At 64.4% G+C, this 45,264-nt stretch carries 36 protein-coding genes and 4 pseudogenes (1 of these 40 only partly in view); 17 read left to right on the forward strand and 23 right to left on the reverse strand.

Annotated elements, in window-relative coordinates; genetic code table 11:
* The 3 genes and pseudogenes from GEV06_05570 to GEV06_05580 all read right to left on the reverse strand — a co-directional run.
* Nucleotides 1–2,325: pseudogene (locus GEV06_05570) on the reverse strand (TonB-dependent receptor plug domain-containing protein); it reaches 21 nt to the left of the window's first position.
* Between the two features lie 251 nt (nucleotides 2,326–2,576).
* Complete coding sequence (locus GEV06_05575) at nucleotides 2,577–5,210, reverse strand: FtsX-like permease family protein (protein ID MPZ17365.1); 2,634 nt, start codon at nucleotides 5,208–5,210, stop codon at nucleotides 2,577–2,579.
* A 69-nt stretch (nucleotides 5,211–5,279) separates the two neighbouring features.
* Nucleotides 5,280–5,627 (reverse strand): PadR family transcriptional regulator, encoded by a 348-nt coding sequence (locus GEV06_05580; protein MPZ17366.1) that lies wholly within the window; start codon nucleotides 5,625–5,627, stop codon nucleotides 5,280–5,282.
* 123 nt (nucleotides 5,628–5,750) lie between these two features.
* On the opposite strand from GEV06_05580, the gene GEV06_05585 reads away from it, so the two are divergent.
* Complete coding sequence (locus tag GEV06_05585; GenBank protein MPZ17367.1) at nucleotides 5,751–6,191, forward strand: hypothetical protein; 441 nt, start codon at nucleotides 5,751–5,753, stop codon at nucleotides 6,189–6,191.
* Nucleotides 6,192–6,251: 60 nt separating this feature from the next.
* Here GEV06_05585 and GEV06_05590 read toward each other — a convergent pair whose 3' ends face one another.
* Entirely contained in the window at nucleotides 6,252–7,754 is a 1,503-nt protein-coding gene (locus GEV06_05590) for a DUF222 domain-containing protein (GenBank protein MPZ17368.1), read from the reverse strand.
* Nucleotides 7,755–8,409: 655 nt separating this feature from the next.
* Between GEV06_05590 and GEV06_05595 the strand changes: the two genes are divergently transcribed.
* Both GEV06_05595 and GEV06_05600 read left to right on the forward strand, forming a co-directional pair.
* Nucleotides 8,410–9,393: a DUF1684 domain-containing protein gene (locus GEV06_05595; protein ID MPZ17369.1), complete on the forward strand. Its 984-nt coding sequence runs from the start codon at nucleotides 8,410–8,412 to the stop codon at nucleotides 9,391–9,393.
* On the forward strand, nucleotides 9,362–9,928 hold the full coding sequence (locus GEV06_05600) for a DUF664 domain-containing protein (GenBank protein ID MPZ17370.1): 567 nt from the start codon (nucleotides 9,362–9,364) through the stop codon (nucleotides 9,926–9,928). Before GEV06_05595 ends, GEV06_05600 begins: the two co-directional genes overlap by 32 nt.
* On the opposite strand, the gene GEV06_05605 is transcribed toward GEV06_05600, so the two are convergent.
* Nucleotides 9,908–11,059 carry a gfo/Idh/MocA family oxidoreductase gene (locus GEV06_05605; GenBank protein MPZ17371.1) on the reverse strand — a complete coding sequence of 384 codons (1,152 nt, stop codon included), beginning with the start codon at nucleotides 11,057–11,059 and terminating at the stop codon, nucleotides 9,908–9,910. The two genes, GEV06_05600 and GEV06_05605, sit on opposite strands and share 21 nt — an antisense overlap.
* Before the next feature lie 247 nt (nucleotides 11,060–11,306).
* Between GEV06_05605 and GEV06_05610 the strand changes: the two genes are divergently transcribed.
* Nucleotides 11,307–11,834 carry a redoxin domain-containing protein gene (locus GEV06_05610; protein ID MPZ17372.1) on the forward strand — a complete coding sequence of 176 codons (528 nt, stop codon included), beginning with the start codon at nucleotides 11,307–11,309 and terminating at the stop codon, nucleotides 11,832–11,834.
* 195 nt (nucleotides 11,835–12,029) lie between these two features.
* Here GEV06_05610 and GEV06_05615 read toward each other — a convergent pair whose 3' ends face one another.
* A complete protein-coding gene (locus tag GEV06_05615) occupies nucleotides 12,030–14,720 on the reverse strand; it encodes a hypothetical protein (protein ID MPZ17373.1) in 2,691 nt (896 codons plus the stop codon).
* Between the two features lie 155 nt (nucleotides 14,721–14,875).
* Between GEV06_05615 and GEV06_05620 the strand changes: the two genes are divergently transcribed.
* Nucleotides 14,876–16,021, forward strand: a complete 1,146-nt coding sequence (locus GEV06_05620; protein ID MPZ17374.1) for a hypothetical protein — start codon at nucleotides 14,876–14,878, stop codon at nucleotides 16,019–16,021.
* Here the strand turns inward: GEV06_05620 and GEV06_05625 are convergent.
* Complete coding sequence (locus GEV06_05625) at nucleotides 15,959–17,104, reverse strand: phosphodiester glycosidase family protein (GenBank protein MPZ17375.1); 1,146 nt, start codon at nucleotides 17,102–17,104, stop codon at nucleotides 15,959–15,961. The two genes, GEV06_05620 and GEV06_05625, sit on opposite strands and share 63 nt — an antisense overlap.
* Before the next feature lie 168 nt (nucleotides 17,105–17,272).
* On the opposite strand from GEV06_05625, the gene GEV06_05630 reads away from it, so the two are divergent.
* A complete protein-coding gene (locus tag GEV06_05630) occupies nucleotides 17,273–17,821 on the forward strand; it encodes an RNase III inhibitor (protein MPZ17376.1) in 549 nt (182 codons plus the stop codon).
* A 12-nt stretch (nucleotides 17,822–17,833) separates the two neighbouring features.
* Here the strand turns inward: GEV06_05630 and GEV06_05635 are convergent, their stop codons facing one another.
* Both GEV06_05635 and GEV06_05640 read right to left on the reverse strand, forming a co-directional pair.
* Nucleotides 17,834–18,745 carry a hypothetical protein gene (locus tag GEV06_05635; protein MPZ17377.1) on the reverse strand — a complete coding sequence of 304 codons (912 nt, stop codon included), beginning with the start codon at nucleotides 18,743–18,745 and terminating at the stop codon, nucleotides 17,834–17,836.
* Nucleotides 18,746–18,952: 207 nt separating this feature from the next.
* Nucleotides 18,953–20,269: a hypothetical protein gene (locus GEV06_05640; protein MPZ17378.1), complete on the reverse strand. Its 1,317-nt coding sequence runs from the start codon at nucleotides 20,267–20,269 to the stop codon at nucleotides 18,953–18,955.
* Between the two features lie 46 nt (nucleotides 20,270–20,315).
* On the opposite strand from GEV06_05640, the gene GEV06_05645 reads away from it, so the two are divergent.
* The gene (locus GEV06_05645) at nucleotides 20,316–20,798 is read left to right on the forward strand and encodes a hypothetical protein (protein MPZ17379.1); all 483 of its coding nucleotides are present in this window, start codon (nucleotides 20,316–20,318) and stop codon (nucleotides 20,796–20,798) included.
* Between the two features lie 14 nt (nucleotides 20,799–20,812).
* Here GEV06_05645 and GEV06_05650 read toward each other — a convergent pair whose 3' ends face one another.
* Complete coding sequence (locus GEV06_05650) at nucleotides 20,813–22,336, reverse strand: aminotransferase class I/II-fold pyridoxal phosphate-dependent enzyme (GenBank protein MPZ17380.1); 1,524 nt, start codon at nucleotides 22,334–22,336, stop codon at nucleotides 20,813–20,815.
* 189 nt (nucleotides 22,337–22,525) lie between these two features.
* Between GEV06_05650 and GEV06_05655 the strand changes: the two genes are divergently transcribed.
* From GEV06_05655 to GEV06_05670, 4 genes are all read left to right on the forward strand, one after another.
* The gene (locus tag GEV06_05655; protein ID MPZ17381.1) at nucleotides 22,526–22,798 is read left to right on the forward strand and encodes a hypothetical protein; all 273 of its coding nucleotides are present in this window, start codon (nucleotides 22,526–22,528) and stop codon (nucleotides 22,796–22,798) included.
* Nucleotides 22,799–22,816: 18 nt separating this feature from the next.
* Nucleotides 22,817–23,740 carry a serine hydrolase gene (locus GEV06_05660; GenBank protein ID MPZ17382.1) on the forward strand — a complete coding sequence of 308 codons (924 nt, stop codon included), beginning with the start codon at nucleotides 22,817–22,819 and terminating at the stop codon, nucleotides 23,738–23,740.
* 270 nt (nucleotides 23,741–24,010) lie between these two features.
* A complete protein-coding gene (locus tag GEV06_05665; protein MPZ17383.1) occupies nucleotides 24,011–27,151 on the forward strand; it encodes a hypothetical protein in 3,141 nt (1,046 codons plus the stop codon).
* 152 nt (nucleotides 27,152–27,303) lie between these two features.
* Entirely contained in the window at nucleotides 27,304–27,576 is a 273-nt protein-coding gene (locus tag GEV06_05670) for a helix-turn-helix domain-containing protein (GenBank protein ID MPZ17384.1), read from the forward strand.
* A gap of 91 nt (nucleotides 27,577–27,667) precedes the next feature.
* Here the strand turns inward: GEV06_05670 and GEV06_05675 are convergent.
* Together GEV06_05675 and GEV06_05680 are read right to left on the reverse strand one after the other, a co-directional pair.
* Nucleotides 27,668–28,346, reverse strand: a pseudogene (locus GEV06_05675) (NAD-dependent epimerase/dehydratase family protein).
* Between the two features lie 177 nt (nucleotides 28,347–28,523).
* A complete protein-coding gene (locus GEV06_05680; GenBank protein ID MPZ17385.1) occupies nucleotides 28,524–29,099 on the reverse strand; it encodes a hypothetical protein in 576 nt (191 codons plus the stop codon).
* An 842-nt stretch (nucleotides 29,100–29,941) separates the two neighbouring features.
* Here GEV06_05680 and GEV06_05685 point away from each other — a divergent pair.
* Nucleotides 29,942–30,331, forward strand: a complete 390-nt coding sequence (locus tag GEV06_05685; protein ID MPZ17386.1) for a type II toxin-antitoxin system RelE/ParE family toxin — start codon at nucleotides 29,942–29,944, stop codon at nucleotides 30,329–30,331.
* Complete coding sequence (locus GEV06_05690) at nucleotides 30,313–30,657, forward strand: XRE family transcriptional regulator (protein ID MPZ17387.1); 345 nt, start codon at nucleotides 30,313–30,315, stop codon at nucleotides 30,655–30,657. The genes GEV06_05685 and GEV06_05690 overlap by 19 nt, the downstream gene beginning before the upstream one ends.
* Nucleotides 30,658–31,258: 601 nt before the next feature.
* On the opposite strand, the pseudogene GEV06_05695 reads toward GEV06_05690, so the two are convergent.
* The 4 genes and pseudogenes from GEV06_05695 to GEV06_05710 all read right to left on the reverse strand — a co-directional run bounded on the left by GEV06_05695 (nucleotide 31,259) and on the right by GEV06_05710 (nucleotide 34,526).
* A pseudogene (locus tag GEV06_05695) lies at nucleotides 31,259–31,448 on the reverse strand (ATP-binding cassette domain-containing protein).
* A 12-nt stretch (nucleotides 31,449–31,460) separates the two neighbouring features.
* Nucleotides 31,461–33,158, reverse strand: coding sequence for a DUF4173 domain-containing protein (locus GEV06_05700; protein ID MPZ17388.1), 1,698 nt, complete (start codon nucleotides 33,156–33,158; stop codon nucleotides 31,461–31,463).
* Complete coding sequence (gene uppS, locus GEV06_05705) at nucleotides 33,155–33,814, reverse strand: di-trans,poly-cis-decaprenylcistransferase (GenBank protein MPZ17389.1); 660 nt, start codon at nucleotides 33,812–33,814, stop codon at nucleotides 33,155–33,157. Before uppS ends, GEV06_05700 begins: the two co-directional genes overlap by 4 nt.
* A gap of 43 nt (nucleotides 33,815–33,857) precedes the next feature.
* A complete protein-coding gene (locus GEV06_05710; GenBank protein MPZ17390.1) occupies nucleotides 33,858–34,526 on the reverse strand; it encodes a serine hydrolase in 669 nt (222 codons plus the stop codon).
* Between the two features lie 22 nt (nucleotides 34,527–34,548).
* On the opposite strand from GEV06_05710, the gene GEV06_05715 reads away from it, so the two are divergent.
* Both GEV06_05715 and GEV06_05720 read left to right on the forward strand, forming a co-directional pair.
* Nucleotides 34,549–35,118, forward strand: coding sequence for a hypothetical protein (locus tag GEV06_05715; protein MPZ17391.1), 570 nt, complete (start codon nucleotides 34,549–34,551; stop codon nucleotides 35,116–35,118).
* Nucleotides 35,119–35,677: 559 nt separating this feature from the next.
* Nucleotides 35,678–36,085 carry a hypothetical protein gene (locus tag GEV06_05720; protein ID MPZ17392.1) on the forward strand — a complete coding sequence of 136 codons (408 nt, stop codon included), beginning with the start codon at nucleotides 35,678–35,680 and terminating at the stop codon, nucleotides 36,083–36,085.
* A 78-nt stretch (nucleotides 36,086–36,163) separates the two neighbouring features.
* Here GEV06_05720 and GEV06_05725 read toward each other — a convergent pair whose 3' ends face one another.
* The 3 genes from GEV06_05725 to GEV06_05735 form a co-directional block, all read right to left on the reverse strand.
* Nucleotides 36,164–37,183: an NAD-dependent epimerase/dehydratase family protein gene (locus tag GEV06_05725; GenBank protein ID MPZ17393.1), complete on the reverse strand. Its 1,020-nt coding sequence runs from the start codon at nucleotides 37,181–37,183 to the stop codon at nucleotides 36,164–36,166.
* Between the two features lie 19 nt (nucleotides 37,184–37,202).
* A complete protein-coding gene (locus GEV06_05730) occupies nucleotides 37,203–39,647 on the reverse strand; it encodes an FtsX-like permease family protein (GenBank protein ID MPZ17394.1) in 2,445 nt (814 codons plus the stop codon).
* A 217-nt stretch (nucleotides 39,648–39,864) separates the two neighbouring features.
* Complete coding sequence (locus GEV06_05735) at nucleotides 39,865–40,566, reverse strand: hypothetical protein (GenBank protein MPZ17395.1); 702 nt, start codon at nucleotides 40,564–40,566, stop codon at nucleotides 39,865–39,867.
* Nucleotides 40,567–40,633: 67 nt separating this feature from the next.
* Here GEV06_05735 and GEV06_05740 point away from each other — a divergent pair.
* Both GEV06_05740 and GEV06_05745 read left to right on the forward strand, forming a co-directional pair.
* Nucleotides 40,634–40,789: pseudogene (locus GEV06_05740) on the forward strand (IS200/IS605 family transposase).
* Nucleotides 40,790–40,812: 23 nt separating this feature from the next.
* The gene (locus GEV06_05745) at nucleotides 40,813–41,019 is read left to right on the forward strand and encodes a hypothetical protein (GenBank protein MPZ17396.1); all 207 of its coding nucleotides are present in this window, start codon (nucleotides 40,813–40,815) and stop codon (nucleotides 41,017–41,019) included.
* A gap of 846 nt (nucleotides 41,020–41,865) precedes the next feature.
* Here the strand turns inward: GEV06_05745 and GEV06_05750 are convergent.
* The 4 genes from GEV06_05750 to GEV06_05765 all read right to left on the reverse strand — a co-directional run.
* Nucleotides 41,866–44,211 (reverse strand): DUF4062 domain-containing protein, encoded by a 2,346-nt coding sequence (locus GEV06_05750; GenBank protein ID MPZ17397.1) that lies wholly within the window; start codon nucleotides 44,209–44,211, stop codon nucleotides 41,866–41,868.
* Between the two features lie 24 nt (nucleotides 44,212–44,235).
* Complete coding sequence (locus GEV06_05755; GenBank protein ID MPZ17398.1) at nucleotides 44,236–44,556, reverse strand: hypothetical protein; 321 nt, start codon at nucleotides 44,554–44,556, stop codon at nucleotides 44,236–44,238.
* Complete coding sequence (locus GEV06_05760; GenBank protein ID MPZ17399.1) at nucleotides 44,540–44,764, reverse strand: DUF433 domain-containing protein; 225 nt, start codon at nucleotides 44,762–44,764, stop codon at nucleotides 44,540–44,542. Before GEV06_05760 ends, GEV06_05755 begins: the two co-directional genes overlap by 17 nt.
* A gap of 292 nt (nucleotides 44,765–45,056) precedes the next feature.
* Nucleotides 45,057–45,264, reverse strand: a 208-nt coding sequence (locus GEV06_05765) for a hypothetical protein (protein ID MPZ17400.1), incomplete at its 5' end; no start/stop codon positions are given.

The raw sequence follows: 45,264 nt of genomic DNA on the forward strand, positions 1-45,264 counted from the left end.
CACCATTGCGCCGAGCCAGACCCGGGTCGCCCCGAACCGGTCGGCCAGCGCCCCACCGGTGATCAGCATCGCGCCGAGCCCGAGCGCGTACCCGCTGATGACCAGCTGCAGGCTGGCGATTCCGACCCCGAGGTCCGAAAACTCGTCGCGCACGGTGAAGCCGGGATAGAGCACGATCCCGCCGAGATTGGAGAAGATCTGGCTGTAGAAAATCCCAAAGCCGGAGCGCAGCACCGTCTTGTCGTCGAGCGAGTACGCCGCGCCGATTCGAGGCGCGAAGTTGACCTTGTCCCCTTCGATGTCGAGTGTCCGTGAGGCGTTCTGGTTGGCCACGAGCAGCCGGCCGGTCTCCGGGTCGAGCCGCGAGTAGATGTCATTGTCGACCCACATCGGCGACTCGTACTCGTAGCGCACGCCCATGTTCAGGGTGAGCGTCGGGGTCACCTTCCAATCGTCCTGGACGTACACGCCGAGGTTGTAGTTGCGCCGCCCCGTCATCGGCTGGGGCAGCTCGTAGTCGGCAGTCTTGGCCGCACCCAGGAGGAAATCGGCCATAGCGTTGACGGCGTTCCCCGAGGAGCTCGTCGGGGATGTGATCTCGCCGTTGAAGTCGTAGATGCCGGCGAATCTGGCACCAGGATTGAGCACGTTGAACTGGTTGAAGCGGAGCTGCGTGCCGATCTTGAGCGTGTGGGAACCGCGAAGCCATGTCAGGCCCATTGAGGCCTGGTAGTTGTTGTTGATCTGACGACGCAGCGTGTTCGAGTTCATGCCGAGATCATTGAAGCCCGAGATGTTCAGATGAGGCGTGCCCGGAAAGGCGGAGCGCTCGATGCCGAGGACCTCCGGCACGTCGATCCCCTGGCTGCGCGGATCGATTCTCGGGTCGTCCCGCATGTAGCCGAAGCGCGCTTCGGTGACGACCGTCGGTGACCAGGTATGGGTCCAACCTACGGCCGTCTGGTAGCCCTTGCTAGCGCTGTCACCGACGGCAGGGTCAAGTGGGCCTGGGATGATCTGCGCGGCTGGCGAGTCGACGCGGTAGTGCGTAAAGCGTCCAAACAATCGGGCTTGCCGGCCCGCGTTGTGATCCACGCGCGCCGTGAGCTCGTTCGTCGAGGGAACCCTGGACTCGCTGAACACGTAGTTCGAGACCCGTCGTCCGCTCGCCGGGTCTGGGGTGCCGGCAGCGTTCGGCTCTGGCAGCAGCGCCATGATCTTCGCGGCGGCCGGGTCGATGCGATTTGTCGGGATCCGATTGCCTGGGAATGGTTGGCCAGTCTGCGGATCAATCACAGTCACCGGGGAGGCCGAGAAATCGCCGGATCGGAACGCCATGTCCGGAATCGTCGAGATCTCGGTCGATGGTTGGCTGCGCCTCAGCCCCTCATAGTTCGCGAAGAAGAAGGTCCGATCGCGACCGCTGAAAAGCCCCGGCAACGTGACAGGACCGCCGAGCGTGAAGCCGAACTGATTGTAGCGGTCCCGAGGCTTCGGGTCGCCTCGCAAATTGTTGAAGAAGTTGTTGGCGTTGAGCTTCTCGTTCCGGAAGTACTCATAGAGGCTGCCTCTGAACGCGTTTGTGCCCGAGTCGACCACCGCGTTCACGGAACCGCCGGAGGTGCGGCCGTATTCGGCGGAGTAGCTCGCCGTCAGCACCTTGAACTCGCGGAGCGCCTCGGTGGATGGGCGGCGCGTGAGGCCGCCCGTCGAGCCGGAGACGACCGAAACCCCGTCCACGGTGAATTCGCTGTTCAGCGTGCGGCTGCCATTGATAGAGAGCTGGGCCGGGTTGATGCCTGTCGCGGCGCCGCCACTCGACACGCCGCCGACCAGGGTCAGGAGGCTCAGCACGTCGCGACTGGGCAACGGCAGATTCTGCACCTGTGACGTGTTGATCGTGAGCCCCTGCGAGGAAGTCTCGGACTCGAGGCGACCGAAGCTCTCACCGACCACCGTCACGGTTTCTTCCAGCTCACTCGGATCGAGCGTCGCGTTCACGCGTGCCCGCTGGTCGACCTGCAGGCGGACGCCCTGGATCGCAACCGTCTTGAAGCCTTCGAGCTCGACGAGCACATCGTACGTGCCGACCGCCAGTGCCGGCGCGAAATAGGCCCCGCCGCTGTTGGTGACGTCTTGCCACGCCACCACGTTCGTGGCTGCGTTCGTGAGGGTGACCGTCGCGCCGGGGAGGACGCCACCGGTCGAGTCCGAGACAGTCCCGGACAGCGAGGCGGTCAATGTCTGCGACTGGAGGGCTGCCGCGCTGGCGAGCATGAGCAGGCAGGCAGCAAGCCAGAGCCTGGAGTACCTGACGAATGTCATGACATACCACCCCTGTCAGTAGAGAGCGAATGGGAATTCCTGTGACAGGACTCTACTGGTAGACTCCTCACCTCGTCAACTCCAATGGCACTGGTGATTGCGCGCATGATCACGCACACTGGCGAGGAGGTACGCGGCTGTGCCAGAACGTGATCGTTCCCGAAGATAGATTACCTCTTGGAACCTGTGGCAGCTCTATGGCTTTGCAACGTGGCCTGCGTCGCCGTTCCCGTTGCGCTCCCCTTCCCCACTCATTCGCTTCTAAGTGCAAGGTTGGGATCGATGCGTGTCGCGCGCCAGGCCGGGCGTGCCGCAGTGAGCACCGCGACGATTGCGACCACAGTGGCGGATCCCACGAGCGTGACGCGGTCGAACGGCTCGACGTGGTAGAGAAGGAAACGAAGGGTGGCGGTGACGGCAAGCGCACCGAGAAGACCGATGGACGCGCCAATGACGGTGAGCACCGCACCCTCGCGAAGGACCATGGCCAGGATGCGGCTGGCCGAGGCGCCGAGCGCCATGCGCACGCCGAGCTCCCGCGTCCGTTGGGAGACGAGATACGCCAACGTGCCGTAGAGGCCGACGCCAGTGAGGAGCAGCGCGGCGGATGCAAATCCCATGAGGACGAGCATCGTGAACCGCGTGTCGCTCATGGCGTCGGCGACGTACTCGCTCATCGGCCGGATATCGAACACGGCGCGACCGGTGCGGAGAGGCTCGATCGTGCGTTTGATAACCGGGCCAATTGCTTCCGCGCTCTGCCGTGTCTCGATGACGAGCGACATTTCGACGGCGTAGACATGATAGGGGACGAAGAAATGTGGCGTGGATTCGTCGTCAATCCCCGACATGCGAACGGCATTCGTCACGCCAATCACCTCGAGCACCTCACGGTCCCGGCCTTGCTGCATGACCAGACGCTTGCCGAGTGCGCCTTCCGGCCAAAGCTGTCGCGCGATTCGTCGATCGATGACGACGACCGGCCGCTGGGCGTCGAGGTCGTGCACTGTAAAGTCTCGTCCCGCAAGCAGCGTGATCTGCGCGATTCGCAGATAGCCGGGCATGATCGTCTGCATTGTCCCCAGCGACAGCGGTGCTCCCTCATCTCCGTCTCGTCCGTAGCGCCTCGTGAGCGGGGCGAACGGCAGCGGGTATGCGGCGCTCACCGCCTCCACGTCAGGCAATTCCCGCACGCGCTCCATGGCTTCGCGGTAGAAGGCCCAGCGATGCGAAGCGTCCGGAAACTGACGCAAGCTAAACGGGACCTTGGCCGTGAGCAGATTGGAGGCGTCGAAGCCAATCGGGGCATACACGAGATTCACGAACGTGCGAATCATCAAGCCGCCGCCCACCAACGGCACAATCGATAGCGCCACCTCCGCAATCACGAGCCCATGCTGGAGCCTACGCGTGGCCGGTGCTGACGTCTGCGATCGAGTGGCTCCCAGCGCGTCGGGCCGTTGGCGGGCGGTCGTCTTCAGTGCAGGCAGCAGGCCGACGACGAGGCTCGTCGCTGCCGAGAGCGCCACGGCATAGACAACAACCGGGCCGTCCATCCAAATGTGTGACTGCCGCGGCAAATGGACCGGACGCAGCCACTCGACCAGATACAAACCGAGATAGCCTGCCAACAAGCCAACACTGCCACCGACAGCGCCGAGCAGCACGCTCTCGGTGAGCAGTTGTCGCGCGAGCCGTGCTCTGCCAGCGCCCAGGTCGAGACGAATCGCGAGCTCGTGGTCACGACTCCTATTCCGCGCCAACATCAGGTTCGCGACGTTCACGCACGCGATCAGCAACACGAAGCCGACCGCACCGGCCAGGGCGACGAGCGCTGGCCTCGCCTCCGCGGTCAGTGCTTCGCGAAGCGGGCGCACGGCCAGCCGTAGCGTCTTGTTCCGATACGCGTCGGGATGATCTCTGACGAAACGTGCGGCGAGGGCGTCGAGCTCCGCTTGTGCCTGGTCGAGAGTCGCACCGGGCGCCAGCCGTCCCAGGAGCGGATAGCCCCGGTCGGTCGGCGAGTCACCGATGTCAGGCCATGGGAACCAGACGTCAATCTGTTCGGTGATCCCCGCTGATCGCGGAAGAAACAGCTGCATGCCGGGGCGAAGCACGCCAACGATCTGCATTGTCTTGTTGTTGACGTTCACGGAGCGTCCCACAATGTCGGGATCCGCGCCGAATCGGCGGCGCCACAGATCGTGGCTTATTACAATCCGCATGAGGCCGTTACGAAAGTCCTCCGCTGTGTGCAGCTCACGGCCGAGCGCCAGCGGCACGGCACCGAAGAGCGGGAGCACATCGTTGGTCACGCTGGCGGCAGCGACCCGTTCTACCTCGCCATCGACGTTCACATGGGCATCTGGGCCGGCGATCGTCGAGACGTGGTCGATGAAGCGACTCTGCCCGCGAATGTCCCAGAACTCCGCCGACGCCGCGCCCGCGTCCGGCACACCACCGACATCGACCCTCACGAACACGATGCGATCCGCATCCGGATACGGGAGCGGTCGCCACAGCACCGACCGCACGACGCTGAAGGTCGTCACGTTCGCGCCGATACCGAGCGCGAGTGTGAGCGTCACGACGAGAGCGAACCCCGGCGAGCGCCAAAGGCTGCGCCATCCATACCGAAGGTCCTGCAGCGTGGTTTCAACCGCCGATCCGACCCACGCGCGCCGAACGCCTTCCTTGACCTGCTCGACGCCGCCCAGCTCGATGAGCGCCTGCCGTCGCGCCTCGTCTGGTGCCAAGCCGCTTCGTTGGTTGCGCGCTGCCAACTCTTCGATGGCCCCCTGCAGCTCCTCGGCAAGGTCGCGCTCGAGGCGCGATCTGCCCAGAAGCGTGTTGAAGAAGCTCGCAATCCTGCGCGTCAACGGCATGCCGCACCTTTCCCAGGGAGGCCCGACCTTTACGTCGGGCGTCGATATAGCACGAGAGCACGGACGTCGTTACGTCGATTCGAGCACGAGATTCATTGCGGCGACGATGCGCTGCCAGCTGGCCGTTTCGGCCTCGAGCTGACGACGACCGGCGCGCGTGAGCGTGTAGGTCTTGACCCGCCGCTTATCGACGGTCTCCTCCCATCGTCCTTCGATCCAGCCTTCTTGCTCGAGGCGATGCAGGGCGGGAAAGAGCGATCCCGCCTTCACCTGGAACGTTCCACGCGTTGTCTGGAAGATGCGTTCTGCCACGGCAACCCCGTGAAGTGGCTGAAGCTCGAGCGTCCGCAGAATCAGGAGGTCGAGTGTGCCCTTCAGCAGCGCCGTCTGGGGCTCCGGTATTTGATGCTTCGCCATGATGTCTCCCCAGAGCCATCCTTGTCTGGTGTGGTTGACTAAGAGTATCGAACAGCAATATAGTTATTCTATATCACGGGTGACTGTCGCGGCAAAGGGATTCTGAGAGCAGGAGGAGGTAGCATGGTTCGCACAGGTATATCGATACTGGCAGTGGTACTGACGCTGGCTCTGTTGGACGCCGGCGCGAATGACGTAGCGGGGATGCCCGCGCGAGCGGTTCCGGACGCCCCGGAGTCCAAAGTCAAGACATGGACTGGTTGGTTCTCGGATCTTCAATGCGCGGCGCCCCGCATTGCGCGAGGCGATATCGGTCCGAACAACCCTGACTGCGTCAAGCGCTGCCTGAAGGATGGTGTCACGCCAGTCTTCATCAGCGAGCAAGCCAGGGCGCTGTTCGAGGTAAGAGACTACCCATCCGTCAGCGCCGACGTGGGGTACCACATCGAGTTAACAGGCACGCTAGACGAGGCAGGCAAGGCAATCTCCGTGCGGTCGGTGAAGCGCCTCGAGTACGTTGGGGCGTTCTGCGCCTTGCCCAACAAGAACGCAGGAAGGAAGTAGAGGTTCTCGAGCACGACTTTGTCAGCCCCGACAATTCATTTCGGAAACCAAGAAATCCAACTATTGCCCGTCACGTGGGGACGCCTTCTTCCACGAGCGACATCGCGACCGACCTTTCATCGGAAACGCCCCGACTGGGGGGACGGCCACTGGGCGATCTCGTAGCACGTCGAGCGCGTAGGCCAGGTCGAGCCGTTCACCGAACCAGTCGGGGGTGGCCGTGCGCGGGCCAATCCTGATGCCCGCGGCCATCAAGCGCCCGGTATTCGGCGCGAGTGGATCACGGACATGACGGTCACAACCGTTCCAGCGCGCGACGGGCGGTGAGGCTGGCAGCGGCCGGCCATCGGGGCGGCAGACGTCGACCGTGCCATCCAGGCCTCGCGTGAGCGTGAAGCCTTCTTCATGTACCGCCCGATGGTGGCGTTTGCAGAGCAAGGCAAGATTGGTCAGCCGCGTCGCGCCGCCGGCGGACCAATGGTGAAGATGGTGGGCGTCACAGTGCCGCGCCGTGCAGCCGGGAAACTGGCAGTGGCGATCGCGGGCGGTCAGTGCGCGGCGGATCGCTGGGGGAATCGTCCGCCGCTTCCGGCCGACATCGAGCACGCTGCCGTCTGGCGCATGCCGCATCACCACGGTCGACGCATCGCAGGCCAGGCGCCGCGACGTTTCAGGTGAAACGTGCGTCCCATCCATATCCTCCAGCACCGCTTGGCCGGCGTCGGACGCAACCGCCTCCCCGTCGGCCGTTCCAGCGTCCGCTGTCAGCGTGTCCTCGTCGACGTGGACGACCACCTGATACCGATCGCCCGCTGTCCCCCGATCCAGGTCACTCGCCAAGGCGCTCTCGGCGAGGAGCCCGAGGGCATCCGCCCGGCGTTGGGCGGGGGTCACTTCCGCCGTGGCGTCGTCGCGCGGGTCGGCCACGCTTTCGCGGAACAGCCGGTCGCTCGCCGCCTCGAGCGCCCGTTGCACCACGGCCCCGAGCTCCGGTGTCAGCCGGCCGCGGATCACCAGCATCCCGTCGTCATCCACCCAGGTCTGGAGCGATCGCTGCTCGTGGCGCCGCGCGGTCTCCCGGGCCTCCTCCAGCCGGTCGGCGCGGCGCCATGCGCGGACCAACCGCTCCACGTGCGCTGCGGTGCCGCCCCGCGCCGCCCCCACGAGGCGCGTCTCATTGTCAGGGGTCGCGATCCTGGTGACGGCGCGAACCTTCGAGTACGAGAGCTCGCCCCGTTGCATCGCGGCACTGATTAGAGGCAACCTCGCGAGGGCGCGCGCCACGCGCACCTTCTCGCGCGCCGCGCCAGGGTCGAGGCCGGTCCGCCAACTGAGCCAGTGCGCGCAGGAGAGACAGCCGCCGTCGTTCCAGCCGGCACGCTCATCGAACCGGCGGATCAAGACCAACAGCTCATAGGTGGCCGCCTGGATGCGCGCGGAGAGCTCGGCGATGGCATCGCCCAGTCGCCCGATCTCTTCCTCGGCCGGAGGAGTCGCGCCGCCGGGCACCGGCGTGGGGATCGAGGGATCAGGGGTGGGATCGAGGCGTGCTGACGTCGACATGCACCATCATAACCCCCGGCATTTTCCACCGCGTGTACGCCCCTAGGTGCCACGACATCGGTCCGAGGGTCTCCGCGACCTTCACTGGGCCGGCGCCGGCCGCCATATGGGTCGCATGCGTCTCGAGGAGGCATTCAGGCGCGGGGACCGAACTGCGACGCACTCGTCGACAAAATCCTGTCAAGCGAAATCGTGGGTCTCGGATTAATTTCGGATGTGAGAAAGAAGTGCCGGCGGGAGCTCGGCATCCATCTTGCCCTTGCGAAGCCAAGTTAGGAGAAGAGCACCTCTCCACGTTCCAGCTAGTCCCCAAGGATGTTCTCTATTGCTATCCCACAGGTCTTGTGGCAATCTTGTGTGGTCATCCAATAGGGAGGCGTCGCGTGAGGGGACTGTGGCGATTCTGGAGCCGCGTGCGTGGCATGGTCGGCACGCGCGGCGATGCGGAACTGGCGGACGAGATCGAGTCGCATCTCCGGATGCAGGTTCGCACCACTCATGAAAGAGCCGTCGTAAGGCGGCGCGTAGGCGACTCATATGGGATTGCAATAGAGATGACACAACTCCGCGCCGGCCGGCAACCCGGAAAAAGGAACCCGGTTCCTTTTCGGCCCGGGAGCTTCTGTTTGGGACCGGGAGCAGGTACATTGAGACGATGAGCCACGGTGTCGACAGCACGGGGCGGGGGAAGTCCTCTTTTCGTCGAACGCTAAACTTTGGCTGGTTGATCGGCGTCGCGCTAACGCTCGGATGCTCGCAGCCAGCGGCAGAAACGTCCAGTGGCGCGCCAAACGACGAGTACCGAGCAGAGGTCGAGCGCTTTCGCGCGGAGCGAGAGGCGTCGTTGAAGTCAGACGAAGGATGGCTCAGCGTCGCCGGCTTGTTCACGCTCGAGGAGGGCGCTTGGAAGATGGGCTCAGCGGACGGGAATGACATTGTCCTCCCAGGTGACGCGGCACCGCCGCTCGTCGGGACGGTAGAGCGCAGTCGCGATCGCGTGTTCGTCACCCTCGCGGAGGGGGTCACACCGAAGCTCAACGACGAGCCGGCACCCGAGGCCTTCGAGCTGCGCTCGGCGGAGGCCAACCCGGAGCGACCGGCCGACCAACTGCGGCTCGGCCGCCTGACGCTGTTCCTGCATCGGAGCGGACCACGACTCGCGCTCCGCTTGCGCGACCCGGAAGGACCGGTGATGCGCTCCTTCACCGGCATGCGCTGGTTTCCAATCGACGCACGCTACCGGATCGAGGCGCGCTTCACCGAATACGCCGCGCCACGTCAAGTTCCTGGCGTCAACATCCTGGGAGACCCGATCTCGATGGAGAGTCCAGGCGAGGCAGAGCTGACCATCGATGGCCGCGCGGTGCGCCTGCAGGCGTGGGACGACAATGGGCGTGTGTGGTTCGTGTTCCGCGACCGCTTGGCCGGTTCGGAGACCTACGGTATCCGCGAGCTCTATGCCGACTCGCCGCAAGACGGTCGCCTGTTGCTGGACTTCAATCGGAGCTACAACGCGCCGTGCGCCTATAACCCCTATACGACCTGCCCGACGCCGCCGTCACAGAACGTCCTGAGCGATCTGGCGATTCCAGCCGGCGAGCGTCTGTATGAAGGCAAGCCGTTGTCATCGGGGAACTGACGACACATCTCTAAAGATGACACCGATGAGCGAAACACCCACACAGTACACACAGCGAATCTTGTCGAATGTTGGAGATGCCGACCCGTGGGAGGTCTTGACTTCCACGGCAGGGCGTCTTCGTCAACTGGTCGAAGGACGTTCGGAGGACATGCTGCGGCAGAAGCCAGCACCAGGTCGCTGGTCCGTTGCCGAGATCCTCGCGCATCTCGCCGACTGTGAGGTGGTCGCCGGCTGGCGGCTTCGCAGTATTCTCGTGAGCAGCGGCACCGCGCTGCAGCCCTTCGATCAGGACCGCTGGGCGGAGGTGTTCACATACGAGCAGACGCCCCCGGGCGAGTCGTTGGATCTCTTCGAAGCAAACCGTCGCGGGACCCTACGTGTCCTGCGCAGTGTCGACCCGGCGCTGTACGAGAACTTCGGGATGCACGAAGAGCGGGGCCGCGAGAGCGTGTCGCATCTCATCCGGCTCTACGCCGGCCACGACCTCAATCATTTGCGCCAGGTCGAAGGGCTACTCAGCAAGCCCGCCTAGCCGCTGCGCGTCCTTTTCGGCCAGGAGCGCGAGCTCCATGGCCAGGAAGACGTGCGCCTGCGGCATCGACGTCTCGGTGCGGTTCACGATGTCATCGACCAAGCGCTCGCCGTAAGGCAGCGTCACGTCGCTCGAGTCGACGTATCTCGTTTCCTTCTGGTCGACGAGGAACAGGTGACTGCCGCCGGGGCGCCCTCCGATGTCGATGTTCTTCCGGATCTCGATGAAGCCGTCGCTGCCGAGGATCGTCAACCGGCCATCACCCCACGTGCCGAGACCATCCGGCGTGAACCAGTCCACGCGAATGTACCCGGTGCCCTCGTTCCCGCGGACCATCACGTCGCCGAAGTCCTCGAGCCCCGGATATTGCGGGTGGTGGACGTTGCCGACCTGGGACGCCACGATCTCGGCTTCCGTCGAGCCGGTGAAGAACAGGAACTGATCGAACTGATGAGAGCCGATGTCGGTGACGATGCCGCCGTACCGCTCCTTCTCGAAGAACCACGGCGGACGGCTGTCTGGGTTCATGCGATGTGGCCCGAGTCCTATGGTTTGAATCACCTTGCCAATCGCGCCGCCTGCGACCAGCTCTCCTGCCTTGACGGTGGCGCGGTTCTCATGCCGCTCGCTGTACAGGATCGAATAGATGCGCTTCGTCTCCGCCTGCACCTTACGAGCTTCTGCAAGCTGTTCCAGCGTCGTGATGCCCGGCTTGTCGACCATGAAGTCTTTGCCGTGGCGCATGGCCTCGACACCGAGTGGGGCGCGCTCATTGGGGATGGAGGCGCTGACAACGAGCTGGATCGACTCGTCCTCGAGAATCTCGCGCTCGCTCTTGGCCAGCGTCGCCTGCGGAAAGCGCTTGGTGAACTCCTGTGCCAGGTCGCTCTCTTTGGCGTAGAACGAGACCAGCTCGCCGCCTCCGCGGATGACCGCTTCCACCTGGCCGTAGATGTGGCCATGATTCAAGCCGATCGCTGAAAAGCGGATGCGAGGCGGCCCCGCTGGCGGCTTCGGCTGCGCCTGCGTGGATGCGACTCCGACCTGGGCCTGGCTCCACGCCACCGCTGCGGCCGTGGTGCCGAGTGACGACTTCAGGAACTCGCGTCTGTCCTTCCAGTTCGCCTTCATGCGCTCCTCCGTGGATGTCACCGACATCTCCTAAGGCCTCCATCGTAACGAATGTAGCAAGTTTCTTGGTCCTGAGGAGATGTCAGGCCCCGCGCAGCGGGGCCCAGCCAATAGATGGATACCAGCGAAGCTGGTATCCTGAACCCTCGACGCCCGTAGAAGCGTCTCACGCGCTACAAGCCGGTGTCTATGGCGGCGCACGCGATCGCGCACCGGGCGTACCCATGGGTGGTGGAAGGAGGACGGTATGCGTGGATGGCTGACGATTGGATTGGCGGTGATACTCGGAGGGAGCCTCATGGCGCAGGAGAACGGGCCGCAGGTCGGTGACATGGCGCCCGACTTCACGCTCCAAGCCTCAGACGGGAAGACGTATCAGCTTGCCGACTTCCGAGGCAAGCAATCCGTGGTTGTCGCATGGTTCCCGAAGGCCTACACGAAAGGCTGCACAATCGAGTGCAAGTCGCTAGCGGAGAAGGGGCACCTGATTCGGGAGTACGACGTCACCTACTTCATGGCGAGTGTCGACCCGCTCGAGGACAACACCGGCTTCGCGAAGGAGCAGGAAGCCGACTTCCCGCTCTTGAGCGATCCCACCACGGAGACAGCCAAAGCCTACGGAGTGCTGAATGACCGCGGCGTCGCCAGCCGCTGGACCTTCTACATCGACAAAGAGGGGCGCATTGCCGCGGTCGACAAAGAGGTCAACCCGGGGACGTCGGCAGAGGATATGGCCGCGAAGCTCGGGGAGCTAGGCGTACCCGCGACGGAATGATGACAGGACCACTAGTCGCTGCCACAACGTGACATCGCGCCGCGGCCCCGTCGCCGCGGCGTGGTCCCCCGTAATATCACTCATCACGAAGCGCCACCGTTGGGTCCACACGTGAGGCGCGGCGAGCCGGAAGGTAAGCTGCCGAGCTCGCCCCGGGGCCAGCTCGGCATTGATCTTGCGCAGCCGAATGTCACTTCACCTGATACGGATGTCGTGTCGAGCCGGGCCGACAGAATCGATCCTGAACGACGTTATCTTGCCATCTCGTGAGGCCCTCACCGGTTTGCTGTCGACGAACACGTCACGATCGGCGAATCCCTCCACGGCGATGTCAACGCGTCCCGAAGCGTAGGTGGTGATCGCGAAGGCGAGCTCCCTGTTAGGTTGGAACGTCCTCACATCCACGTCGAGCGCTGTCCCGGATTGCACCGTGAGCGGGAACGGTGCGAGCGTTGACGTGCCGTCGGCGCTGTAATACGACACCGGGAGCCGTTGCGCGTCTGCCTTGATGGCGAGCCGATAGGCATCCACATAGCGGTGCTCGGTAAGCGCACGGCGCGCCGCGGCCAGCGTGTGTTGCGCGTCGGTGTCGCCCGGCGTGAGATCCGCGGTTACGTGCCGGATCGCATCGGCGGCGTCTCGCCGCCAGGTGATGACCATGCTGCGGTCGCGTTCGGCTTCCAGGTCGAGACCAACCCGATAGAGCAAGGAACCGGTCGCCGTCGGAAACACGTAAGCTGGGCTTCCGTCGCCGAGCTGCTCGATTTCGACGAGGTACGTCTGCCCGCGCTCGAGCTCGACGATGGGGAAGGAGAACGCCACCCAGCCGTCCGCGACGATCTCGCTCGCGGCCAAATGTCTCATAGCGACGACCTGCGTCTTGTCGGGAGCGTTGTAGATGGTCAGGCGTAGTGGCGCGGGTTGACCATCCCGGTGGAGACGCGCGTCGATCCGGTTCGCCAGCCGCAGCTCCCCGGCGGTGAGCTCCTGCGAGACGATGATCTGGCCGCTGACCTCACCATCCGGCTCTGTGTCGTGAACGACGTCCCACGGCATCAGGTCGTCGACGAAGGGATTAATCCATTCTGCGGCGGACCCGACATGCCAGTTGTAGGGTGACGTGTAGCGCGAGCCGTTGACGTACGCCTGACGCAGGAGGAGCGTCTTATCTGGCGGGTGGCCGGACACGGAGCTCTCCAGATTTGGGTTGGCGATGCGGCCGAACTCACGCAGCTTCTGCAGGTGATAGAAGCCGCCCGGGTTGTAGTTGTTCAGCGAGATGTACTGCGCACCAGGTCTCGCGCGTTCGACGACCCCTTGAGCGGTGCTCGGGAAGACGCCGCTATAGTACGGCTCCTGCATGCGCGAGTAGATCTCGCTGTGGATGTTGTGACGCAGCATGTCCTTGGGATAAACGAGCCTTCCATCGATGACCTGGATGCGCTCCCGCGGCATGCCCCAATAGAACGCGTCGGCGAAGAGTTGCTGGTGATGTGACTGGTTCTTGTAGAGCCACGCCTTTTCCGCGTCTGATAGGCCGTCAGTCGGGTCGAGCGTGACGCCATCTTCGGCCGCGGCAGCCACGGTGTAGGGGTTGTAGTCGGCATAGAGGTCGCGGCGCTCTACGCCTCCGTTGTGCTCCGTGTAGGCCCTGTCTGCGACGCCGATCCCGCTGCGCTTCGACCAGTAGACGCTCTCGTTCGCTGTCGAGAATGGCAGGATCCGCCACGCCTCGCCTTGACGCTGGAGCTCCGACAGCAGGCGACCGACCTCTTCGAGCGATTCGTTGGCCTTGCGCTCGTAGTACGCATTGAGATCCGGATGACGCCAGGTCAGCCAAGGCGTGTTACCCCAGATGTTTGGGACAGACAATCCATAGTGCTGCTCGTAGTCCTCTCCGAGCAGGTCAGTGAGGCGTTGCGTCTCACCTCCGGGATTGACGTAAACGTCCTTGTCCGGACCGGTCTGGTCTTGAGGGCTCCACAGGATCTGCTGGTATTGCAGGTCTCCGAAGTAACCGCCTTTGCCGTCGGGAATCCCTCTGGGCGTGCCTTCCCAGTCGGCCGTTGACTCGATCGCGAACGGCAGGCCGTACTCGCGACTGAGGCGCAGGTAGCGCTGGTAGTTAGCCGCCATCTGCGCACCAGTACGCACGGTGAAGTAGTCCAGGAAGCCCATGCCGAGCCCGACCCGGTCGCTCGAGTGGATGTTCTCTTTGATGTCGTCGAGGCGCTCGCGGAACAGCTCGTCTGAAAGGTAGTCCTGACCGAGGACGAAGACGAGCCGGTCCGGTACGCGCATGTCCTGTCGCGTCACCATCCTGGTGAGGTCGGCGTAGCTCCAGATGTCGCTGAAGTAGGCGGGCTCGGCATCCGTGCCCTCCACGGTCACCTCAACCCAACCGTCTCGCAGGATCTCAGGGTCACGCGTTTCGAGGAAGAAGCTGCTGTAGGGGCCACCGCCGGGATCAGGAGACGCCGGATCACGAACGTAGTGCAGCTGACCATCGAGGTAGACACGGAATCCGAACCCGGCGCCCCAGGCATCATTCGGCCGCAGCTCCCGAAACTGCAAGGTCAGTGGCTGTTCCTCAGCGGCTTGCAGGCGAGCGGTGAAGCGTCCACCCGCAGCGACCGATCGCGCCGTGACGCGCTCGGTCAGCTGGCCTTGCTCGATGGTCTCCATCTGCATCTCGCTCCCGCCGTCGCTGGTGAGCTGGTGCGCGGCCTCGCTTTCCGCATCACCCAAACGGACGCGGTCTGCGACGCTTCCCCGCAGCACAACGGGTGCGCTCATCGTCGCCTCGGAGTCCCGCGCCCGCACGGCTTTGTCACCCGCCAGCGGCACGCTGGCTGCGAGCACGGCCATGGCGATTGCCGTTCTCATTCTGTTAGTAACGGTAACATTCACGGTCACTCACTGACTCCAGGCTCCGTTCTGCTGCGACACTGACCTACCTGGGACATCTGTAGCCCGACCTTGAGGTCGGGCCAGTCTTGAACATCCGTCAATGGCTGTCAAAGGAAGAAAAGGAGACTGCTGTGCGCAAGCTAACGAGAGTGGCCATCGTGGCGATGATCGTCCTGGCGATCTCGACGTCCAGAACGGCCACCGAGAACGCAACTGATCTCATCGTTCACGAGTGGGGCACGTTCACCTCCATTGCTGGAGAGGAAGGCCACGCGGTCCCGTGGTTTCCGCTCGCTGGCCCGCCGGACCTGCCAAGCTTCGTCCAGCGAGCGTGGAACGTCCCGCCCAAGGCGCGGTGTATTGCCACCGTCCGCATGGAGACGCCTGTTCTTTACTTCTACACGCCTCACGAGCTCGTCTTGAACGTTAACGTTGGCTTCCCGCAGGGCTTCATCACCGAGTATTTCCCGCGCGCCACGGTCGGTCCCGCTCACGTCGAGCCCAGCAGTATCACGACGGCTGGCTTCAGGAGCACCATAACTTGGGACGGCGTCAGAATCGTTCCGCACGCCGAAGCGCGATTCCCGACCGAGAGCGCTCCCAACCATTACTACGAGGCGCGCGACACGGATGCGGCACCGCTCCTGGTCGGCGCGGAGCGTGAGCGATTCTTGTTCTACCGCGGCGTGGGCACCTTCCCGCTGCCTCTCAGCGCGCGCGTCGCCCCGGGAGGGGAGATCGAGGTCGCAAATCTGGGGAGCGACGAGATTCCGGCCTTGCTGCTATTCGAGAGCCGCGACGGCCAGGTCGGCTATGAGCTGCATCCGGCGCTGGCCGACCGCGCGACGCTCCGGCCGCCGGCGTTGGACGACGAGCCGGCGTCCGTGCGGACGACGCTCGAACAGATCCTCGTGGCGCAGGGCCTTTACCCGAAAGAGGCTAGTGCCATGGTGGCGACCTGGAGCGACGCGTGGCTCGAGGAGGGCACGCGTCTCTTCTACATCGTTCCCCAGCCTGTCGTGGATCGCACTTTGCCCTTGGAGATCGATCCGGCACCGGCACGCGTCGCCCGGGTGTTCGTGGGACGGCTCGAGCTGGTCACCACTGCCACGCTGACTGATCTCGAGGATGCGCTCTGGACGAACGACCAGGCGAGGCTCGCCAAGCTTGGACGCTTCCTGCAGCCTTTCGGCAATCGTCCTCCTACGCGCTATCTACGGAACGGTGAGTACGCCGATGCCGTTGGGGACGGGGCGCTCGAAGTCACCTGGCGCTAGGTTCTTCACGGTGATCTCGGACGCCCCCGGCTCGCGGGCCACCAGAGTCGAAGAGCCGCCGCCGTCGAGGTTGACGCCCGAGGCAGCACCCCGTGACAGCAAGAGCGCCGCGAGCTCTGCGTAGGTCATACCTGCCGCGTTTCGATCCAGCGCGAGGAGGAACAACTTCCGGCCGTTCGCGCTGACGCCAGCCCCGCTGCGCACCGCCGCCACCGAATCGTCCAGACCGGGGAGCGGCGCGCCGTCGCGCAGGATCGGATGCCCGCCAACCGCGAAGAGGAACGGCACGCGTTCGGAGGAGGCCAAATAGTAGCTGACGTGCACCTGATCACCGACCTGGAGCAAGCGCAAAGTGCTTGCGCCCTCTTCTCGGCCGAGCAGCACCACGCTGTGCTTCGGGATGCTGCCAGCTCCCGGTTCGGTAGACACCGCGACGACCTCTCCCTGCCGCACCGTGACCTCGTGCACGTCCAGGCTACAGGGGTCCTCGCGCCGTTCGTCGGTGCCACAGATGGCCCGCTTCCGAGACACGTCTCCCCATGCTGCGTTGAATGCCCCAATGCCACCCTCGGCGAGCGCGTACTGATTCAGCCCGCGTACGTCGTAGGCGCCGTATGGCGTGCTCAGCCTTCCACGCAAGGTGAGTCTGCCGAGGCGACCCACCCGGTCCGCGCCGACCCCGAGCACGTCTTCGACCGTGGTGCCCGGCGGCAACGACGGCCCGAAGCGCTGGCTGGTTGGCACCGCCGCCTTGAGCGACATGCCCGTGGCCTTCGCCGGGCCGACCGGCGCGTCGGTCGGCACCACGTCGGGCTGCGTCACGCTGATGTTGAAGAAGTCGCCGTTGACGCCAGCCACCGCGTGTCGCTCGTCTGCCATGTCCGAGAGTGGTTGGCGCTCCGCCACAACACCGGGATAGAGGAGATCCACCAGCACCCGTCGATTCCACAGATCCGCTTCGACGATGTGGGCACGCGCTGTCCCGCGCGGTGTCGTGACGTCGAGCGATTCATACGTCACACCGGGGGCGAGCCATTGACCGCTTGCAGCTTCGGTCGGCAAACTAGCCAGGGGCGCGCCCATCAGGGCCACCACGATCAGTAGTGTCAGCAGCTTGAGCCGGTGGGGTAGTGTCGTCGTGCGTGCGTACACTGGTGAGCGCATGCGAGATCCTTTCGAATGGCGCCGCAGCCAGGGGCGGCGAGTGGCGCCTTATCCTAAACTGCGAACGTGGAGAGCGTGAGACGAGCCATGAGCGAACGACGCATCGGTAACGTCACCATCGAGTGTGTTCAGGGTGACATTACCCGCCAGTCAGACATGGACGCGATCGTCAACGCAGCCAATGCCCAATTGATGCCCGGCGGTGGTGTGGCGGGGGCAATCCACCGCGCGGCGGGAGCCGGCCTTGCCGCAGAATGTCAGCCGCTTGCGCCGATCCAACCCGGTCACGCTGTCATCACGGGCGCCCATCGTCTGCCGAACCGTCGTGTCATCCATTGCCTCGGCCCTGTCTACGGCCAAGACGAGCCAGCAGACGAGCTCCTCGCATCGTGTTACCGAGAGGCGCTTCGATTGGCGGACCAGGATCGATTGTCATCGCTGGCGTTCCCTGCGATCTCGACCGGCGCGTTTGGTTATCCGATGGAGCCCGCAGCGCGGGTGGCCTTCGGCATCCTCATCGCGGAAGCACCGCATCTGGGCCACGTGAATCGTATCCGCCTCGTATTGCGTACGCGTATCGACTTGGAGCTTCACGAGCGTATCCTGCACCTCACTTGCAGCGACACGCCATCATGAAACGAGAGCGCGTCATCTCATGAGCGGTACCAGCAACGCCATCATCGCGGCCGTGAAGAACACGGCCGACACCACACCGAACATGAAGATGGCCGAGAAGGCGAAAGCGCTCAGCACGCCTGCGATCGCCATCAGCGGCGCGATGATCAGCATGCCGAGTGTCTTGCTCACCATCGGCCGCAGACTAGCAGGCGTGGGTGTGCGGACGCTCTGCGAGCCCGCCCGATAGCGCGTTGCCCCCTGGGCGGCAAGGCGCTCCAGACGCGTCGCAATTGGCGGGTGCGAGCGCGCGCCACCGAGCTCCTCGGTGAATGCCCTTCCTCGTGTGTTCTGCTCCGCCGCACGCGCGGCCAGAATCTGACCGACCGTTGCCACGGCATCTGCGGTTCCGCCGGCGGCGCGCTGTCGGGCCACCTGCAAGCGCTCTTGGAGCGCCGCCGCCTGCCGCATCTCCGCAGCTTCCGGACCGACCACGAAGAGGTGCGAGAACCACTGTCCGCCCGGCACCACACCGCCCTCCGCCGCCAGGTGCGTGAGCCCGCGCGCCAATCCGTCGGGGTGACGAGTGAGCTCGACCGCGGTGGCGTCCGCCAGATAGCGCCGAGTGCGCCAGACCCGCATCACGAGTGGACCGACGACGGTGAATCGCACGAGCCAGACCTGCATCCGCAGCAGCAACAAGAGGACGTAAGAGATGAGAAAAGGAAAGAACACGACTTGCAGCATGGGCACACGCTTGAACAGCCTGCCCAAGTAGGCGACCGGTGAGATGAACGTCGCCATCGGCATCCCCACCATGGCGGCGGCCACGGCACAGAGTGCAGTGTACCGCCACGTCTGGCGGCGGCGAGTGCGCTGCTCGGCGTAGAAGGTGACGCGGTCGACCGGGCCGGGAACCATCAGCTGCAGGGGTGCTTGACGCACCTGTCCCTTGGTGATCAACGAACGGCGTGAGCCGCAGCGAACTGTCAGCAGCTATCCCCGGCGCTCACGTCGGTCGTCAATCCCGCCCGCTGTAGCGATCAGCCGTCAGCGTGTCACGGCAAGGCCGACGTGAGAGCTGTCCGCGAACGCTGACAGCTACCCGGAATTCTTGGCAACTCAAGTGAATTCCGGACTGAATGCGTCTGATCACACAGAGGTCGCCGGATGTGCTGGCGACGCTTCGACGACGTCAATCTGCCATGTTGGATTGGTCGCGGGAATCTCCGTCGTCGGCAATCCAAGCTCGGCACGGACGATATTGCAGCCCTGAGCGATTGCCGTGGCCTTGTAGAACGCGATCTCACGATTACATCCCTGACGGCCGAAGCCACAGTCGCTCGAGATGATCAATTGCTCTGCCGGAATGTGTTTCAACGCGCGGCGAATTTCGGCCGCCACGTCCTCGGCGCGGTCGGCCTGCAGCGTACGGTGACTCACGGCACCGACACAGATCTTCTTCTGAAGATCATCGCGGAACGGCGCCAACAGCTCGAGGTCTTTCTGATTGCGGTCCTTCATTTCCAGGGACCATACATCGCCCCGGCACCGCTCGAGATAGATCTCGATCGAGTTGGCGTAGCTCGTGTCCTCCATCACCCGTTGCATGTTGGGGTTCCCCCAGCAGGTGTGGATCCACAGCTCCACATCGTCGAGGCCTTGCACCTCGCGATTGAAGGCCTCGATGAGGAATTTGACCTCGTCGTGGTCCTTCCCATAGGTGTTTGCCATGAAGTGGAACGTGGGCTCTTCGATCTGGATCAGACGGCAGCCGGCGTCGCGTAGCGCCAGGAGCTCGGTGTTCATGGCTTCGGCCATGTCCCAGATCACCTGGCGCTTGTCACGGTATTTCGGCGTGTGAATATCCAAGAACAGCGCCATCACCTGCGAGCAGCAGGTGCCGAACCGCACGGGCTTCTGCGTCTTGCCCTGGGCGATGCGCCAAATCTTGGGGTAGCCCAGCGGCCGGTGCTCGATGGTGTCCACCACGTGCGGCCAGCGCCAGGCAGTGTAGATCTCGTTGAGCAGGGTGCCGGGCGGATAGCGGAGCCATGGCGCCCGCGTTTCGTCGGTCTGCAGATAGTCACCTTCGAAGCCGGCCCACCGCTGCAGCGGGTAGTGATGCCAGGAGCGGCCTGCCATGTCCTCGTCACAGTGATAGTCGCCATGGGTCAGTAGATCCAGCCCCGCCCGTTCCTGATCGCTGATGACGACGGCGAGCGCGTCCTGGAACTTCTCGCGAAAGTTGATGTCCATCATGCACGTGTCGAGCGGCTTGCCCCAGGCGCTCACGTCGAACCATCGCGGACGCGGCCAGGATCCGGTGACCGTGCAGGGCAAGATGAGGTTTGCGGTCGCAGTGAACATTCGGCGCCTCCAGCGTCTACACAACTCGTCTCGAGGGATTGACTTCGGTATCATACCCGCTTGAATCGACAGTCGTGACGTAGGCCTTACCACAGGCATCTGGGCAAGGCTCGGGTTAGCATCGTTCTCGTAACGGTAGCGAAGAATGGCCACTCGCCAGCCATTGGACGTCGGAAGAGAGCTGCTGCACGCGTTCGAGCACAGCACACGCGTGAGCGAGCATCTGGTTAGCGTGCTCCCTCCCCAGCTGTGGCACGCGGAATCGCCGAACAAGCGGCGGGATATCGCGGCAATCGTGGCGCACATGCAGAGCCTGCGACGCACCTTCGCGAAACTGGGTGGTGCGCGGCCGGTTGCACCGCCGTTGAAGGCCGCCAGCTCCACGCCGCTCGAGGCGTGCCGAGCGCTGCAGCAGAGCCGTGAGGCCCTGACGAAGCTCTTTGAAGGGGCGCTTGCCCGTGGCGAGGGGAGGATCAAGGGCCTGCCTCGCCGCACGGTGAACATGATGCTGTACCTCGTTCAGCACGAGGCGCACCATCGCGGACAGATTTGCGGGCTTGCGCGCGACCTCGGACACCGGCTTTCTTCAGACGATGTGATGCGAATCTGGGGATGGAAGAAGCTATAGAGGGATCCTGCTCCTCACTGGGCCGTGCGGTTTCTCCGGCGGCCGCCAAACGCCGTGGGGCGTCTGGCCGCGTCGATGGCTGCGGCGAGCTGCTCCATGCCTTGGAAGAGCTCTTCCCCACGAACCGCGCCGAAGCCCAGCACCAAGCCGTTGGCGCCGCTGGGGCGCTCCGCGTAGTAGGCGGAGAGTGGCATCACCTCGACGCCGCGGGCGGCGGCCTCGTCGAACACGCTCTCGGCATCCACATCCTCCAGGTCGGCGACCGCATGGAGGCCCGTTCGCACCGGGCGCAGCCGAAGGGCTCCGCGGCAGTAACGATCAGCCGCATCCACGAGAGACTCTAGTCGCTCGCGGTACGCGGCGCGCATCCGGCGAAGATGTCCATCGAAGTGCCCGTCGCTCATGAGATCGGCCAGCACGAGTTGATCGAGCAGCGGAGGAGATGCCGGTGCACTCCGGCGCATGGCCAGGAACGGCTCCCGGAGCCCCCTGGGGACGATCAGGAAGCCGAGCCGCAAAGCCGGGAATAGTGTCTTGCTGAAGCTGCCGACGTAAATCACGCGCTCGTCGGCATCCAGGCCGTGTAAACACGGAACGGGCCGCGTGCTGTACCGGAACGCGCCGTCGTAGTCGTCCTCGATTACCCACGCCTGCGCACGGGTCGCCCATCTGAGCAGCGCCAGCCGCCGGGCGAGGCTCATCGGCACCCCCAGAGGAAACTGGTGTGAGGGCGTCACATACGCCAGACGCGCATCGCCCGCCTGTCGCGCGCCGGCCTCGACATCCAGACCGTCCTGGTCGACGCGAACCGGCACGATCCGCGCGCCCGCTCCTACGAGGGCGTTGCGCGCACCGGGATAGCCCGGTTCCTCCAGCCATGCGCCGTCACCAGGATCCAGCAGCATCCGGCAGGCCAGCTCCAGGCCACACTGCGCGCCGGCAACGACGACGATCTGATCGGGGTCGCACTCGGTGCCACGCGCGACCTGGATGTGCATGGCAATCGCTTCACGGAGTGACGGTATTCCGGCCGCGTCACCGTAGTCGAGCTGCGCGAGCGTCACCGATCGCAGTCGCCGGTTGACCAGTTGTGTCCAGAGCCTTGCTGGAAACAGGTCGAGCGCTGGGGTCCCGATGCGAAAGGCTCGCGGCGGACCACCGAGCCGCCAGGCCACGCGAGGGGTCGAGGCGAGCGCCGCGCCGCGCCGAGACATCGGGGGATGGTTTGACGCGCCTTGCCGCCGGGAGATGCGACCGTGCAGCAGGTCGTCGGGCAGCTCGCCCGCCACGAAGGTGCCGGACCCGGGCCGCGCGCTGAGATAGCCTTCTGCAATCAAGCGCTCGAACGCCAGCAATGTCGTCGTGCGCGAGACATCGAGGTCTGCCGCCAGCGTGCGCGACGAAGGAAGTCGTGTGCCCGGTACCAGTATCCCATCGAGAATCGCACCGCGAATCTCGCCGTAGATCCGCTCCTGCAACGATCCTCGGACGTGTGGCTCCAGACGTACGCACAAGCTGCTGGCCACAGAGGTGCCCATATTGAGTCTTCCAACTCTGCCTGAATTCTACGCTTGCCACGATACGGGCGTCGATGGGGTCGCGCCACGCGCTGCGTGGAGGTGAGCAAGGAACCAGGGGAACGTCGTTGCACGCGAGGGGGACGGTGCGTAAGAATCACCTGCACGCCACGGTGGTACTCCGCCGAAGAAGCCGCGAAAGGAGGGGATGTGCGCCGCACAATCACGGTTGCTCACGCTGGTGCCTCGACATATCGCGTCACGGTCCAAGAGGATGGAGAGCGAACCGAGCACGAGGTGACGATTACGCCTGAGCACGTTCAGCGATATGCACCAGGCACGACGACGAAACGGTTGTTGGAGACGTCGTTCGAGTTCCTGCTCGACCGCGAACCGAAGGAGGCGATTCTGACGCAGTTCGAGCTGCCCGTCATCGAGCGGTACTTTCCCGACTATCCGCGGAAGATACGTGAGATGGTGTAGTGTCCTGCGAGAGAACCGATGAGTCACAGATACTGGACGACAATCCTGGCGGCCACGCTCCTGGTCGGCCATGCGGCGGCGGCAGAGGAGCCGGTTGCCAATCAGGATCTGTTACGTGCACAGCTCGAACGGCGGATAGAGCAACGCCTTGCCGCAGTCGACGGCGTCATCGGTGTGTGGATCAAGGACTTGGTGAGCGGCGCCGAAATCGCCGTCAACGAGGACCGCGTCTTTCCAACGGCGAGCTCCATCAAGATCGCGATCCTCGTCGAGTTGTACCGCCAGGCCGAGCACGGCCGGCTGCGGCTCGAAGATCGTCATCGAGTGGCGGACAGCGACCGAGCCGGTGGCAGCGGCGTGTTGCAGCATCTTGGTGCTGCGGAGCTCTCGCTGAGAGACCTCGCCACGTTGATGATCGTGCTCTCCGACAACACTGCGACCAACATCCTGATCGACAAGGTTGGTATGGACACGGTGAACGCCACGCTGGATCGACTCGGCCTGCCAGCCACGCGTCTTCGCAGGAAGATGATCCGGCCCGACGAACAGGCCGCAGGTCGCGAGAACGTGTCCACGCCCGCCGAGCTCGGACGACTCGTCGAGCGGATTTACCGCGAGAAGGTCGTCACACCGCAAGCGTGTCGCGAGATGCTCCAGGTTCTCGCTCATCCGAAGAGTGGGCCGCTCAGGTCGCGTCTTCCGCAGGACGTGCGCGTGGCGCACAAGACCGGCGGGCTCGGCGGTGTCGTCAACGACGTCGGCGTCGTGTTGCTCGAAGGCCGTCCCTTCATCGTCTCGGCCATGAGCACGCTCGTCGGTAACGGAGAGGAAGCGGGCCGGACGATCTCGGATGTGGCCCGTCTGGCGTACGACTACTTCGCCCGGCTCGAGCGCGCGAACGCCTACGGTGCTCAGCTTCCGCCTGGTCTCATGCGCCGCTGAGCAAGTCCCGTGAGCTGGACGCGGGCCGTTCCTAGTGTGGTGTCTCCGAAATAGCTTGTGCACCGAGGGCGCCGATGCGCCCGGCCAGCAAGGCGCGACGATCGAGAATATTGGGCATATTTGAGGGAGGAGCAACGCCGCTGGCCGGGATGCAGCGGCGGCCGAATGCCAAGCTATTTCGGAGACACCGCACTAGCCTGTTGCCGAGATTTGCTTACGGCTGTGCTTCGGTTTGCCCGGGACGGGCGTTCACTCTGAGTGGAGCTGGTCGTGCTACACATGGTACGCGGGGCTGTCGTCTGCACTGGGGTCCTCTCCGCGCTGGTCTTCGCCGTTGAGCCGTCGCCTGCGGCGGCGGAACAGCTCGCCATTCGGTCCCTTGGTCTGCGGGATGGCTTGGTGCACCCTCGCGTCAACACCTTCTATCGGGACCACCTCGGTTACATCTGGCTCGGCACCTGGGAGGGCCTCAGCCGCTTCGACGGCGAGCGCTTCGTCAACTACGGCCCGAAAGACGGGCTGTCGGACGGCTCCATCACCGATATCACCGAAGATCGGCACGGACAGCTCTGGGTGGCGACGCACGGCGGCGGCGTGGCCGTGCTCATCGAGCAGCCTCAGATGCGCACGCTCGCCGGTCAAGGCGATACAACGTCGCGTCCCCGGTTCGCCAGCTTCGACGTGGCTTCGTCACGCGAAGGCAACGTGGTGGACAGGGTCCTCGTGGATGGGCGAAACCGGCTGTGGTGCAAGACGCACGCCGGCATTTATCGAGCCGCTCTCAATCATGGCGGGAGACCCCGCTTCACTCAGGTGTGGCGCGGCGAAGCGGAGGATGTGCTCCTCGATGCTGCCGGTCGTCTCTGGGTCAGATCCGGCGCAGACATGATCGTCATCGACGAAGATCGGGTCGTCGAGCATCGGGCCGTCGTGCCAGCCTACTTCAAGGGCGCCTTCGAGCACACGAACAAGATCCGACCTGACGGGGCCGGTGGCTGGTATGTGTTGTACGAAAACGCGCTCATACGCATGCGCGTTCCCGCCAGCATCGACGAGCGTCACTCGTGGGTGCCGACCCCCATCGAGGCACCGCCCGCGCATTCGTTGCGCGCGTTGGCCGTGGACCCGAACGGTCCGGTTTGGGTTGGGACGACGGCCGGCTTGATCCGCTGGACACCCGAACACACCGACCGCTACGGCACCGCGCACGGACTGCCCGATGATTACATCAGTGCGCTCTTCGTGGCAGATGATGGTGTCCTCTGGGGTGGGACAGACCGCGACGGCGCTTTCCGACTGCTCGACGAGGCGCTCGTCAGCTACACGCGGGCCGATGGCCTGCCGGATGCCAACGTGCAGCAGGTGGTCGAAGCTCTCGACGGCAGAATTTACGCGAGCACATGGGCCGGTGGGCTCGTCGAGCTGACCGACGCGGGCGTGGTGCGCGTGCCCGGCTCCAACCAGCCACCGTTCAACCGGACGGGGCCGCGGCTAAGCCGCGATGGCCAGGGTGCGTGGCTCATCGGTACCAACGCGTGCATGTACCGGATCACAGGTCCGTCGCTCGATCTTCGGCGAGCACGCCTTGTGCCAACCGCCGATGGAAAGCCGGTGAACGTCTTCAGCGTCCCTCACGAACATGACGGCAGCATCTGGTTCAGCGGTTTCGACGATGCGTTACACCGCATTCCCCAAGATGCCGAGGTATACCGCATCGGTCTGGATGGTCAGGCTCCTCGGTCTGGCGTGCGCGCCGCCACGCTTCCGCTGGTGCGCGGGTTCTTCACGACCCGGGCCGGCGCGCTGTGGGCGACGCCCTTCGTTGGGGTCTGGCGCTGGCACAACGGAAGCTTTGATCGGCTGCGGCCCAGTCCGGGCATTTCGGATCCGCACCTCAACACGCGCGCGCTGCATCAAGACCGTGCGGGGCGTCTCTGGATCGGGCTTCGCAACCACGGCCTCCTGATGACGACCGAGCCCGAGGCGGCGCGCCCGCGCTTCGTGAGCTACTCGACCGAGACCGGGTTGGCCAGCAACGCCGTATGGTGCATTGCCGAGGACGCTGCCGGACGCCTGTACCTCGGCACATCGCGTGGCGTCGATCGTCTGGATCCGGCCACCGGCGCGATCCGCCACTTCACGACCGCCAGTGGTCTTGCCGGTGACGTCGTGAACCATTGCACGACCGATCGTGAGGGCCGCATTTGGATTGGGACCTCGAACGGGATCTCGCGTCTCGATCCGCGAGCAGCGGATCCCGAGCCGAAGCCACCCTCGGTGCTGGTCACGCGCGTGGCCGTGGCAGGGCGCGAGGCGCCGCTGCCCGAGCGCGGCACACGTGTCGCACCGGGGATTGAGGTTCCGCCTGGCCATGATCAAGTGCGCATCGAGTACGCCTCGATCCATCGGTGGCCAGAGTCCCCGGTGAAGTACGAGTACTGGCTGGAAGGCGTCGATGACGACTGGAGCCAGCCGACCGACCTGCGCGCGGTGCAATACGGCTCGCTGGCCGCGGGGTTGTACACGTTTCGTGTGAGAGCAATTGGGTCGGGCGGTACGAGTCTGGAGCCGGCCCAGCTGACGCTTCGGGTTCTGCCGCCGATCTGGCAGCGCTCGTGGTTCTTGCTTGCTGTCGCTGGCCTGGCGTTGGGCAGCGGCTGGGGCGCACACCGCATTCGGCTCCAGCGTGCGCTTGCCATGGAGGGCATTCGCCGCCAGATTGCGATGGATCTGCACGACGAGATGGGATCCGGCCTCTCACAGGTCGCGCTGCTCAGCGAGCTCGGCAAGCGTGCCGCGCCCGAAGAGAGTCCATCCACCTTCACCGAGACAGCACGTCTCGCACGCAGCATGCGCGAGGCCATGAGCGACATCGTCTGGGCCGTCGATCCGCGGCACGACTACCTGATGCATCTCATTCGGCGCATGCGTGAGACCACCTTCAATCTACTCGAAGCGGAAGGGCTCGACGTGACGTTCCGGGCGCCGTCGGACGCCGAGGTGAACGGGACGGACCTCGCGCCGGATCGCCGCCGGCACCTGCTTCTCATCTTCAAGGAGAGCGTGACGAATATCGTACGGCATGCCCGAGCGTCAGCGGTTCGCATCGAGCTGGCCTTGCTGCCCGCCACGGTGGTCTTGCGGATCGACGATGATGGCAGAGGATTCGACGCCGGGGAGGTCACCTGGGGACATGGCCTCGGAAGCATCCGGTCGCGTGCGGCCGCGTTGAATGCCACGTTGACCGTCGACACCGCTCCAGGCCGCGGGACACGTCTCTGTCTCGTCGTTCCGCTCCGTGGTGGCCGACCGATTCTGGATGTCTGGCGGCGGCGCCTGAAGCCAAGGAAGAAGGTCTCACCCCGGCGGGACAACGTCCCGTCGGCACGCGAGTCGCCCAACCCGTCGTGACCGTGTTCACCGACCCCTGAAGCGTGGGGGCATCCGCGTGATCTACTACCTGCGGTCAAGACAGGGGCAGGTGTGGATGTTGACCATGTACGCGAAGAACGTGGCCGAGAACATCGCAGCGCACGTACTGAAGAAAATCAAGGAGGAGATCGATGGCTAAGGCCAAGCGCAACATCGGTCTGGAGATTCTCGAGGGCATCCGGCAGCTCAAGCGAGGCGAGCATGGCCGCATCATCAATGTGCCCTCGGTCGCGAGTATTCGGGAGAAGACCGGCCTTTCGCAGGCGAGATTTGCACAGTTGCTAGGCGTGTCGGTCCGAACCCTCCAGGAATGGGAGCAGGGCCGCCGTGCGCCATCCGGCGCCGCGCGCACGCTGTTGTTGATTGCGGCGAAGAATCCGGATGCGCTGCTCGAGGTGGCGTGAGCGCCCGCCACGCCGCAACAAGTCCGGGCGTGAGATTGCCACGCCGAAAGGCGATCTGGATCTAAGGGTGTCGTCGAAATGGGAGCCTATGTCAGACGGCCGCCATCTCTGTGAAGCCCTGGCGCCAGGTCGGATACTTCGGCTGCCAGCCCAGCTCTCGCTTGGCTTTCGCGTTCGACGAGCCGCGGATCTCGTTCATGACCGACACCGCGAGGTCGCCGCCAACCAGGCGTCCGAGCCACACCGGGGCGTGACGCGGCGGCTTCGCCCCGAGCGTCCAGGCCAAGTATGGAAGCCACTCGGAAATCGGTGCCGGGTTCGTCGTCCACGATGTTGTAGAGGCCGGGAGCACCCCGTTCGACCGCCGCCAGCGTGGCAACGTCCTCGATGTGGACGAGCGACCAGATCCCAGTCCCCCGGCCGATGATCGGGAAGCGCCGTTTCCGAACCATCTCGACGTGTACGCCACCTGGCCACAGCGACGTTCCCGGGCCGTAGAACCCGCCGTACCTGAGCACGATCCCCTCGATGCCCTCTGCGGTAGCCACGGTGGCTTCGACGTACCGGATGGCTGCGATCGTCTCACGACATGCCTTCGGCGGGTCGGCGTCAAGGACGTCCAGCACCGCGGGCTCCCCGCCTGCCGCCCGCAGCTCGTCCGCCACGGCGTCCGACCGCGTTGTCCCCACCACGTCGTGCCCGCCCTCGACCAGCCTCGGCACGAGCCGCCGACCGACCGCACCGGTGGCACCGGCAACGAAGATCCTCATGAGTCCTCCCGATCCGTCTCACTACGAGAGACGATCAACCGTGTCGACCTGTGACAGGAGAGGCGTATCGCGGATAGAGATCGTCTTCATGTGCACATTGTGCATCTGGCGACGCATGGGGTCCGAACCATTGGGGCATCGGCGAGGGAACCCTCCGTTGGTGTATGTGGGCGGGCATCAGCGTGGCGTCGACAGACGATTCCTACGTACGTTCGTAGTGACGTGAAGCCATATGCGGCGCACCCTCATTTGCAGGTCGCACGTGTCCGTGGCCCAGGCCCATCTCGGCGCTCTTCGAGCCGGACCAAATGCTCGGCGCCAGGCAACGGCAGCGGCGTGAGTAGCACGCCGTCGGCGACACTGAACATGAACGAGGAGTGTCGTCATGCGCAAACATTGGTTGAGATCAGTCACGATTATCATTGCGGCGGTCACGACGGTCGCGATCGTCGTGGCCACGATTACCAGCGCCGTTGCCTCGATTCCGGCGGCCGACGGGCGCGTGGACGGTTGCTTCGCGGTGACCGACCGGACGTCGGGGACAGGACTGCTCGGTCCAATCGTCACACTGGATCGGCAAGGCACGCTGCGCGCGATCGACACGGAAGCTGGCGAGCAGTGCGGAGACGACGAGCAGGCCCTCACGTTCAACGCCAAAGGCGAGCAAGGGGATCCCGGGCCGCAGGGACCTCCGGGCGCTGTTGGCCCGCCCGGTCCAGTCGGCCCGGTGGGCCCGGTCGGACCCCAAGGCACGCCCGGCGATCAGGGACCGCCGGGCGAGCAGGGACCGCCGGGAGCTGGCCTTACGGGCTACGAGATCGTGACAAACTCCGGTGAAGTTCCGGACAATGGCCATGAGCAACTGTTCGTCTACTGTCCAGACGGAAAGACAGTGCTCGGTGGCGGTCACTTCTCCTTCGTCGGGGTCAGGGCGGGCGTTTCCTTCCCAATCCAAGACTTTGCCTCTGGAGACGGCGAGGGATGGTCCGCGTCTTTCGAGGATAGCGGTGGCGACAATAGGAATGTCTCCGTTTACGCGATCTGCGCGGTGGTCGCGTAGGGCGTATCGTCGTTTCTCAGCCGGCAGTGATGGGCTCGGCCGGCGGTCGCCTGGGCGGCTGACCGCCTGAGCCCGTATAGCGTGCCTCTACTCACAGTGACTCCCTGCTGACACACTCCCCGGACTGCCGACACAGCCGGGTTTCTTCACGTGTCCGCGGGAAGGTAACGCCAAGACGCAGTATCCCTCCCTCGATTTGCCAGACGCGTATGCCGTCATCGCGTACTGTCTGCGCCATCGCGTTTGAGGTTGATGTCTATCTAGAAGAGAGGCGCCAACATCGTGAGGTGGTTCGCAAAGACATCGAGTCGAGGTTCGATGCTCGAGGTATTCGTGATCGGTTGCTTGCCCGGTGCCATCAGCATCTGATCTGAGCGATGCTACGGCTGGCATCAGACGAGGATTTCAACAACCGCTCGATTTGTGGGCAAGCGCCTGGATCAGATTGTCAGCCGCAATCGAAGCAAGGTCTTGGCGTCTGTGGCGCGCGAGTGACCGGCGTTTGGCGATATGCCTGTAGTGGCATACAATGAGCATGCGGCCACCGAGGACGTCGCCCCAACCGGTCCCGAAGCCTGTTCGCTGGGTGGCCTCGAGCAAGGATGACCTGAGCGCGTTTCCGAACGACGTCAAGACCCGGGTCGGCGGCGCGCTGTGGGATGCGCAGATCGGCCTAAAGTCGTCGACGGCAAAGCCTCTGAAGGGGTTCGGCCACGCCGGAGTGCTCGAGGTGGTGGTGGACTTCGACGGGAACACGTTTCGGACGGTCTACACAGTGCGGTTCTCGAAAGCTGTCTACGTCCTTCACGCGTTCCAGAAGAAATCTCGGCGTGCGATTGCCACGCCGAAGGGCGAGCTGGATCTCATCGGAGCTCGGCTCGCTCGCGCCAGAGAGGACTATGAAGCATGGCTAAAAGGCCGCTGATTCCCGTGGCGCCCAGTTCCGGCAACGTGTTCGCCGATATCGGCGTTCCGGAGCCGGAAGAGGAGTTGGCTAAAGCACAGCTCGCGAGCCGAATTCGCGAGATCGTTCGGAGCAGTCGCCTCACTCAGGTCGCCGCTGCTGCCGTGATGGGCATCGATCAGCCCAAGGTCTCGGCCTTGCTGAGTGGCCGACTGACAAACTTCTCGAGCGAACGCCTGATGCGTCTCCTGACCAGGCTCGGGCAGGACGTGGAGATCGTGGTCAAGTCGAAGCCGCGACGACGGCAGCGCGGTCGCATTCGCGTTGTTGAAGAAGCCCGCGCCTGATTGAGTACCACCGCGACGACGCCATCGCGCACCGCATGGCAATGAGACAGCAGGTGGCGCGGGTCGATGCCCGCGCGGGCGGGCCGCTGCGGCACCGTGACCGTGATCGTCTGCGGCCCGGTGGCTATGCGATGCATCGCCAGGAAGAGTGGCGCGCCCTGTGTCTCGCCGGCTTCCGCCGGCGCGTAGACGCCGATCTCCAACAGGTCATGCATCGGCATGTCCGTCTCGGTGCCCGCCGTGTCCACCACGACCTTTCGCGCGTCCACCTCGAGCGTGACCTGCCAGGTGCCTGCTTCGGTCTCCGCCGTGGCCCGCTCCGTCTCGAGCTCCCAGAACGTGTTCTTCTCGAAGAGGTCGTGTAGCAGGTATTGGAACGAGTCTGGCGTGACCGCCTGCAGCTCCCGGTAGAGATCCAGTGAGGTCGGCAGGGGCGGCGCTCCGGAACCATGCTTCTCGAACAGGCGCCGGAGTACATCGTCGACCCGCTCCTTGCCGATGTACTCGCGCATCGCTGGTTCAGCACGTCGATGGCCTGCCCTGAGCTTGCCGCCCCTCGACTCTGCTCGGGGCGACCCTGAGGTGCTCGAAGGGCCGAAGGGTCGCCGAGGTGGATGTGGCCCTCGTCCGGCTCCTGCAGGGTCGCGATCGTGCGCATCAACGTGGACTTTCCCGACCCGTTGGGGACCGAGCAGGCCGTACATCCCCACCGGAATCGTGAGCGTCACGTCCTTCAGCGCTTGCACGCCGTTCGAATAGGTCTTGGATACATTGCGAATGCGCAACTCCATAGCCGTCTCCTGTCAGGCGGCACCGGGCGCCGCGCATTTCTGATCCGACCCCACCATCGACCGCAGCCGCGCCTCGTGCGCGCGCACCGCGTCACTCGCCCGCGCCGCCGACCAGTTCCAGCTGCGGATCGAGCGATCGCGGTCCGGCGGCCAGCGCCGCAGCATGTGTCGCGCGAGCGGACACTGCACGTCCTGTGGCAGAGCGGGCAGCGCATCGATCAGCACGGGCACCGCGTCTGCGCTCAGCGACGTCGCGTACGCGACGTCGAATCGGACGGGCGCGTCGGCCGACGCCATCCGCGCCACGTTCGCGCGCGCGATGACCGCGTCCGGGTTGATGACGAACAGCAGCGCGACCGTCGCGAGGCCGGATGCCAGCGTCCCGAACGCGAACGCGCCGCGGCGGCCGCGCAGCACGGTCGCGGCGAGCCAGCACAGCATCGCGCCGATCCAGATCAGCAGCACCATCGCGTAGAACCGCGACTCGGTGAGCCCGTAGCTCGCGTGGTAGAGGCGCAGCCGCTGGAGCGCCGACGCGGTGATCGCAAGCACCAGCCCGATCTGCACGCCGGCGAGACCGCGGAACACGAGGACGTCGCTCTGGCTGCGACGGTCGAGGAGCCAGTCGGCCGCGAGTAGGACCGGCACGACGAGGACGACCGCGAAGACCAGCTCGAAGAAGCCGCGCCGCGCGTATTCGGCATACGTCAGGTCGGGCGTGATCTGGACGAGCGTGTCGGCGCCGAAGAGATACCGGAACTGCACGATCACGAAGACCAGGAACAGCAGGTCGATCGCGGCCAGCGCCGTCGCGACCTCGGTAATGCCGAACGGCTGCCATTTCGGCGCCGGAACGCCTCGGCCGTCGATCCCTTGCCTGCGATCCGCGGGCGACGGCAGCTCCGTGCCCGTCAGAAAGCCGCGCAGGTACCCGGTCGAGAGCCACGCAAGGATCGAGAACAGCAGGATGTGACTCGCGATCCGCTCGAAATCGAAACGAAGCACGTTCGCCACCAGCTCCGCGAACACGGCGTCGGCCGACATGAACAGCGCCCCGAACACCACAACGAGAGGCGCCGCGATCACGAGGCCGCGCGCGACGGCCGCGGCACGGCGCCACCCGGCCGCGCGGCCGGTCTCGACACGCGGGGTGGACCGCGTCGCATCCACAAGCGCAAGCGCCGCGGCCGTCCACGCGTGCAGTGCGCCCAGCGCCAGCGCGCCGGCGTATCGAAGCACGCCCGCGCGACGCACCCAGGCCGCGGCGAGACGATGAGCCGCGAGCGCGAAGGTCAACGTTGCGCAGCCAAGCGCGAGCAGCTTCAGCGGCGGAGCGTCGCGCCACGCGAGCCCGGCCGCAAACACGACGCCGATCACCAGCCACGCGACGCGCTCGCGGTCCAGTGCGAGAGCCGCGCGGCGGTGCAGCGCGAGCGCGGCGACCGCGACCGACGCGACCCACAGCGACAGGTTCAGACCCACCGGGCCGTCCGGAGCGCGCAGCAGCGCATCGCCCACCGCGCCGAGGACCACGCCCGCCACGAGCAACGCCGCGACGGAGGCGCGTGGCACGGGATAGAGGCGAGCCGCCCCCACGAGCGCCTGGCCAATGACGCTACTGTCGGAGTACCCGTCGGAGGTGCCGTGGCCGACTCGTTCGTCTTCGATCCGCCCGCGACCCGCCTGCCCGGAAACCGCGTCGTCACTCATACGCTCCGCCTCCTCCCATCCCCATTCATCGGTGTCGCACCAGGCACGCGGCCGAACCGCCGCTCACGCCCGTGATAGTCCGCCAGCGCTCGCGCCAGGTGGGACGCGTCGAAGTCCGGCCATCGCCCATCCGTGAAGTACAGCTCCGCGTACGCGCACTCCCACAGCAGGAAATCACTCAACCGCTGCTCGCCGCCCGTCCGGATCAGCAGGTCCACGGCCGGGAGCAGCTCGCCTCTGCCGATCGCGTCCCGCGACGAATAGTCGACGGCCAGGTTCAACCGCAGCCGATCGCACGCCGCCGTCGCGGCCTCCGTCGCTTCGATCGCACGTACCAGCCGCTTCGCCAATCGATCGCGACGGCCGATCACTCGCACGCGCACGCCTTCCGCCACGCAGCGAGCCGTTTCGCCGCGCAGGAACTGCTCGAACACCTTCATCAGCGGACGGACCTCGGACGCCGGCCGATGCCAGTTGTCCGACGAGAACGCGTAGAGCGTCAGCATCCCGATGCCGTGCGCGGGCGCGCACTCGACCGTGCGCCGCACCGCGCTCGCGCCCGCGCGGTGTCCGTCCGTTCGCGGCCGCTGTCGCGCGGCCGCCCATCGCCCGTTCCCGTCGGGGATCACCGCCATATGCAAGGAACTTTGTATCATAAAGTAGGCTCGCAAAAAAAGGGTACGCCTCGCGGACGCGACGTCACTCCCGTCCAGCGAATGCCTCAGCCGCCGCGAGCGCCAGTGAGCGCACCGCGTCTTCCGCGAACGAGACGTTCGACGTAACGGCGATCACGAGGCCGTGATCGGGGAAGGTCATGAAGGAGGTCGAACCGCCCACCGCACTCCCGCCGTGGCCGATCAAGCGAACCAGGCTTCCGTTGAGAGGAACACGCCGCACGAACCAGCCGAGGCCGTAGCCGGTCGGATCGCCCGATTCGAGCTGGCCTTCCGTCCGCAACAACTCGATGGTGCCGGGTTCGAGCAGGTCGTCTCGCGACATCGCCACACCGAATCGAACCAGGTCACTCGGCGTGGAGATGAAGCCGTCGGTGCCCCAGAGACAGGTGTGGTCGACGTTGGGCGCATCCTGAAGGCCAAACCGCGTGTTCATGGCGAACCCAGGGAAGTAGAGGCCGGCCCGGTTCGGCACGGTGTGAGCGTAACCGCCCGCTGGGCCGCCCGGAGCGTCGAGCATGGTGTTCCTGCATCTGGAGGGGCGCGAAGACCTTGCGATCCATGAAGTCGAGGAACGGTTCGTCCGCCTCTGCTTCAACGACAGCGCTGACCAGGACCCACCCGTAACTCGAATAGCGGTAGGCCGTGCCGGGTTCGAACAGCAGTGGGTCGCCTGCGAAGAGGTCGAATGCATCGGTCACCCCTTCGCAGGTCCGGTGAGCAACCGGAAGCTCGTCGTCGGGGTTGATCTGCGCGTCTTCTCCGGCCCCGTAGTGGCCGAAGCCAGCCACATGTTCCATCAACTCCCGCGTCGTGACCGGCCACCGCTTTTCGGGGAAGCTCGGCAGGTAGTCCTGCACGGGGGCGTCGAGGTCGACGAGGCCTTGCTGATGCAGCAGGCCCACCGCGGCCGCGGTCATGGGCTTGGACACGCCGCCAATGCGAAAGCGCGTTCGTGGCGTGATCGGTACGCGCCCCCGGAGGTCCGCCCACCCAAGCGCCTCGGCCCACGCGAGCTCACCGTCGACCGCCACCGCGATGGACACGCCGGGCAGGTTCTCATCGATGATCAGATTCCGCGCGAGGAGCTGGACGTGCTCAACCGCGTCGGCGTATCTGGCGGCCGGCGGAGCGAGGACTTCCGACGGCAGCGCCAGCGGGTCGTCGCCGGGGCTCGGGACGAGATAGTAGCCACAGGCGGCAAGTATCGGCGCGGTTGCCAGTGTGAGCAGCAGGCGGCCTGCCGTCCCGCGGATCGATGTGGATGTCGCCACGGTTCTTCGTAGAGTCATCTGGTTCCTCTCAACCTCAATCGTCGGGTTCGAAGCGGGCGTGAGCGTGTCCATCGATGGCCTCCCGCAGGAAGCATCGGTGGTCGGGCGGCGGAAGTCCTCACCGGGCCGTGAGCGTCGCGTGAGATCTTCGTGAGATCGCGAGAGGATGGGTCAGGCTCCAGCGGTCCAGCCACTGCGCGGCCGAACCGGCCAGGCCGCCGCCAAGGGCGGCGCGGCCGATGAGGGCTGCGGTGCGCCAGGACCGAGCGATGGACTCGGCCACCGACAGACCCGCGCCGATGCCCGCTCCGCCGCCGGCGTCCGGTGGGCCACCTCGACGCGTCCAACCTCGCTGAACCCGCCGTTACCTATGTGCTACCTAGGCCGGAGAACGGCCCAGCGCATGAGGTGCGATGTCACGTTTGTCGTAGGAATTGTGGAGGCGGCGGTCGGACTCGAACCGATGACCTGCTGATTACGAAGCCCCTGCTTGTCAAAAACTAAGTGATTGATTCCGCAAGAGTTAACGCGCAGGTCGCCGCCAGACACTTTTTCAAGGGGCCCTGGTGGCGTGGTTCGCTCTGCCGCCGGCCTATGCCGCAAACATGTCCTGCAGACGTTGCAGCACGCCCAAGATCGTCTCCGAACCAAGCCGTCCAAGCCGCTTCAGAAGGCGTTCTGTGTCGACCGTTCGGAGCGGCGGCTGCAGTGCCCGCCGGTCGTCGAATCGCTCGAGGAGGCGGGCGACGACCTCTTCACGTTTCTGCGCTTTCCGCGCGGGCAGTGGAAGGCCCTGCGCACCACGAATGCGCTTGAGCGGATCAACGAGGAGTTTCGCCGACCGACCAAGACGCAAGCCAGCCTCCCCAGTCAGGATGCCGTGTTGCTGCTCCTCTTTGGTTTGCTGCGCACCGGGCAAGTCAAGCTGCGGGCGCTCGATGGGTACCATGAGATGGGTGCGGTGCAGGAGGCCGCGTGATGTCTTTTCCTAATTGCTGATCTTTGTCGCGACGGATGATGACATTACGCTTTTCCACCACTTGACAGACACGGCCGATCAATGAAGGCTCGCACGGTGTTGTTTCAAGACGTCCATCGTATCCCTGAGGCTGGTTTCTAGGGAAACCTCTTGGCGCCAGCCCAGCTCACGCTTGGCGCGCTCGTTGCTCGCATTCCAGATTCTCCCGCGTACCGTCGCCAGGAGCTCCGGAATCATCACCCGCGGGGACCCCAGGAGGCGGTGGTTCAGGCGATCGAACAACGGCACGACGCCCAGCATGAAATCCGGCATTGTCATGAGCGCCCGCCTGACATGCGGATCGATCCGGTGCATGGTCTCGATGATCTCGATGAAGCTGGGCAGTCTGTCGTTGCACACGATGAAACGCCCCCCGCAGTCGCTCTCGGCCGCGAGGACATGTCCGGACACCACGTCGCGAATGTCCACATAGGGGAGATTCGACCTTGGCGCGCCGAGGCGCATCGTCCCCAGCATGATCCCCTCGATGACGTCGATGGTAGGGGTGTTCCGCGTGAAACCGGGTCCCCCGATCGAGCCTGGAAGCACGATGACGAGCGAGAGCCGAAGGTCGCGTGCAAGCTCCCAGGCTCGCGTCTCGGCCAGCGTCTTGGCCCGAAAGTACGGCACCGAGAGGTCAGTGGCCCAGTCTGCTTCTGTGCTCGGTGGCGCGCCGGGCGCCGTCAGCGGAAGCGTGACGAGCGACGAGGTCAGCACGATCTTACGGACCTTTGCGTCAGCTGCGGCACGCAGCGCGTTCTCCGCGCCTTCGACGCTCGCGCGGAGCACATCATCCGCGTCGTGGCCCCCGGGTACGTACGCGTATACGGCCGCCACATGGAACAGGACGTCGGCTCCGTCGAACGCGGCGCGCAATTGATCGGGCCGATAGAGGTCCGCTTCCACCAGCTCGAGACCTTCCATCGCGACGAGATGCGCCGTCTTTTTCTGATCCGCGAGCGAGCGCACGCCGGCCCGTACGGTGTAACCGCGCTGGAGCAGGTGCTTGCACAGGTTGTTCCCGAGATGCCCGTTGGCGCCAGTGACGACTGCCCGCATCGCTTCCCTCCGTAAACGATCACTCCTGGCGCAGCACCCGAGCTGGCTCCATGCGCATCGCGCGGAGGGCCGGTATCACACATGCCGCCGTGGCGACCATCACGAGGACGAGGATCGTGCTGACGTAGGCCGTGCCGTCGGTCGGCGGCACCTCGAAGAGCAGCGACGTGAGGAGACGACTCAACGCGAAGGCTCCGAGGACGCCGAGGACGAGACCAACCATCGCCACTGTCAGCCCTTGGCGCAGAATCATGCCGAGCACGCGTCCGCCGTCGGCCCCGAGGGCCATCCGGATCCCGATCTCCTGCCGTCTCTCGGTCACGGTGTACGACATCACACCGTACGTGCCCACGGCTGCCAGCGCCAGCGCGACACCCGCGAAGATGCCGAGTAGCAGCGTGAGGAAGCGCGGCTCGGCGACCGAGGCGCTGACGACGCCCTCGAGTGTGCGCGGATCACCGAGTGGCAGGCTTGCATCCAGCCGAGCCACTTCTCGCCTGACCGCAGGGAGCATGCCGAGCGGAGACGAGGCCGTGCGGAGCACGACGTTCATGCTACGCGGAATACTAAACGCCGCGGCCTGCGGGATGTGGAAGTACATCTCGGTGCCGGTCTCTTCCTCGAGCCCTCCCTGCTTCACGTCCTTGACGATGCCCACGACCGTTAGCCACGGCACGTCCGAGTCCGGCCGGATCCGTCGTCCGATTGGGTCTTGATCCGGATAGAAGACGCGTGCGAAGGTCTCGTTGATGAGTAGAACCGGCGCGCCCCCGGCACCATCTGCGGGACCGAAGGCCCGACCGTCCACGAGCCGAATGCGCATGGTCTCGAGATAGTCGGTCGTGACGAACTGCCAGTAGTCCACGTTCGGAATCGCCATCCCGGACGCGGGCTGATAATGATAGCCCTCGAGCTCCATGTCGTTCGCGTTCACGTCGCGATGCGGCGGCAGCCCGCTCATGACCGCAACGCCGCTCACGGCCGGGAGCCCGCCAAGGCGATCGCGGAGGCGATCGTAGAAGGCGACCTGGGATGCACCATCCGGATAGGTCGCCTCCGGCAGGAACAGCCGAAACGTGAGCAGGTTGTTCGGGTCGAAGCCCGGATCCACGCGTAAGAGCGTAGAGAAGCTCCGCAGCATCAGCGCCGAGCCAACGAGGAGCACGACGGCCAGCGCCATCTCGGAGACCACCAGCAGCCGCCGTGCGCGCAGCCGCGCCGAGCCAGCGGTGGCACGCTGGCCACCCTCGCGCAGGGACATCGCGACAACACGCGCGGAGAGATTCATGAGAGGCGCCAAGCCGAACAGCACACCGGTGAGCACCGACACCGCGGCCGTGAAAGCCAGGACGTTGCCGTCCACGGTGATCTCATCAAGGCGCGGGATGCTCTCACCGCTCGTGGCGAGCAGCACGCGAAGGCCTACCCAGGCCAACAAGACGCCGAGTCCTCCACCCACAGCGGCGAGCATGAGGCTCTCGGTCAGAAACGGCCGCAGGAGGCGCCACCGCCCGGCGCCAAGCGCGGCGCGAACCGCGATTTCCTTCTGGCGTGACTCTGCACGCACGAGCAGGAGATTGCCGACGTTGGCGCAGGCGATGAGCAGTACGAACCCGACGGCGCCGAGGAGCAGGAGCAGTGCGGGCCGGACGGTTCCGACCATCTCATCCTGCAGGCCGTGTGCAATCACGGCGTGGTTCTCCGGGTGTGGCGCGTGTGTGCCTCTAAACTCCTCCTGCCACCGCCCCATGAGCGAGCCGAGCTCGGCCCTCACACCCTCGAGGGTGACACCGTCGCGCATGCGTGCGATGACGTTCAGAAAATGACTACCGCGGTTCTCCCGATTCGCCGGATCGAGCGCCACGGGCGTCCAGACCTGCACACCGGCATCGTCGATGTCGAACCCAGGCGGCATGACGCCGACGACCTCCCGGCTCTCCCCATTGACGGGAATGCTCCGTCCAACGACCGCCGGGTCGCCGCCGAGCACAGCGCGCCATAGCTCGTCGGAGATCACGGTGACGTCCGGACCACCGGGCAGGTCTTCTTCTTCCGTGAACGTGCGCCCTAACTGCGGCCGCACACCAAGCGTGGTAAAGAAGTCAGCGGTCGCGGCCGCCGAGGTCACACGCACCGGCCGTTCGATGCCCCCGACGCTCGCGAGGCCGGTGCGATATCCGCCGAGACTCTCGAACGAGCGGTTCCACTCCCGAAGCTCGAGAAACTCAGGCGGTGAGATCCAGAACCGATCGAACCCGAGCGATGGGAACTGGCTGGCCACGGAGAGGAGTCGGCTGGGTTCGGCGTACGGCAGCGGACGCAGGAGCACGCCGTTGATCACGCTGAAGATGGCGGTGTTCGCGCCGATGCCCAGCGACAGGGTCAGGATGGCCACCGCGGCGAAGCCAGGGCTCCGTCGCAGAGCAGCGAGCGCGTAGCGGAGATCTGCAAGAATTCCGGACATAAGCGTCTCTCGTCATGCTGGCTGATGCGACGAATATAGTGGCTCCGATTGTCCTATAGCAAGCGGTGTGTGCGTACCGTTTGGCATCAAAGCTAGGAACAGGTGGTGTGCTAGCAACTTCACACACTACGCCTCATCGGTCCGAGCGTCCATGCGCTGTTCGACCGGGAGTTGGCTGCAGTTGGGGCGCCGGACGCGACTACTTCTTCACCACGGACTACCTGCCGCTCTTCTTGACGGCGGTCTTCCTGATGGTCGACAGGTCCCCGACGACGGTCGTGGTTATGCCGACGTTGGAGGGATCTTCAAAGCGGACGCCGACGCTGCGTATCTCGAGAAAATCGCCACGGGCTGAGACCGCCGCGATCAGCAACGACACCGTGACGCCGAAGTAGATCTCTCGGGGGACCAGGCGCTGCGTGGACAGACGTGTCGGCGCCGTCGTCGGCGTGCTGTTGGCATTAGTGGTGTGGCCGCGGATACCTCCGTCAGCACCGAGGCGGGGAGCGACGAACCGGTTATTCGCAAAGATCCGCCGGTTGCCATCCCAGATGTGCGTGGCCCGAATGTCCAGTCGGTCCTTGTCGGTCGTTTCGTAGTTGATGAACAGCTCCCGCGCAACCGTACGTCGTCCGGCATTCAGCGCAATCGCGGTCGGTATTGCAAAATGACACCAGAAATTGCCGGACTTTTGTTGGTCTTCGGTGCCGGAATCGAAGATCACGAACCGTGAGGCCCAACCGATGCGAAAGCATGCAGCGGCTCCGTGGCCACCCAGGTGGATGATGTCGCCGGTTGCGTCGATGTTCACGTTGTTCCTGAGGGCGTTCCGCACGGTACGCTTGCTTCGGGCGTTCGGTGCTCCCACTCGCTCCAGCAGAACGCTGTTGCCGTGCACCCACGAATCACGAATGCTCATTCGTCTCCCCTTTCATTGACACAGCCTGCCCGATTCGAACCGCGTCGCACTATTGTAGAGCTATCTCGGCCTCCGCGGATCGCTGTATGCGGAATTGCGACGGTACCTGGGCGAGGTCTTCCCGAAGCTGGCGACGCAAAAGGAGAGCCGGATTGAAGAGCGGCACCTGCTGCCCGATCATGTGCACATGCTGATCGCAATTCCGCCGAAGTATGCCGTGGCACCCTACGCGAAGCGCTTGCGCTCGTGCTGATCGGTCTGCTCGTTGGGCTCCCGTCGGCTTTCCTTGTCTCGCGCACGATGGCGACACTCTTCTACGGTATCCCGCCGTCAGATCTTGCGGCGCACGGTGCCGCTGTGGCCACGCTGATCGTCATCGCTGGTTTGGCAGCCTACCTACCTGCAAGACGGGCTTCACGCGTCGATCCTATGGTGGCGCTCCGCGCGGAGTGACGCGTACTACGCCGACCGTGTTAGCGATGCCTCATCCTTCGCGACATCAAAGCAGCGACCGGAGCGCTCGATTGAGTGAGCGGGTTCGGTGAAGTCTTCGGCCAGGCTTCAACCACATATGAGCTTGTTGAAAACCTCAGGGTTGGTTAACCTCCTCTTCCGTGTCGCCCAGGAAGTCAGGGTCAGCGTCATTATGCCGCGATTGTCCGTAGCCGATAAGTCCAGCAGCCGGAATACGCCACCGATTCCATGCGTCACAGCCACGAAAACCAGCCAGCCCGATAATCACGCGACTCCTGGTCGGTCGGTGGCGCCATTTGGTGGGTGTGGCTCGGCTCGGGTCAAACCGCGAAGGATTATTCCCGCATCGCCCAGTAGCGATCATCCCATGCGACAATCCTCGCGAGCACGATCAGCGACTGCAGTCTGAGACAACGGGCACTTAGAGGCTGTCGATCGCGGCAAGCTCCCACTGCAACTCTTCGCCTTCGAGCTGGAAGCAGGGGACGCCCTGTTTGAGGCGTATCGCATGCTCCCATTCACCGACGCGCCCGAACGGCTTCTGGAGGCTCAGAAGGCGCAGCAGGACCGGCTGAGAGCAGAGGCGTCAATTCTTCGGAAATCTTGGAGGCACCGCCGGATTTGAACCGGGATGGAGGTCTTGCAGAGCCATCCGCGGTGCTTTTCTCGCGATCACCATGCCGGCCGGAGTCCTCGGAAATCACACCTTCTCGATCGGATGCGGGGAATCGCCCCCGCGGTCATCGTGTGCGACGTTGGTGAAATTGGCCGTCTATGGATCGGCGTGGGCACAGTCCTGGCCAAATCAGCAGGAGCAGCGTCAGTCTAGGACATGACTTCCTTTAGCTCCCCATCGAGCTTCGTTGCGTAATAGCCGGACATCGGTTCTGGAGCGTACAAGAGGCGATCGAGCCAAGTGACGACGTTGTAGTAGTACGTGCCTTTTCCGATATAGTCCCGCAGGAGTTCCAAAAGCTGTGCGTTCTCCAGCCGCATACGCAATAACGCCACGGCCGTGAGGCGAGCCTCTTCGTCATCGTGTGACAGCAACTCCTTGAGGAACCGCACCACCTCAGCATCGTCAACGTCCCGCACTAATGCGAGAGCAGCGCGACGCATGTCGCGGGTTTCGGCCGCGATCAAGACTTTCGCGGTGGCAAGCCTGTCCGACGCCAGGCGACGAATCCCTTTGAGAGCGGTAATCCGGTCGTCACCGAAACTGGTCCGCGCGATCTCCAGCAGCCGCTGAACATCACTGGCGTCACCGTTGGCTGCGATGATCTCAAGAGCAGCACTGCGCGTCCTGTCGTTGGTCAACAGTTGCCGCGCGACAGCCACATCATCCCGCGTTGAGTCGAGGGCCAGTGCAGCGATGGCCTTCTCGATAGACTGTTTAGCGATAAAGTCGTGCAGTTCAGCGAAGTCTTGCCTTATCTTGGCGGCCGCCGCAGGTCCAAACACACTCTCCAAGTGTTCGTCTGACGACTCACGGATCCGCTGAAACCCATGGTTGATGTCGGCTCGAACGACTTCTCTTGAGATCTCGCCGCGCTCCGTTAGCAACTGATAGCTGATGCGGCCATCAAGCGAGTACCAGTCTAATGCAAGCTTCAGCTCATCACTACTCTGTCGGCCGAGACGCTCGTACCGCTCGTCGTCAGCGTCTCGCGCCTCCGGACTTCCGCCAAACAACGGACCGACGCTTAACAGCGATGGCCAATTGGCACGGCGGCGCCTGCGCCGCGGTCCTGCTGCGCCGCTTGCGGGCCCGGGACGCTTTCTTTCCATCTCCGCGGCGGCTTTCTCGCTCAAGTCCGTGACTGGCATGCTGCTGAGGGCTCCCAGCGATGGGTCCGACAGCTTGGGAATGCTCTCGGCAATCAACTGTTTCAGTGGGTTAGATAAGAACTGTGGATCTGGGCTCTTAGGCAAGAACTGATCTAAATCGCGACCGGCGTCGAGCCAGGCTTGCAGCCAGCCGACGCGCGATTCGAGCCACGTTCCGCTGGCACGACCGAGAGTCTTGACGTCTTCAGCTGTGGCCACATCGACCAGGTACGCCCAAGCCTCATCGTGAACTTGCGCTGGAAGCGCCGGAAATGTCTCGGTGAGAAGTGATTCACGAAATTGAGGAAAGATGGGAACGGCTGCCCCGCGCAGGACGGAAAAACTAGTCGCTCTGGCTCCAGAATTGTCGTCGTAGACGATGACACTCAACAAGCGTACGATAATCGCCCGCGTGCCAAGATCTTTTAGCCAGAACCATCCTGGACTCACATCGAACTCGTCAGCCAGGAGCGTCCGAAACAGGACGTACATCTCATCGTCTGTGGCCAGCAGGCGCTCGCGGTAGCGATAGAGAGTATTCAATTCATGAGGTGGCATCAGGGAGGCAGACGTTCGGGACGCTGCCACGAGAGCCACGGACAACAGGAACACGCGAACCGCAAGGAATGCGGTCTCGTCTGGATCGTCGATCGACTTGGCAACTTCGTCTAGATCCCCGCTCGCGAACGCTGGGGCCAACGAGTGAGCGAGCTTCGCGAGTTGGTCACCGGCACCCGGAGTAGCAGTCCCCGAGGGTTCACAGGGAGCATTCGACCCTACGACAGAGGCGGGTTCGGATGGCCCCTGCGGCCATCTGGTTGAGCCGCTGCTCAAGTCGAGTACGTGCCGAATTAGGTAGGTCCTCAGCATCTTCTCCCATGCGGCGACGTCTTCGAATTCCTTGAAGAGAACCGTCTTGCTCGCCACGAGGGATTCCCTGAAAGCGATGACGCGCTGCAGCTGTGCTCCCGCGTCGGCAATCTGTGCGAGGTCAACCTTCTTAAAGAACACCCAGATTTCTGGAGACGGTGTTCGGTCACGGCGCTTCACCGCAATCGAGAACTCTTCTTCGAGCCCAGAAGAGAAGAGGGAGTCGGTGGCAGGTGCGGTTCCCCATCGCCGCCAAACCGCGCCAATAAACAAGTCACAACGTTCGACGTCCCTATTAATCAGAGCTTGCGGACGCCCGTACCCTGGAAGCGTGTCTTCCCAACCCAACAACTCGATGGCCCAGTTCGTTGGTCGCAATACGTCATTGACGTCGGCAACCACGTCAAAAGCGCGCTGTCGCTCGGGAGCCAAATCAGAGGGCGAGGCGATGAAAACGGTCAATACATTACGCATCGGGGAATTCAAGCGACGGGTGATTCACGCAGTCACGAAGACGACTGTGCGTGGCGCTAGAGTCTTGAGAACCTCTAGGACCCGCGGCACCAGTGGTCGTAGATCGTTCATGCTATTGCTCTTCGCCACCAAGACGATTACGGCGATGTTGAACGCTGGCAGATTCTGCTGGTGCGACAGGTTTCGATCGCTGGTCGCGAAAACGTCGAAGTCTACAGCAGCGAACGCGAGCAGCTCGCCATTCGTCTTGCCGGCCCAACCCATCTCGGGCACGGTTCTCGCGTGATGGCCGACGAGCTCGCGTTTGAGGCGACGAGGGAGGCACTCGTCAAGCAGGACGCGCACGGGCGAGGAGCGCCTCCTTGGCCTGCTCCAGGGCTGCTACGGCCCGCTCGCGGGTCACGGTAGGGAAGTCTTCAAGGAACTCGGATAGCGGCTGGCCCGCTTCCAAATAGTCGAGTAGCGTCGTAAGCGGCACACGGGTGCCGGCGAACACAGGTGTGCCGCCCATGATTTCCGGATCGCTATGAATGACCGGCTCGTTCCCCTTCATGTTCGACGTCCGAGGTTCTGGGCCCAGTTTATCGCACCTATGCGGTCAGGATGCGATCAACCGTGTCGGCGTACCGAAAGTCGTCAAGTTCCCCGCCGGAGTTCGCGGCTTTGCTGCTCGAGAGCTGGAGGCGCCGCTCGGAAACTAGACCAGTCCGCCGCTCGGAAAGTGATCCACCTGAAGGATGTTCATTCTACGCTGCTTCTTCTCCGGGCGCTGATGGTCCGTGGCCAGGCGGCGTGATCGGCCGTTCTTCAGGCCGAGCACGCCGCCTGACTACGGACGCGCGCGGCTAGCCCGGGCCGCGCCGCTTTCGCATCCGATAGCTCGTCCCCTTGGTGGTGATCACGGTGGCGTGGTGGGCGAGGCGGTCGAGTAACGCCGTCGTCAGCTTCTCATCGCCCGCGAAGACCGTCACCCATTCCGCAAACGCGAGATTCGTCGTCACCACGGTGGCCCGCCGCTCGTAGCGATCAGTGATCAGATTGAAGAGCAGCTCG

This window comes from Luteitalea sp., assembly GCA_009377605.1.
Taxonomy (GTDB): Bacteria; Acidobacteriota; Vicinamibacteria; order Vicinamibacterales; family Vicinamibacteraceae; genus WHTT01.

Bases quoted from the DNA above. Each gene is read 5' to 3' on its own strand.
- GEV06_05575 (MPZ17365.1), bottom strand. From the start codon at position 5,210: ATGCCGTTGACGCGCAGGATTGCGAGCTTCTTCAACACGCTTCTGGGC.
- GEV06_05580 (MPZ17366.1), bottom strand. From the start codon at position 5,627: ATGGCGAAGCATCAAATACCGGAGCCCCAGACGGCGCTGCTGAAGGGC.
- GEV06_05585 (MPZ17367.1), top strand. From the start codon at position 5,751: ATGGTTCGCACAGGTATATCGATACTGGCAGTGGTACTGACGCTGGCT.
- GEV06_05590 (MPZ17368.1), bottom strand. From the start codon at position 7,754: ATGTCGACGTCAGCACGCCTCGATCCCACCCCTGATCCCTCGATCCCC.
- GEV06_05595 (MPZ17369.1), top strand. From the start codon at position 8,410: ATGAGCCACGGTGTCGACAGCACGGGGCGGGGGAAGTCCTCTTTTCGT.
- GEV06_05600 (MPZ17370.1), top strand. From the start codon at position 9,362: ATGAAGGCAAGCCGTTGTCATCGGGGAACTGACGACACATCTCTAAAG.
- GEV06_05605 (MPZ17371.1), bottom strand. From the start codon at position 11,059: ATGAAGGCGAACTGGAAGGACAGACGCGAGTTCCTGAAGTCGTCACTC.
- GEV06_05610 (MPZ17372.1), top strand. From the start codon at position 11,307: ATGCGTGGATGGCTGACGATTGGATTGGCGGTGATACTCGGAGGGAGC.
- GEV06_05615 (MPZ17373.1), bottom strand. From the start codon at position 14,720: ATGAGAACGGCAATCGCCATGGCCGTGCTCGCAGCCAGCGTGCCGCTG.
- GEV06_05625 (MPZ17375.1), bottom strand. From the start codon at position 17,104: ATGGGCGCGCCCCTGGCTAGTTTGCCGACCGAAGCTGCAAGCGGTCAA.
- GEV06_05630 (MPZ17376.1), top strand. From the start codon at position 17,273: ATGAGCGAACGACGCATCGGTAACGTCACCATCGAGTGTGTTCAGGGT.
- GEV06_05640 (MPZ17378.1), bottom strand. From the start codon at position 20,269: ATGCCTGTGGTAAGGCCTACGTCACGACTGTCGATTCAAGCGGGTATG.
- GEV06_05645 (MPZ17379.1), top strand. From the start codon at position 20,316: ATGGCCACTCGCCAGCCATTGGACGTCGGAAGAGAGCTGCTGCACGCG.
- GEV06_05650 (MPZ17380.1), bottom strand. From the start codon at position 22,336: ATGGGCACCTCTGTGGCCAGCAGCTTGTGCGTACGTCTGGAGCCACAC.
- GEV06_05660 (MPZ17382.1), top strand. From the start codon at position 22,817: ATGAGTCACAGATACTGGACGACAATCCTGGCGGCCACGCTCCTGGTC.
- GEV06_05670 (MPZ17384.1), top strand. From the start codon at position 27,304: ATGGCTAAGGCCAAGCGCAACATCGGTCTGGAGATTCTCGAGGGCATC.
- GEV06_05685 (MPZ17386.1), top strand. From the start codon at position 29,942: ATGCGGCCACCGAGGACGTCGCCCCAACCGGTCCCGAAGCCTGTTCGC.
- GEV06_05690 (MPZ17387.1), top strand. From the start codon at position 30,313: ATGGCTAAAAGGCCGCTGATTCCCGTGGCGCCCAGTTCCGGCAACGTG.
- GEV06_05700 (MPZ17388.1), bottom strand. From the start codon at position 33,158: ATGAGTGACGACGCGGTTTCCGGGCAGGCGGGTCGCGGGCGGATCGAA.
- uppS (MPZ17389.1), bottom strand. From the start codon at position 33,814: ATGATACAAAGTTCCTTGCATATGGCGGTGATCCCCGACGGGAACGGG.
- GEV06_05710 (MPZ17390.1), bottom strand. From the start codon at position 34,526: ATGCATTCGACCTCTTCGCAGGCGACCCACTGCTGTTCGAACCCGGCA.
- GEV06_05725 (MPZ17393.1), bottom strand. From the start codon at position 37,183: ATGCGGGCAGTCGTCACTGGCGCCAACGGGCATCTCGGGAACAACCTG.
- GEV06_05730 (MPZ17394.1), bottom strand. From the start codon at position 39,647: ATGTCCGGAATTCTTGCAGATCTCCGCTACGCGCTCGCTGCTCTGCGA.
- GEV06_05735 (MPZ17395.1), bottom strand. From the start codon at position 40,566: ATGAGCATTCGTGATTCGTGGGTGCACGGCAACAGCGTTCTGCTGGAG.
- GEV06_05750 (MPZ17397.1), bottom strand. From the start codon at position 44,211: ATGCGTAATGTATTGACCGTTTTCATCGCCTCGCCCTCTGATTTGGCT.
- GEV06_05760 (MPZ17399.1), bottom strand. From the start codon at position 44,764: ATGAAGGGGAACGAGCCGGTCATTCATAGCGATCCGGAAATCATGGGC.